This is a genomic window from Segatella buccae ATCC 33574 (assembly GCF_000184945.1).
In the GTDB taxonomy this organism is placed as follows: domain Bacteria; phylum Bacteroidota; class Bacteroidia; order Bacteroidales; family Bacteroidaceae; genus Prevotella; species Prevotella buccae.
This window is the reverse complement of the sequence record NZ_GL586311.1, coordinates 1,714,598-1,772,268: the sequence shown is the minus strand read 5'-3', so window position 1 is coordinate 1,772,268 and position 57,671 is coordinate 1,714,598. Positions and strand designations below refer to the sequence as shown.

At 48.9% G+C, this 57,671-nt stretch carries 45 protein-coding genes, 1 other RNA gene and 1 pseudogene (1 of these 47 cut by a window edge); 30 read left to right on the top strand and 17 right to left on the bottom strand.

What is annotated here, in order from left to right; genetic code table 11:
• The 3 genes from HMPREF6485_RS13575 to HMPREF6485_RS06750 form a co-directional block, all read right to left on the bottom strand.
• Nucleotides 1-3,533: the 5' portion of a DUF4922 domain-containing protein gene (locus tag HMPREF6485_RS13575; protein WP_004345578.1), read on the bottom strand. It extends 223 nt beyond the left edge of the window; only the first 3,533 of its 3,756 coding nucleotides appear in the window; the start codon lies at nucleotides 3,531-3,533; its stop codon lies beyond the left edge, outside the window.
• Nucleotides 3,534-3,912: 379 nt separating this feature from the next.
• Nucleotides 3,913-4,992 carry a tRNA 2-thiouridine(34) synthase MnmA gene (mnmA, locus tag HMPREF6485_RS06755; protein WP_004345576.1) on the bottom strand — a complete coding sequence of 360 codons (1,080 nt, stop codon included), beginning with the start codon at nucleotides 4,990-4,992 and terminating at the stop codon, nucleotides 3,913-3,915.
• A 65-nt stretch (nucleotides 4,993-5,057) separates the two neighbouring features.
• Nucleotides 5,058-5,936, bottom strand: a complete 879-nt coding sequence (locus HMPREF6485_RS06750; RefSeq protein ID WP_004345575.1) for a DMT family transporter — start codon at nucleotides 5,934-5,936, stop codon at nucleotides 5,058-5,060.
• A 99-nt stretch (nucleotides 5,937-6,035) separates the two neighbouring features.
• Here HMPREF6485_RS06750 and HMPREF6485_RS06745 point away from each other — a divergent pair, with 99 nt between their 5' ends.
• The 4 genes from HMPREF6485_RS06745 (at nucleotide 6,036) to HMPREF6485_RS06730 (ending at nucleotide 10,695) form a co-directional block, all read left to right on the top strand.
• Nucleotides 6,036-6,905: an aldose 1-epimerase family protein gene (locus HMPREF6485_RS06745; protein WP_004345574.1), complete on the top strand. Its 870-nt coding sequence runs from the start codon at nucleotides 6,036-6,038 to the stop codon at nucleotides 6,903-6,905.
• A gap of 714 nt (nucleotides 6,906-7,619) precedes the next feature.
• Nucleotides 7,620-7,841 (top strand): DUF4492 domain-containing protein, encoded by a 222-nt coding sequence (locus HMPREF6485_RS06740; protein ID WP_004340236.1) that lies wholly within the window; start codon nucleotides 7,620-7,622, stop codon nucleotides 7,839-7,841.
• Between the two features lie 85 nt (nucleotides 7,842-7,926).
• On the top strand, nucleotides 7,927-9,516 hold the full coding sequence (locus HMPREF6485_RS06735) for a cytochrome ubiquinol oxidase subunit I (protein WP_004345573.1): 1,590 nt from the start codon (nucleotides 7,927-7,929) through the stop codon (nucleotides 9,514-9,516).
• A 36-nt stretch (nucleotides 9,517-9,552) separates the two neighbouring features.
• A complete protein-coding gene (locus HMPREF6485_RS06730) occupies nucleotides 9,553-10,695 on the top strand; it encodes a cytochrome d ubiquinol oxidase subunit II (RefSeq protein ID WP_044126316.1) in 1,143 nt (380 codons plus the stop codon).
• An 86-nt stretch (nucleotides 10,696-10,781) separates the two neighbouring features.
• On the opposite strand, the gene rsgA is transcribed toward HMPREF6485_RS06730, so the two are convergent.
• Genes rsgA through rsmA form a run of 4 tightly spaced genes read right to left on the bottom strand, consistent with a single transcriptional unit; the run spans nucleotide 10,782 to nucleotide 13,735 of the window.
• Nucleotides 10,782-11,753 (bottom strand): ribosome small subunit-dependent GTPase A, encoded by a 972-nt coding sequence (rsgA, locus tag HMPREF6485_RS06725; protein WP_004345571.1) that lies wholly within the window; start codon nucleotides 11,751-11,753, stop codon nucleotides 10,782-10,784.
• Between the two features lie 24 nt (nucleotides 11,754-11,777).
• The gene (gene frr / locus HMPREF6485_RS06720; protein ID WP_004340232.1) at nucleotides 11,778-12,338 is read right to left on the bottom strand and encodes a ribosome recycling factor; all 561 of its coding nucleotides are present in this window, start codon (nucleotides 12,336-12,338) and stop codon (nucleotides 11,778-11,780) included.
• Between the two features lie 51 nt (nucleotides 12,339-12,389).
• On the bottom strand, nucleotides 12,390-12,866 hold the full coding sequence (locus HMPREF6485_RS06715; protein ID WP_004340231.1) for a GAF domain-containing protein: 477 nt from the start codon (nucleotides 12,864-12,866) through the stop codon (nucleotides 12,390-12,392).
• Nucleotides 12,867-12,925: 59 nt separating this feature from the next.
• Nucleotides 12,926-13,735 carry a 16S rRNA (adenine(1518)-N(6)/adenine(1519)-N(6))-dimethyltransferase RsmA gene (rsmA, locus tag HMPREF6485_RS06710; protein ID WP_036926958.1) on the bottom strand — a complete coding sequence of 270 codons (810 nt, stop codon included), beginning with the start codon at nucleotides 13,733-13,735 and terminating at the stop codon, nucleotides 12,926-12,928.
• A gap of 531 nt (nucleotides 13,736-14,266) precedes the next feature.
• Between rsmA and HMPREF6485_RS06705 the strand changes: the two genes are divergently transcribed.
• The 9 genes from HMPREF6485_RS06705 to HMPREF6485_RS06665 all read left to right on the top strand — a co-directional run bounded on the left by HMPREF6485_RS06705 (nucleotide 14,267) and on the right by HMPREF6485_RS06665 (nucleotide 26,752).
• On the top strand, nucleotides 14,267-15,256 hold the full coding sequence (locus tag HMPREF6485_RS06705) for a lysylphosphatidylglycerol synthase transmembrane domain-containing protein (protein ID WP_004345567.1): 990 nt from the start codon (nucleotides 14,267-14,269) through the stop codon (nucleotides 15,254-15,256).
• A 90-nt stretch (nucleotides 15,257-15,346) separates the two neighbouring features.
• On the top strand, nucleotides 15,347-16,804 hold the full coding sequence (locus HMPREF6485_RS06700; RefSeq protein WP_004345566.1) for an aminoacyl-histidine dipeptidase: 1,458 nt from the start codon (nucleotides 15,347-15,349) through the stop codon (nucleotides 16,802-16,804).
• 523 nt (nucleotides 16,805-17,327) lie between these two features.
• Nucleotides 17,328-19,811, top strand: a complete 2,484-nt coding sequence (locus HMPREF6485_RS06695; RefSeq protein ID WP_004345563.1) for a TonB-dependent receptor domain-containing protein — start codon at nucleotides 17,328-17,330, stop codon at nucleotides 19,809-19,811.
• Nucleotides 19,812-19,862: 51 nt separating this feature from the next.
• A complete protein-coding gene (locus HMPREF6485_RS06690; RefSeq protein WP_004340226.1) occupies nucleotides 19,863-20,921 on the top strand; it encodes a sensor histidine kinase in 1,059 nt (352 codons plus the stop codon).
• The gene (locus tag HMPREF6485_RS06685) at nucleotides 20,909-21,676 is read left to right on the top strand and encodes a LytR/AlgR family response regulator transcription factor (RefSeq protein WP_004345562.1); all 768 of its coding nucleotides are present in this window, start codon (nucleotides 20,909-20,911) and stop codon (nucleotides 21,674-21,676) included. The genes HMPREF6485_RS06690 and HMPREF6485_RS06685 overlap by 13 nt, the downstream gene beginning before the upstream one ends.
• 67 nt (nucleotides 21,677-21,743) lie before the next feature.
• Entirely contained in the window at nucleotides 21,744-22,733 is a 990-nt protein-coding gene (locus HMPREF6485_RS06680) for a bile acid:sodium symporter family protein (protein WP_004345561.1), read from the top strand.
• A gap of 155 nt (nucleotides 22,734-22,888) precedes the next feature.
• Complete coding sequence (locus HMPREF6485_RS06675; RefSeq protein WP_004345559.1) at nucleotides 22,889-23,554, top strand: B3/B4 domain-containing protein; 666 nt, start codon at nucleotides 22,889-22,891, stop codon at nucleotides 23,552-23,554.
• Nucleotides 23,555-23,778: 224 nt separating this feature from the next.
• A complete protein-coding gene (locus HMPREF6485_RS06670; protein ID WP_004340222.1) occupies nucleotides 23,779-24,705 on the top strand; it encodes a magnesium transporter CorA family protein in 927 nt (308 codons plus the stop codon).
• Nucleotides 24,706-24,880: 175 nt separating this feature from the next.
• A complete protein-coding gene (locus tag HMPREF6485_RS06665; RefSeq protein WP_004345558.1) occupies nucleotides 24,881-26,752 on the top strand; it encodes a DUF349 domain-containing protein in 1,872 nt (623 codons plus the stop codon).
• Nucleotides 26,753-26,920: 168 nt separating this feature from the next.
• Here the strand turns inward: HMPREF6485_RS06665 and HMPREF6485_RS06660 are convergent, their stop codons facing one another.
• Entirely contained in the window at nucleotides 26,921-27,880 is a 960-nt protein-coding gene (locus HMPREF6485_RS06660) for a GIN domain-containing protein (protein ID WP_004345557.1), read from the bottom strand.
• 157 nt (nucleotides 27,881-28,037) lie between these two features.
• Nucleotides 28,038-28,436, bottom strand: a transfer-messenger RNA (tmRNA) gene (gene ssrA, locus HMPREF6485_RS13560).
• Between the two features lie 188 nt (nucleotides 28,437-28,624).
• Here ssrA and HMPREF6485_RS06650 point away from each other — a divergent pair.
• The 10 genes and pseudogenes from HMPREF6485_RS06650 (at nucleotide 28,625) to HMPREF6485_RS06600 (ending at nucleotide 41,511) form a co-directional block, all read left to right on the top strand.
• On the top strand, nucleotides 28,625-31,207 hold the full coding sequence (locus HMPREF6485_RS06650; protein ID WP_004345555.1) for a polysaccharide biosynthesis/export family protein: 2,583 nt from the start codon (nucleotides 28,625-28,627) through the stop codon (nucleotides 31,205-31,207).
• 416 nt (nucleotides 31,208-31,623) lie between these two features.
• Nucleotides 31,624-33,431: pseudogene (locus HMPREF6485_RS06645) on the top strand (aminotransferase class I/II-fold pyridoxal phosphate-dependent enzyme).
• On the top strand, nucleotides 33,422-34,891 hold the full coding sequence (locus HMPREF6485_RS06640) for an oligosaccharide flippase family protein (protein WP_004345551.1): 1,470 nt from the start codon (nucleotides 33,422-33,424) through the stop codon (nucleotides 34,889-34,891). Before HMPREF6485_RS06645 ends, HMPREF6485_RS06640 begins: the two are co-directional and overlap by 10 nt.
• Entirely contained in the window at nucleotides 34,891-35,601 is a 711-nt protein-coding gene (locus HMPREF6485_RS14500) for a CDP-alcohol phosphatidyltransferase family protein (protein ID WP_004340216.1), read from the top strand. Before HMPREF6485_RS06640 ends, HMPREF6485_RS14500 begins: the two co-directional genes overlap by 1 nt.
• Before the next feature lie 30 nt (nucleotides 35,602-35,631).
• Nucleotides 35,632-36,642: a Wzz/FepE/Etk N-terminal domain-containing protein gene (locus HMPREF6485_RS06625; RefSeq protein WP_004345548.1), complete on the top strand. Its 1,011-nt coding sequence runs from the start codon at nucleotides 35,632-35,634 to the stop codon at nucleotides 36,640-36,642.
• A 7-nt stretch (nucleotides 36,643-36,649) separates the two neighbouring features.
• Nucleotides 36,650-37,870 (top strand): ligase, encoded by a 1,221-nt coding sequence (locus tag HMPREF6485_RS06620; RefSeq protein ID WP_004345547.1) that lies wholly within the window; start codon nucleotides 36,650-36,652, stop codon nucleotides 37,868-37,870.
• A complete protein-coding gene (locus HMPREF6485_RS06615) occupies nucleotides 37,857-38,765 on the top strand; it encodes a glycosyltransferase family 2 protein (RefSeq protein ID WP_004345546.1) in 909 nt (302 codons plus the stop codon). Before HMPREF6485_RS06620 ends, HMPREF6485_RS06615 begins: the two co-directional genes overlap by 14 nt.
• The gene (locus HMPREF6485_RS06610; protein WP_004345545.1) at nucleotides 38,762-39,550 is read left to right on the top strand and encodes a glycosyltransferase family 2 protein; all 789 of its coding nucleotides are present in this window, start codon (nucleotides 38,762-38,764) and stop codon (nucleotides 39,548-39,550) included. Before HMPREF6485_RS06615 ends, HMPREF6485_RS06610 begins: the two co-directional genes overlap by 4 nt.
• A gap of 32 nt (nucleotides 39,551-39,582) precedes the next feature.
• Complete coding sequence (locus tag HMPREF6485_RS06605) at nucleotides 39,583-40,644, top strand: glycosyltransferase (RefSeq protein WP_004345543.1); 1,062 nt, start codon at nucleotides 39,583-39,585, stop codon at nucleotides 40,642-40,644.
• Between the two features lie 201 nt (nucleotides 40,645-40,845).
• Nucleotides 40,846-41,511 carry a sugar transferase gene (locus HMPREF6485_RS06600; RefSeq protein WP_004340210.1) on the top strand — a complete coding sequence of 222 codons (666 nt, stop codon included), beginning with the start codon at nucleotides 40,846-40,848 and terminating at the stop codon, nucleotides 41,509-41,511.
• Between the two features lie 121 nt (nucleotides 41,512-41,632).
• Here HMPREF6485_RS06600 and HMPREF6485_RS06595 read toward each other — a convergent pair whose 3' ends face one another.
• The 4 genes from HMPREF6485_RS06595 to HMPREF6485_RS06580 all read right to left on the bottom strand — a co-directional run bounded on the left by HMPREF6485_RS06595 (nucleotide 41,633) and on the right by HMPREF6485_RS06580 (nucleotide 44,744).
• A complete protein-coding gene (locus tag HMPREF6485_RS06595) occupies nucleotides 41,633-42,097 on the bottom strand; it encodes a lipocalin-like domain-containing protein (RefSeq protein WP_371829280.1) in 465 nt (154 codons plus the stop codon).
• 16 nt (nucleotides 42,098-42,113) lie between these two features.
• Nucleotides 42,114-43,685: a capsule assembly Wzi family protein gene (locus HMPREF6485_RS06590; protein WP_004345540.1), complete on the bottom strand. Its 1,572-nt coding sequence runs from the start codon at nucleotides 43,683-43,685 to the stop codon at nucleotides 42,114-42,116.
• Between the two features lie 187 nt (nucleotides 43,686-43,872).
• Nucleotides 43,873-44,127 carry a hypothetical protein gene (locus HMPREF6485_RS06585; protein ID WP_004340207.1) on the bottom strand — a complete coding sequence of 85 codons (255 nt, stop codon included), beginning with the start codon at nucleotides 44,125-44,127 and terminating at the stop codon, nucleotides 43,873-43,875.
• Nucleotides 44,124-44,744, bottom strand: coding sequence for a glutathione peroxidase (locus HMPREF6485_RS06580; protein ID WP_004345538.1), 621 nt, complete (start codon nucleotides 44,742-44,744; stop codon nucleotides 44,124-44,126). The genes HMPREF6485_RS06585 and HMPREF6485_RS06580 overlap by 4 nt, the downstream gene beginning before the upstream one ends.
• Before the next feature lie 394 nt (nucleotides 44,745-45,138).
• Between HMPREF6485_RS06580 and HMPREF6485_RS06575 the strand changes: the two genes are divergently transcribed.
• Complete coding sequence (locus tag HMPREF6485_RS06575; RefSeq protein ID WP_044126312.1) at nucleotides 45,139-46,167, top strand: hypothetical protein; 1,029 nt, start codon at nucleotides 45,139-45,141, stop codon at nucleotides 46,165-46,167.
• 143 nt (nucleotides 46,168-46,310) lie between these two features.
• Here HMPREF6485_RS06575 and HMPREF6485_RS06570 read toward each other — a convergent pair whose 3' ends face one another.
• The gene (locus tag HMPREF6485_RS06570) at nucleotides 46,311-46,820 is read right to left on the bottom strand and encodes a histidine phosphatase family protein (protein ID WP_007411549.1); all 510 of its coding nucleotides are present in this window, start codon (nucleotides 46,818-46,820) and stop codon (nucleotides 46,311-46,313) included.
• Between the two features lie 162 nt (nucleotides 46,821-46,982).
• On the opposite strand from HMPREF6485_RS06570, the gene HMPREF6485_RS06565 reads away from it, so the two are divergent.
• A complete protein-coding gene (locus tag HMPREF6485_RS06565; protein WP_044126310.1) occupies nucleotides 46,983-47,627 on the top strand; it encodes a DUF308 domain-containing protein in 645 nt (214 codons plus the stop codon).
• A 669-nt stretch (nucleotides 47,628-48,296) separates the two neighbouring features.
• Here the strand turns inward: HMPREF6485_RS06565 and udk are convergent.
• The 3 genes from udk to HMPREF6485_RS06550 form a co-directional block, all read right to left on the bottom strand.
• A complete protein-coding gene (gene udk / locus HMPREF6485_RS06560; RefSeq protein ID WP_004340202.1) occupies nucleotides 48,297-48,923 on the bottom strand; it encodes a uridine kinase in 627 nt (208 codons plus the stop codon).
• Between the two features lie 81 nt (nucleotides 48,924-49,004).
• A complete protein-coding gene (locus HMPREF6485_RS06555) occupies nucleotides 49,005-49,580 on the bottom strand; it encodes a uracil-DNA glycosylase family protein (protein WP_004345532.1) in 576 nt (191 codons plus the stop codon).
• Nucleotides 49,580-50,632 (bottom strand): endonuclease/exonuclease/phosphatase family protein, encoded by a 1,053-nt coding sequence (locus HMPREF6485_RS06550; protein WP_004345531.1) that lies wholly within the window; start codon nucleotides 50,630-50,632, stop codon nucleotides 49,580-49,582. The genes HMPREF6485_RS06555 and HMPREF6485_RS06550 overlap by 1 nt, the downstream gene beginning before the upstream one ends.
• A gap of 203 nt (nucleotides 50,633-50,835) precedes the next feature.
• Here HMPREF6485_RS06550 and HMPREF6485_RS06545 point away from each other — a divergent pair, with 203 nt between their 5' ends.
• The 5 genes from HMPREF6485_RS06545 (at nucleotide 50,836) to HMPREF6485_RS06525 (ending at nucleotide 57,402) form a co-directional block, all read left to right on the top strand.
• Entirely contained in the window at nucleotides 50,836-53,382 is a 2,547-nt protein-coding gene (locus HMPREF6485_RS06545; RefSeq protein ID WP_004345529.1) for a TonB-dependent receptor, read from the top strand.
• Nucleotides 53,383-53,394: 12 nt separating this feature from the next.
• Nucleotides 53,395-54,591 (top strand): DUF5689 domain-containing protein, encoded by a 1,197-nt coding sequence (locus tag HMPREF6485_RS06540; RefSeq protein WP_004345528.1) that lies wholly within the window; start codon nucleotides 53,395-53,397, stop codon nucleotides 54,589-54,591.
• A gap of 54 nt (nucleotides 54,592-54,645) precedes the next feature.
• Nucleotides 54,646-55,998 (top strand): hypothetical protein, encoded by a 1,353-nt coding sequence (locus HMPREF6485_RS06535; protein WP_004345526.1) that lies wholly within the window; start codon nucleotides 54,646-54,648, stop codon nucleotides 55,996-55,998.
• A gap of 113 nt (nucleotides 55,999-56,111) precedes the next feature.
• Complete coding sequence (locus HMPREF6485_RS06530; RefSeq protein ID WP_004340196.1) at nucleotides 56,112-56,363, top strand: type B 50S ribosomal protein L31; 252 nt, start codon at nucleotides 56,112-56,114, stop codon at nucleotides 56,361-56,363.
• Nucleotides 56,364-56,466: 103 nt separating this feature from the next.
• On the top strand, nucleotides 56,467-57,402 hold the full coding sequence (locus HMPREF6485_RS06525; RefSeq protein ID WP_004345525.1) for a DNA/RNA non-specific endonuclease: 936 nt from the start codon (nucleotides 56,467-56,469) through the stop codon (nucleotides 57,400-57,402).
• Nucleotides 57,403-57,671 lie beyond the last annotated feature (269 nt).

The window sequence follows — 57,671 nt, the reverse complement described above, 5'->3', positions numbered from 1 at the left end:
AACGCCCGGCGTATCTCGAGTTCCTTGCCGATGGTGAACGTGCGTTCGGTGCCCACAATCTTCAACTTTGATATGCGTCCGCTCGCCCCGCGCTCTATGGGTACGAGGTCTACAATGCCCCCCAGCTCCATCTTCAGTTTGTCTTCGATGAGGTGGCGCAGTTTTTCCTGCGTGTATTCTACCCGCCAGCGATAGAAGTCGGCCGTCTCTTGGTCGTAGTCGTTGAGCACTTGCTTGAGCACCCGCCCATCGCTCGTATTGCAGAAAGCCTCCGGCGAAGTGCGAATCCACCTTTCAGCGTTGGCTTCCACCGTGAGATCGACACCGGACGCTTCGCCTTCCGTGTCACGCACAGCCAACAAATAGGGCTTGCGGATATTCTCCCAACAGTATTGGAATTCCTCCGTCATGCCCCCGCAGCACTTGCTGAAACGCGCATCGCATATCTCCCCACCGCTCATGAGGATCTGACCGCGCGTCTGTCGGACAGCCTCTGCCACATGGGGGGCCGTTTCTTTGGTGATGCCTTGGTAACGCTGGCAATGGTCGTCGGCACAAACATCGAAGATGGCATGGTCTTCACGGTCGTACCACCGAATGAGTTCGTCATCTTTCTTAACGAAAGAGAAGAAGCTGTTGCCCGTCTCGGCCACCTGTCGGCGTTTTTCCATCTGCGCCAACAGCCAACTACGCGAAATCACGGCATGCGCCTTAAGCAGTTCAAGACTTGACGTGGCACTCATCTCACTTGAGATGACACTCTCCAAATATTGCTCCACGGGCAGTTCGTTGATGGCGCATATCTTTCCTTCCTCCACCACCAAGCGCAACATACCGAGGAAAGTCTGCCGTTCCTGCCGCTCCCAATGGAAGTCGACCCCAATGGTCACATCATCGATGGAGAATGAAGCATCGGGCGTATGCGGATGAAAAGTGAGCTGACTGTATTGATTGCCGTTCCAGAGGATGCCACCCTCATAGAACTCCACTTCTTGTTCGCCGCACACCTCCTCGCCCTTGGCCAGATAGGGGCAGTTGAGCACAAAATGTATCTTCTGCGCACTCACGACGCCCACCGTCACATCGGGCTGCTTGTCGGCCGTGTGGTGGCGGCAAGGGGCAGCTGACACTCGCAGTCCTTCGCGTATTTCCTGCATCCGTGCTGCACCGGCTCCACACTCGCGGAGGATAGCCGTGGCGAGTTCCGGGGTGAGTTTTTCAAAATCTTCCTGGCGCGGAGTGATGATAAGACCGGCCATGTCAAGAGCCCCCGGGCTCACCATGAGCCGATCGCTGCCCTCGGCCGAGTAGCAGTTGGGGCGATGCTTCTCACGCGGAATCACCACCGTCAGCGTATCATCTCCCTGTCTCCATGCCATGATGTTCATCATCGGCTCCTCGCCGGGTGTACGGGCAGCCTTCCCCATGCTGTCGTAAAGGCGCATAAAAAGTCTGTTACCCGTTTCAGCATTCCGGCTCCGGATGACGAAACATGGCACCACATAGCCCGTCACCTCGGCCAGATAGTCGTTCTCGTCGCACTCCACCAACTTCACCACCTCACGGCTGAGCCGCTGCCATTCGGCCTGCAAAGGCACAAGACCACTCGTACCGGCCTGCAGATGCAGGTGGTCGGGGGCACTGGCTCCGCATTTGGGACCGTTGTAGAACACCATGAGACTGCCGTAGGTTTCAAGCAAACGGTGTATCTCTACGAAGTGTTTCCTTATGCTTTGCGGCTCGTGCCGGCGCGAAGCTATCGTGAAGTGCATGGGAAGAATGGGGAACGGATTCACCAACAGTTCAAAATCGTTGTCAAGCATTTTCACCATCTGCTCTTTCGGGCGGTTGGCCTTGCAGAGAAAGCAGGGCCGGCCGCTGAGCGTAGAGCGGTCGAGCTTGGCCCCCGTAGACACGATGCGGGCCGGGTTGAATTGCACTTTCAGCGTATCAAGCGTGCGTGTCTTCACATTACTCAAGTCGCGGTAGCGCCGGCGGGCATCCTCCCACACCTCCAGTTGACGGTTGAAAAACCGCGTCATCGGGTCGTAGGCATCCTGCAAGTCATCCTTACCACCGTTCATCTGCCGGCGGGCCTGTATCTCCATCGTGCGCAACCGGTCTTTATAACGGTTGTTGGCGTTCACGCGATCGATGCTCAGTGCGGCATCGCTATTGCCTCCCCAACGACGGCAAAGATACAGTTCGTCGTAGATGCGTCCTATGCGGTAGCAGCGGCTGAAAGCCAGTCCCAGCGCATAGTCTTCGCCGTAGCTTGTATTAGGAAACTGCACCTGCCGCAGCAGGGGGGTAAAGAAAGCACGCGGAGCCCCTAAACCATTGATGCGCAGGGCATTGTTGCAGCCGTTATCGTCGGTCCACTCGCGATGGTCTATCAAGCCGGGGGGCAACGTATTGAGTTCGAAGTCGCACATGCGGTAGCTGCCGATGATCATAGCCGCCTGCTGCTCGTGGAAAGCATCAACCACCCGTTGCAGCGTATGGGGCGAAGAGTAGAGGTCGTCACTGTCGAGCTGCACGACAAACCGTCCGCAGCGGCTGTCGTTCACAGCCACATTCCAGCAACCACCGATGCCGAGGTCTCTCCGCTCGGGAGTCATCACCACGAGTCGTCCGCCTTTTGCTCTGTCTGTCGACTGTAGGGCCGTGAGTATCTCGCCCGTGCGGTCGGTGGAGTGGTTGTCCACCACCAGCACGTTATATCGGAAATCGGCCCGTTGCGCCAACGCGCTTTCTACGGCATCAGCTATAGTTTTTTCGCGGTTGAAGACGGGAATAACGACACTGGCCTCGCAGTCGAACTCCTGTTCGTCGAAGTCGATATGACCATAAACTCCGGTGTCCACCAATGCTCCCAATGCTCTCAAATGGGCCGTGGCCACCTGCTCCATCTCCACCTGCACCTCGCGGTTGCGAGGGTTTACATAGTCAAACTGCTTCTCGCCGCTCTTGCGGTTGTCGACCTCTTCTTCGGTATAGAGAAACTCGTCGAGGTGGAACAAGTCGCCCTTTCGGCTCAGGTAGAGCCGAAGATCGTAGAGGGCTGCAAAACGATAGCTGCTCTCCGCAGCGCGTGCCTCCTTGGCATAGTCGTGCAGCAGCGATGCGCGCACGAGTAGCAGGCAGCCGAAGTCGAAGTCATCGCGGATGCTTCCCGGCTGATAATCGATGGCCGGATGACGCTCCGTCCGCCCGCCTGTGACGGTGTAATGATCGCTGTAGACGAGTGCCGCTCCCGTGTCGTCGGCCGCCTGAAGCATCCGGTGGAGCGCATTCTGGCCCAATGTCATGTGTGTGGTCTTTGTGCAGAGCAGCACAAAGTCGGCATCGGTGTTGTCGGCTATGTGGAGAATGGTCTCCGTGGAGGCCAATGCGTTTTCAATGGCGTTGCTTTCCGGTTGCAGGAACACGATATGTTGCACGGTCTTGTCGTCGTTGAGCACCTGCACGGTTTCTGCAAGTGTATCGGCAGCTATGGCCGGCAAGAACACGTCTATCTTTTCTCTCATCATTTATAATGTGCAGTTTGGGGGTTGATGGTTTGTGGCAGCATCGTCGCGTGCGAACCGGATGCCGTCTTGTTCATGCAAAGATAAGACTTTTATTTTTATTGTCAGCACTATTGGGGTGATTATCTTGGCATTTGTCCTCCATTACATTCCTTTTGCTGCGATGGAGTGCAGAAATGTCAAAAACTCCAGACATGGGGTGACGTTCGGCCCAAACGGGATTTTCAAAGGAGTTCTCTGACCTCCCGCTCCTGTCCTTTTTAAGTCTCTCATCACGGCCTGATAGCAACAGAAGACGGGAGAATCGGCTTTCCGAGTCGATTCTCCCGTCTTATTTCAAGCTTTTTCCAACCTTGTTTTTCGTCAAAGATTGACAACATCCTTAGAGTGTTATTTCGCCCGAACCGAAGCATCGGTGATGCTGCTCGTCGTAGACCACGCAAAACTGTCCGGGGGCCACGCCGTGGATAGGGGCATCGGCATGCACCGTGTAGATACCTTCTGAGGTTTTCTCTACGGTGGCGGGGAGATAGTCGGGAGTGTGGCGAATCTTGAACGTGACGCGCTCCGAGTCAATCGGAGTTGTGAGCACGTGGAAATCGTGCATCCGGAAGTCTTGCTTGTAGGCCGTCTGCGGGTCGTAGCCGTGGCTCACATAGAGCACATTCCGCCCCACATCCTTCTTCACCACAAACCACGGGCCTCCGCCGAAACCCAGCCCCTTGCGCTGCCCTATGGTGTGAAACCACAGTCCGCGATGCTCGCCGATGGTCTTGCCCGTCTCCAGTTCTATCACATCACCGGGCTGTTCGCCCAAATAGCGGCGCAGATATTCGTTGTAATTGATTTGCCCCAAGAAGCAGATGCCCTGACTGTCGCGCCTCTTGGCGTTGACCAAATGCTCGCGCCCGGCTATCTCCCGCACTTCGTCTTTCATGTAGTGGCCTATCGGAAAGATGGCCTTGCGCAGCTGCCAGTCGTAGATTTGGGCCAGAAAGTCGGTCTGGTCTTTCACGGGGTCGGGACTGGTCACGAGCCATTTCCGCCCGTCAATCCATTCCGTCTGCGCATAGTGGCCCGTAGCGATGAGGTCGTAGTCGTGCCCCATTTTGGCATCGAAAGCACCAAACTTGATGAGCCGGTTGCACATCACATCGGGATTGGGCGTGAAGCCGGCCTTCACTTTCTCCATCGTGTAACGGGTCACTTCGTCCCAATACTCCCGGTGGCAGTCCACCACCTGCAGTCGGCAACCGTATCTGGCCGCCACAGCCGTGGCCATTTCAAGGTCTTCCTCCGAAGAGCAGTCCCATTCTTCCTGCTCTTCGGGCCCTATTTTGATGTAGAAACAGTCGGGATGCAGCCCCAAAGCAGCTAATTCGCATACCACCACGCTGCTGTCCACGCCACCGGAGAGCAGCACGGCGATGCGCTTGTCTTTCAGTTCGTTGATATCTAACATGATGCAAAGTTACGAAAAAGATGAGAGAATGGCGGTCGGGAAAAGGGGAAAAATGGCAACCACCTCTATCCCTGCCGCTTGAGAATGATGAGTGTCACGCCCAAGAGGATGAGCAGGATGCCCACAGCCAACCGCAGAGTGAATGTTTCGGAGAAAACGAAAATGCCGATAATGACGGCTGTAACGGGTTCGAGGGCTCCCATGATGGCCGAGGGGGTGGAACCTATCTTGCTGATGGAGATGTTCATGAAGAACAGCGAGAGCACCGTGGGCAACAGAGCCAGCTGGGTGGCACAGCCCCACTGTTTCGGTCCGTGAAGCAGCATGAGCGGTTCACCCGACATCACACTGAACACACCGATAGTGGCCCAGCAGAAGACGAGCACCCAGAAGGTGAACTTAAGCGGCGACATGTCGGTGTGCCAGCGATTGACGGAGATGATATAGACGGCATAGAGAAACGAGGAGAGCATCACGAGTGTGAAACCCACCGTGCTCAGTCTCGCATGACCGTCGCCCTGATAGAGCAGTCCCACGCCTAAAAGTGCCAAGAGAATGGAGATAGAGGTGCCCCACGTGACGCGCTCGTGGAAAAAAACAGTCATGAGCACGGCCGTCATGACGGGATAGACAAAGAGCAGTGTGGAGGCGATGCCGGCTGCTATGTGGTGGAAACTCACGTAGAGCGTGGTAGACGACATGGCAAAAAAGACCCCAAGAAGGGAAAAACGGATGGCATGGCCGGGCCGGATGGCAAAGTGCTCACCGCGAAAAAGCATCAGAACGCCAAACATCAGGACGGCCAACCCGTAACGATAGAACAGCACCGAAGCGGAGTTGACGCCATCGGCATAAAGAGGCAGCGTGCCCAGCGGGTTGGTGCCATAACAAACGGCGGCTACGACAGCTGCCAGAAATCCTTTTACCTTATCACTCATCACCAATGTGCCCGCTGTCTTTAAAAACAATATTTCAGCGAAAGCAGGTGCAAAATTACGAATAAAATCTTTATCTTTGCAAGTAGATTCTAATTAAATTGTATCATGGAACAAATCAAAAACGAAAAACTGACCATCAGTGTGGCTCCGATGGGGGCCGAACTTCAAAGCATCAGGGATGCCAAAGGCAAGGAATATCTCTGGGACGGCGACGAGCAGTATTGGAACCGCCACTCGCCCATTCTCTTCCCCATCGTGTGCGGACTGTGGAAAGACACCTGCCGCATCAGTGGCCGGGAATACCACATGGGGCGGCACGGCTTTGCCCGCGACACGGAGTTTACGCTCATCAACAAGACCGACAGCCGCATCACCTTTGCCCTGCACGAAAGCGAGGAGACACTCAAGCTATATCCCTACCGTTTCAATCTGGCCGTGACCTACCGCTTGGATGGCAACAAGGTACATGTGATTTGGCACGTGGAAAATACCGACGACAAGGAAATATTCTTCCAGATAGGCGGCCACCCGGCCTTTCTCGTGCCGGGAGCCCGCAAGGGCGAGGAAGTGAAAGGCCGGCTGCAATTTGACAATGTGGCTCCCGAACGCCTCTATGGCAACGTGGGCGGCTGCATTGTGGAGGGCTATCACAAGGTGGAGACGGAAGGCGGACTGTGGCATTTCACCGAAAACTCGTTTGCCGACGATGCCGTGATATTCGACCGCAGCCAGCTGAAGCGCATCTCCCTGCTCAACGGGGAGGGGCATCCCGAGGTGACGGTCGACTTCAAGAGTCCGGCCGTGGGCATCTGGAATCCTACGGGTAAGCATGCGCCCTTCGTGTGCATCGAACCGTGGTACGGCATCCACGACCGGGTGGAATATGCCGGAGAGTTCAAGGACAAGTATCTGATGAACAGTCTGCAGCCCGGTGCCAGCTTCATGAGCGAATACACCATCACCATAGGCGAGTAGCGACAAGCCGTACACCTCTTTTATATAGGCAGACTGTGAATGACCAATGACGGAAGCAAGATGCCCTTGACGGTGTGGGGTGTCCGCTGATGGTTTTGTCAAACCATTTTCCGGTTTTCGGCCCTCTATTCTGCGATATTTGCAAACGACCATGACTCGGGCGCAAATACGCGAATTTTGGCGATACTTTTAAAATGCTGACAATCAGTCATTTGAATTTTATCAACACATTTCCCGGCCAGAAAAAAGGGCTAAAAAAGCCCAAACGGGCTTGTAAAAGGGCCTCGGTTGCAGTGCAACCGAGGCCCTTTCGGCTTCCAAGTGTGGCCCTTTCACAATGCCGAAGAGCCTGAACGAGAAAATCGGAAGGCTTTGGAGAGTGTTTCAAGACCGTTTCCCGCTCTGGTTGGAGATTTTCCGTGAGCACACTTTTGTAAAGGTTATTCCGCTTTAAGCGGCATCACACGACTCACCTCTTGCATCGAACGCCCAAAAGTTGGATGCCCGACCGGCGGCTCCCACCGGTTTATGCCACCACCTCAGAGACATAACAAACGGTGCTTCAGTTGTCTCGTCATCCCATTGGTGGAGGAAAAATAGGCGAAAAAATATGTTCTTACGCACTTTTGAACAAGAAAAAAGGCATTTTACTTGGAGTTATCACAACTTTTATTTAAATTTGTCCCGAAATGTAAAAAGTACAAAAATCAAACTATGAATAAATCCGGATTCTTTTATCGGGTGTTTGATCTCTATTACGACGGATTCCGCCACATGCAGGTGGGGAAAACGCTGTGGCTTATCATTCTGGTCAAACTATTCATCATGTTTGCCATACTGAAGGTGTTTTTCTTCCCCAATTTCATCAAGCAACACTCGCAGGAAGGCAAGGAATCGGACTTTGTAGCCACCGAAATAACAGGCAGGGCCCGATAAAACAGCCGGCGGGAGACCGGTATTCCAAAGCCGCCGGACACTCTCCCTTTTTTACAGAAAAATCAATAACATCTATAACCATATTATGACAAACTTATTATTATCTGTCGATGCCGGCACCATAGACTGGTCGAGGGCGCAATTTGCCCTCACGGCCATCTATCACTGGCTTTTCGTTCCCCTGACACTCGGTCTGGCCGTGATTATGGGAATCGTGGAAACTTGTTACTATCGCACGCGCAAACAGTTCTGGAAAACTGCAGCCAAGTTCTGGCAGAAACTCTTTGGCATCAATTTTGCCATGGGAGTGGCTACGGGTATCATTCTTGAATTTGAGTTCGGCACCAACTGGAGCAACTATTCCTGGTTTGTGGGCGACATCTTTGGCGCACCGCTCGCCATCGAGGGCATCATCGCCTTCTTCATGGAGTCTACCTTCGTGGCCGTGATGTTCTTCGGCTGGAAGAAGGTGAGCGCAGGCTTCCACCTCGCTTCCACTTGGCTCACGGGCTTGGGGGCTACCATCTCGGCATGGTGGATACTGGTGGCCAACGCCTGGATGCAGAATCCTGTGGCCTTCCACTTCAATGCCGACACAATGCGCAACGAGATGAATCTCGACAGCTTTGCCGAGATTGCACTGTCGCCTTTTGCCGTGATGAAGTTCTGCCACACGGTGACTTCCTCATGGATCATCGGCGCCGTGTTTGTGCTGGCCGTGAGTTGCTACTATCTGCTGAAAAAGCGTGAGACCGAACTGGCCAAGGAGAGCATCAAGATAGCATGCAGTGTGGGACTGGTGGCCTCGCTGCTGGCTTTCTACACCGGTGACGAAAGTGCCTATCAGGTGGCCAAGGTGCAGCCGATGAAGCTCGCTGCCATGGAGGCCCTGTACAACGGTGGCACCGACCAACCGCTGACGCTCATCGCCGCCGTGCCGCCTTTCAGCCAGCCCGACTATGCCAACGAACAGGAACCGGCCATGCGCATAGGCATCCCCAACGCGCTGTCGTTTCTTGCCACACACGATTTCCATGGTTATGTGGCCGGCGTAAACGACATCATGAGGGGGGGCTATGTCAACCATAAGGGAGAGATTGAACCCTCTGTGGATGAGAAGATTGCACGGGGACGGAATGCCATCACAGCCCTTCAGACCTACCGTAAAGCCAAGAAGGAAGACAACAAGAAGGGCATGGAGGCCTCGCTGGGCGTGCTTGACAAAGACATGAAGTATTTCGGCTATGGCTACATCAAAGACAAGGCCGACCTCGTGCCCAGTATTCCCGTCAACTTCTACGCTTTCCGCATCATGGTGGGCTTGGGCACACTTTTCATCCTGTTCTTCACCGTGGTGCTGTTCTTGGCCTATCGTAAGGACATCACCAAGTTGAAATGGCTGCACATTGCCGGCATCAGTTCACTGCCTTTGGGCTACATTGCCAGCGAGAGCGGTTGGCTGGTAGCCGAATTCGGCCGTCAGCCGTGGACCATTCAGGACATGCTGCCCACATGGGTGGCCGTGAGCAACTTGCAGTCGGACAGTGTCATCATCACGTTCTTCATCTTCCTGATTCTCTTTACCCTCTTGCTCTGCGTGGAAATCAACATCTTGTGCAAGCAAATCAAGAAGGGGCCGGAATACAGTCTCGCCGAAATCGGGAACAGAGGATAGGCTAACCGGTTTGTCAAACAATAAACAACAATGAACATGACTTACGCATTCTTACAACAATATTGGTGGTTTCTCGTCTCCCTACTGGGAGCCCTGCTTGTGTTCCTGCTCTTTGTACAAGGGGCCAACTCGTTGATATTCAGTCTGGGACATACGCCCGAAGAGCGTCGCTTGGTGGTCAACTCCACGGGACGCAAGTGGGAACTCACCTTCACCACGCTCGTTACGTTTGGCGGGGCGTTCTTCGCCTCTTTCCCACTTTTCTACAGCACCAGTTTCGGCGGGGCCTACTGGCTGTGGATGATTATCCTTTTCTCGTTCGTGATTCAAGCCGTGAGCTATGAATTCCAGAACAAGTTGGGCAATCTACTCGGTGTAAACACCTTCCAGATTTTCCTTGTCATCAACGGCATTCTGGGGCCGGTGCTCCTCGGGGGGGCTGTGGCCACCTTCTTCGACGGCAGCAATTTCACCGTTGCCAAAGACAATATCGTGAGCGGTTTCAATCCCGTCATCAGCAGTTGGGCCAATGCCAGTCACGGTCTTGACGCACTGCTCGACCCGTGGAATCTGGTGTTGGCACTCGGAGTGTTCTTCCTCGCCCGCATCCTCGGCCTGCTCTACATCATCAACAACGTGGACGATGACGCTTTGCGCAACCGAGGCCGCATGCTTCTGCGCAGCAACACGGTGCTGTTTCTCATCTTCTTCCTCGCGTTCCTCATCCGCACGCTGCTGAAAGATGGCTATGCAGTGAATCCCGAGACAGGGGTCATCTTCATGAAACCGCTGAAGTATCTTCACAATTTCCTCGAAATGTGGTATGTCACAGCCATATTGCTCGTCGGCGTGGTGCTTGTGCTGTTCGGCATCGGGCGCACCTTACTGGCCAAAAGCTACATCCGCGGCATCTGGCCTACGGGCATTGGTGTGGTACTGACGGTGTTGGCACTTCTGCTCTGTGCCGGTTGGAATAACACCGCCTACTACCCTTCCAACGCCGACTTGCAGAGTTCGCTCACCATCACTAACTCAAGCAGCAGCGAATTTACGTTGCAGACCATGGCCATCGTGAGTCTATTCATCCCCTTTGTGCTTGCCTACATCGCCTATGCATGGTATTGCCTTGACAAGAAGAAAATCACCAAAGAGGAAATTGAGCAAGGAGAAGCTTATTGAAAACTATGGGTAACAAAAAGCAAGCAGCTGTTTGTAAGTTGAAATTTTAATGCTGTTTGCTACAAAAACAAATATCGCGGAGCCCCTCAAAAGGCTTCGCGATATTTGTTTTCTTCCTTATCGTCAAGCATGGAAAGATAGCTTTGGTAGCGGCTTTCCGAGATGTAATGCTCTTCCACGGCCTTACGCACGGCACATCCCGGTTCGTGGGTGTGGGTGCAGTTGCTGAACTTGCAGTCTTTCGAGAACTCGAAAATTTCCTTGAAATAGCTCGTCAGTTCTTCCGGCTCTATGTCAAAAGTGCCGAAGCCTTTGATTCCCGGCGTGTCTATCAAATAGCCCGGATGCCGGCTTTCCCCCTCCTCCGTAACAGTATCGCCGCCGGCGGGGAGTTCCAGCATCTCGCTGAATGTGGTGGTGTGCATACCCGTGTTGTGCGCATCGCTGATTTCGGCTGTCCGCAAGGATGCCCCGGGAATGAGCCGGTTGATGAGTGTCGACTTGCCCACACCGCTGTTACCGCTCAACAATGTCACCTTGCCGACAAGCAAAGGCAACAGTCGGTCGATACCCTCGCCCGTGGCAGCCGATAGTTTTATGCACTGATAGCCGATGTGCCCGTAGAGTGTCATCATCATTCGCTCATAGTGCAACTCCTCTTCAGACAGAATATCGCACTTGTTGAACGCCAGCACCACCGGCACCCGATAGGCTTCGGCCCCGGCCAGAAACCGGTCGATGAACGTGGTGGAGGTCTGAGGATAGTTCACCGTCACCACCAACAGGGCCTGATCGATGTTGGCTGCAAGGATATGACTCTGCTTGGAGAGATTGGGAGACTTGCGAATGATATAATTGCGACGGTCATCGATAGCCGAGATGAAAGCCGTGCCCTCCTGATTGGTGATGAGCTGCACGTAGTCGCCCACCGCAACGGGGTTTGTACTGCGTATGCCCTTCAATCGGAAGTTGCCCTTTATCTTGCTCTCGATGACCGTCCCGTCATCAGTCTTTACGGTATACCAGCTACCGGTGTTCTTGATTACTAAACCTTTCAAATGCTAATGAGGCATTGGTGATTGTTATACGGTCATGATTTCCTTGGTCTTCGCGGCAATCAAGTCGTCCAGTTTCTTGATGAACTTGTCGTGAATCTTCTGCAATTCGTCCTCGGCATCCTTCTCCAAGTCTTCCGAGAGACCGTCTTTGATGGCCTTCTTGAACTTCTCCTTGAGTTCGCCACGCACGTTGCGCACTTCAATCTTGGTCTTTTCGGCTATCTTGTTGCACTGCTTCACCAGCTCCTTACGACGCTCTTCGGTGGGCTGTGGGATGCCGAGACGAATGATTTCGCCGTTATTCTCGGGCGTGATGCCTACATCACTGTCCATAATGGCCTTCTCGATATCCCGTATAGCCTTTCTGTCCCAAGGCTTGATGGCAATCGTGCGGGGGTCGGGCGTGGAAATGTTGGCCACTTGGTTGAGCGGCACTTTCATCCCGTATGACTCTACCTTGATGCCATCGAGGATGGCAACGTTGGCACGGCCGGCACGAATGCGCGCCAACTGCTCATCGAGATACATCGCTGCCATCTCCATGCGCTCTTGTGCTTCGTTTAATGTTGCTTTTACGTCAATCATATTCTATGGGTCTGTATTAAATTTCGATTTTACAAAATTAGAGATTAATTTTCAAAGTGCCAACTCTTTGGATAGATTTTTTGCAATCTTTTCCAGATAGCGGGCATCCACTTCATCAAAGGCACCAAGACTGCAACTGTCAACATCTATGACCGCTTTGACACTCCCGCCACGGCCAAAAACGGGTACGACTATCTCCGAACGGGAGAGCGACGAACAAGCGATGTGACCGGGAAAATCTTCCACATCGGGCACCACAAGCGTGCGTTTCTCGGCCCATGCCGTGCCACAGACACCCTTCCCACAGGCTATGTGCATACAAGCCACAGGGCCTTGGAACGGTCCCAAGCGTAACTCTCCATCCTCAACCATGTAGAAACCCACCCAAAAGAATATTTCGGGAAAGGCATCGTGGAGGGCGGCCGTCACATTGGCGAGCACCGACATACGGCAGGTTTCTCCCTCAATGAGGGCAGCCACCTGCGCCACAAGGGTTTCATAGCGGGATTCTTTGGTCGTCATATTCATGCAGTCTGGTTGATCGTTTGATGTCTGCCGGTGCTGTCAAGAAGCTATCGCAACCCGGTCTAACCTATCAAGGAGAGACGGCGCATCTCCGCCTCCACCACGTTGGTCAGCTCCACAAACTGCGCTATGGTGAGTTGTTCGGGCCGCCGGGTCATAACTTCCGCCGTAAAGAACTCGCCACTCGGCTGTGCTCCGGCAAACAGTTGCTTGAGGCTCACGCGCAACATCTTGCGGCGCTGGTTGAAAACAGCCTTCACCAAGCGTTTGAAAAGACGCTCGTCGCATCCCAAATCGGTCACGCCGTTGCGCGTCATGCGTATCACAGCACTCTTCACCTTGGGCGGAGGGTTAAACACATCCTCGTCTACGGTGAACAGATATTCCACATCATACCACGCCTGCATGAGCACCGAGAGGATGCCGTAGGCCTTGTTGCCGGGCTCGGATGCCATACGCAAGGCCACTTCGCGCTGTATCATGCCCGTGCAACAAGGAATAAGCTCCCTGTTGTCGAGCATCTTGAAGAATATCTGCGAGGAGATGTCATAGGGATAATTGCCCGTGAGCACAAAGGGCCGCCCGCCGAAAACCGTGTTTAAGTCCATGCGCAGGAAATCTTCGCCAATGATGTTGTCGTGCAGTGTGGGGAATGTTTCATGCAGATAGGCCACACTTTCCCGGTCTATCTCCACCGCCTTCACTTCGCGGGGTTTCGTCACAAGATATTGTGTGAGCACTCCCATCCCCGGTCCGATTTCCAAGACGGGCAGGCCGGGACAGGCATCCACCGTGTCGGCGATGCGCCGGGCGATGTTCAGATCGGTCAGGAAGTGCTGACCGAGATTCTTTTTAGGCTTGACTGACTTCATGTTCTTTGCACGTGATAGGCCGTTACCACCGGAGACCACACCCCAAAAAGCAGTATTTTCTCCCCCGGCAGCCCCTGCCGAATGTGCTGCAAAGGTAGAAAAAATAAACGGAACGGCAAAACAGCCGCCCCCATAAACGAACAAAGACCGGGCCAAAGGCTCGATCTCGTCTATTCAATTTTTAAACCAAATTTCTATTCTTATCAACTTAAAACTTCAATTTTCCGTCTACGTTGATGGCCTGAGCAACCATGATTGCTACGATGGCGAATGATAATAATGCTACCATAATCTTTTTACCTTTCTTTTTTGTTCTTACTACTATTGTTATCCTTGGTCGTCAAGTGATGGCTCACGTCATTTCTTTTCGACGATGCAAAGGTAAGAAGAAACTCCCGTGTACGCAAACAAATATGCTATAAAACATATATTTAGGTGCTTTTATTGATTCATGTCAATCCGATGAGTAAATAAAAAAGGCATTTTGTTTGGTGCTTTGCATGATTTACGTTACCTTTGTGGCTATATATTATGAAATTAAGGAAGCTATCAAACAGCACTCTGAAAGTATCTCTGTCGCTCTTGCTGGGCGGGGCCATACTCTACTGGATGTATCGGGGATTCGATTTCCGACGCGTGGAGTATGTCCTTCTCCATGAGATGAACTGGACATGGATGCTTCTCTCCTTTCCGCTCGGCATTTCGGCCCAGCTTTTCCGGGGCTGGCGATGGCGGCAAACCCTCGAACCGATAGACGAACATCCCCGCCTCGCGACGGCCGTCAACGCCATATTCCTTTCCTACGCCGTGAGTCTGGTGGTGCCACGCATTGGCGAATTTGCACGCTGCGGCGTGTTGAAGCGATGGGACAACGTTTCTTTTCCCAAGGCTTTGGGCACTGTTGTCACCGAGCGTGCCATCGACTCGCTGCTCGTCATGGTGATAACGGCCATCACGTTCGTGCTGCAAATCCCCGTCTTCCTCACCTTTTTCCGCACCACCGGCACCGATATCGACGGTCTGTTCGGCCGGTTCACCACTGTCGGCTACCTCGTGACGGCCGTTTGCGGCGTGGCCGTAGCCGTGCTCCTCTACTTTTTGGTGAAGAAACTCTCCATATATAATAAGGTGAAAGACACGCTCGGCAGCATCTGGCAAGGCGTGATGTCGCTGCGCAATGTGAAAAACGTGCCGCTCTTCATTTTCTTCACACTGGCCATTTGGGGCAGCTACTTCCTCCACTACTATCTCACCTTCTTTTGCTTCGAGGCCACATCGAGTCTTGGCATGATGTGCGCACTGGTCACATTCATTGTGGGCAGCATTGCCGTCATCGTGCCCACGCCCAACGGGGCGGGCCCTTGGCATTTTGCCGTGAAGACAATGCTCATCCTTTACGGCGTGGGGGCCAACGACGCCCTCTATTTTGTGCTCATCGTCCACTCCGTGCAGACACTCCTTGTGGTGTTTCTCGGCATTTACGCTTGGCTGGCCCTGTCTTTCACGGGGAAAAGGGCGTAGCCCGCAGGCAGCCCTTGAACGGGGTGAATGCACTGCAAACAGCATATCGAAACCAACCAAACTATCGTATAACATTTAAACCATACAGCTATGAATGAAATCAAAAATCTGAACCCGGTTGAGATTTGGCGTAACTTCCATTTGTTGATGCAAGTGCCCCGCCCATCGGGACATCTGGAGAAGATACAGCAGTTTCTCCTCGATTTTGCCAAGCAGGCAGGCGTAGAAGCCTTCCAAGACGCCGCCGGAAACATCATCATGCGCAAGCCGGCCACTCCCGGCATGGAGGGCAAGAAGGGGGTCATCTTGCAGGCCCACATGGACATGGTGCCGCAGAAGAGCCCCGACAGCAAGCACGACTTCACGACCGATCCCATCGAGCCCGTCATCGACGGTGAGTGGCTGCGTGCCAACCAAACCACACTCGGTGCCGACAACGGCCTGGGAGTAGCCACCATCATGGCTGTCATGGAGTCGAAAGACTTGAAACACGGGCCCGTGGAAGGCCTTATCACGGCCGATGAGGAAACCAGCATGTATGGGGCTACCAACCTGCCCGAGGGCGAACTCAATGGTGACATCCTCATGAACCTCGACTCCGAGACTTGGGGCAAATTTGTAATCGGCTCGGCCGGCGGCATCGACTTCACCGCCACACTCGACTATCAGGAGGCTGAGACCGACAAGACCGATGCTGCCATGAGAGTGACACTCAAGGGCTTGCGCGGCGGACACTCCGGACTGGAAATCAACGAAGGTCGTGCCAACGCCAACAAACTGATGGTGCGTTTCGTGCGCGAGGCCATCGAAGAGACCGATGCACGGTTGGCCGAATGGCACGGCGGCAACATGCGCAACGCCATTCCCTTCAAGGCCGAGGTGGTGCTCACCCTGCCCAAAGAGAACGTGGAGGCTCTGAAAGAACTCGTGGCCGACTGGAAAGCCGTCTTTGAAGACGAGTACAAAACCATCGAGCACAATATCGAGTTCTTCACCGAAGAGGTACCCACCCCCGAAAAGGAAGTGCCGGTGGAAATACAAGACAATCTCATTAATGCCATCTATGCCTGCCATAATGGCGTAGTGCGCATGATTCCGGTCTATCCCGACGTGGTAGAGACTTCTTCCAACCTCGCCATCATCGACATCGAGAGCGGAAAGGCTTTCATCAAGATACTTGTCCGCTCGTCGCGCGAAGACATGAAAGACTACATCGCTACCTCGCTGGAGAGCTGCTTCAACATGGCCGGCATGAAAGTGGAGATGAGCGGAAGCTACGGTGGTTGGGATCCCAACCCCGACAGCGAGGTTCTCAACCTGTTCAAAAAGATCTACAAAGAGCAGAATGGCGAGGAAGGAATCACGCAAGTGGATCACGCCGGACTGGAATGCTCCATCATCTTGGAAAAATATCCGCACCTTGATGTGGTGAGCCTGGGCCCGACCATCCGCAGTCCGCACACCACTGCAGAGCGTTGCCTCATTGCCACAGCCGCCCCGTTCTGGGCACTCATCAAGCAGGCTTTGCTCGAAGTCGGCGACAAATGAGCCTCAACAAGAAGAGATCGTAGGCTTTTGCGATGTAAGGATTGTTCCTTGCACATTTGCATTCAGCCCAAAAATGGATTATCTTTGCATAAGCAAGGGAAGCACGCGGGTGCTTCCCTTTTTTTAAAACAAAAGCCCTCCACCCCCCTAAAGAGAGCCCCCAACCCCTAAAAGGGGCTTTCCAACCTTGCAAAAGGGGCTCTTTGAGGTTCTCATTCGGGCCGAATGAGCTTCTAAGTGTGGCTCTTTTGCAAGGTCGGTTGGGCCAAGTGAGAAAATGGATGAGACGAATAGGGCTGATAAGGCGAATGGGACGAGAGGGGAAAATGGGGATGGAAAAATTGCGTGTAAGCCTTTTTCAAAAGTTTTAATAGATCGTGCTATATGCCCGCCAATGCCGACAAGCTGACTCACGAAAGTCATAAAGTGGTCGAAAAAAACACGGGAAATCATCGAAAACCTTATCGTTTACTGCGCGAATTAAACTACCTTTGCAAAAGAAAATATTCAACTCTAACGCAACATGAAAAAGAAAACCGCCCTTTTCGCCCTCTCTTTGCTGATAACCACATCCGCATCTGCACAACACACCCTCATCACGGGCACACTGAAAGACTCTGTCAAGAATGAAACGGAACCATACGCCACCGTGCGCGTGTTCCGGCCGTCCAACCGGCAGAAGCCTGTAGCCATGTCGCTCACCGATGCCGAAGGGCGCATCAAGCAGGCACTCGACGGCAAAGGCACTTTCATACTTACATTCTCCTCCGTGGGCAAGAAGCCCGTGATGCGCGAAGTCACACTCAATGGGCAGTCCATGCTTGCCCTTGGAGACGTATGCACGGCCGAAGATGCCACGGCACTGAAAAACGTGGAGGTGGTGGCACAGCGCCCCATCGTGAAAATGGAACCCGACAAGATGACCTATAACGTACAGGAAGACGGCGACTCGAAGTCGATGACGCTGCTCGACATGCTCCGCAAGGTGCCCATGGTGACAGTAGACGGACAGGACAACATCAGCGTGAACGGTTCGGCGAGCTTCAAGGTGTATGTAGACGGCAAGCCCAACCCGATGTTTCAGGCCAATGCCTCGCAGATATTCAAGTCGCTGCCGGCCTCGATGGTGAAAAACATTGAGGTGATCACCAATCCCGGAGCCAAATACGACGCGGAGGGGACGGGCGGTGTGCTCAACATCGTCATCAACCACGCGGGTGGTCAAGGCACTGAAAGCCTCAACGGCTACAACGGCAATGTGAGTCTGGCTGCGGGCAACAGAGGATATAGCGGTTCAGCTTTCGTCAGCGGACAGCAGGGGAAATTCAGCTACAGCGCGAATGCCACGCACAATCTCAACCGCAACCGGAACATACGCATATCCATCGACCGCACCCAGACGGCCCCAGGCGGCAACTCACAGATGCACTACGAACAGCGCAGTGACAACAAGACTCCCTTCAACATGGGCAACATGAGTCTGGGTTACGCCCTCGACTCGATGAGCACCCTCAATGCCAACATCGGCATCACGCAGTACCGGACATCCACCGACGGACTGCCACGCACCTCACTCTCGGGCGGCAGCTACGGCAGCGGCTTCACCTACTCCGCCCAAAGGGCCGACAAATACCACAACTTCGGCTTCAACGGCAGCATGGACTATCAGCGATTCTTCAACCGGGAACACACACGCAGCCTCACGGCAAGCTACCTGTTCACCGCCAACCCGTCGCGCTCGGAGAGTGAGAGCCGCTACGATGCCCCCTCGGGCATCACGGGACTCAACCTCACCGACCGCTACTCGGACGCCCATTTGCGCAGCACGGAACACACCGTGCAGATAGACTATGCCACCCCGGTGGCCAAAGGCCACTCATTAGATGTCGGGGCCAAATTCATCTCTCACCGCAACACGTCGGACTCGCGTTTCTACAACATTGCGGGCAATGCCAAAAACTATGACGAGGCCAACAGCACCGATTACGAAAACACACAACGAATATTGGCCGGCTACGCCGAATACCGCGCCGCACTGGGCAAGCTCGGCACCAAAGCGGGTCTGCGCTACGAGCACACCTGGGAAAACATCGACTTCCGCAAGGGGGCGGGCAGCGACTTCTCCAAGCACTACGGCAATCTCGTGCCTTCGGCCACACTGAGCTACAACCTTGCACCCACAACCAATCTGGGACTCAACTACAACATGCGCATACTCCGCCCGGGCGTGACCTACCTCAACCCCTATCGTGACAACTCCAATCCCACCAACGTGAGCTATGGCAATCCGGCACTCGATGTGGAGAAATCACACTACATAAGCCTCGTGTTCAACTACTATTCACCCAAATTGATGGTCAACGCCACGCTCGGCCAAAACTTGTGCAACAACCAGATTGCCACCTACTCGTTCATGGAAGACAACCGGCTGCACACCACCTACGGCAACGTGGTGAAGAACCGGTGGACCAGCTTCAACACCTTCATGCGCTGGATGGCGGGCAAGCACACCACGCTGATGCTCAATGCCGCCCTGGACTACGGAGACATGCGCTCCTCAACCCTCAACCGGCGCAACCACGGATGGCAGACCATGGGCTACGCTTCCCTGCAACAGACCTTGCCGTGGCTGCTGAAATGGTCGCTCGGCGTGTATGCCAACTCCCGCCACTACGACCTTCAGGGCTATCAGAGCGGCAACAGCCTGCTGTTCACCTCGCTCAACAAAGACCTCTGCAAAGACCGGCTCACACTGAGCCTGCTCTACGTGGTGCCGCTTACGGGTAAGTATCGGGTGAACAGCTACAGCCACGGGGCCGACTTCGAGCAGCATACTAAAATCCTCGTACCCATACAGATGGTGCGGCTCACGGCCACATGGAAATTCGGCAACACCCAAAAACAATTCCGCCAACGGCAAAGCCGCATCAACAACGACTTCGGAGAACGGAAGTCGGAGAGCCAGCAACTGAACAATATCGGGTCTGGAACCGGTATAGGCATGTAAAAACACAGAGGCGGATCTCCTGCCGGAAGTCCGCCTCTCTAACAATGCAGCATGATGAAAAAACGACTCAAACACTCCGAAGTGGTCTTCTTCGGCCAACAGACATTCCTCTATCTCACCTTCATCGGGATATGGTCACTCGTGATTTTCAGCATCGAGAAAAATCTTGATGCCGCTTGGGAGTCGATAAGAATCACCAGTTCGCTGCTCCTGATACTCTGGATTGTTTTCGGATTAAACAACTACTTGCTCGTCCCGAAAATCTACGAATCGAAAAAGCATCCTAAAATCAAACGGTGGCTTTTCTGGCTGTTGAATCTTGGCATCATCCTCCTTTTAAACCGCGAGATATTACTCCACGGCCCCGACGGCTCGCAAGTGGTGTGGAACGAAGCCACCCGCATCGGCACTTATATATTCCACGTGGTGCTGATAGTCATCAACTATGCCATGATAGGACTGGCCATAGGCCGCCACTATTATCTGCACCAAAAACAACTGAAACGACAACTCGCCGAGGAACGACAGAGAAACACAGAGGCCGAACTGGCATGGCTGAAGAACCAGCTCAATCCCCACTTCCTTTTCAACACGCTCAACAACATCTCCAGCCTCACACAGATAGATGCCGACATGGCACAAGACAAGATAGGCCGGTTGAGCGATCTGTTGCGCTACGCACTCTACGAGACACGCTCGGAGCGCGTGGCACTGGGCAGCGAGGTGGAATTCATGCAAAACTACATCGACCTGATGAGTCTGCGCTGCGGCCCTAACGTGGTCATAACGACAGATTTCGAGACCGTTGACGGGGCACTCCCGATAGCCCCCATGCTCTTTCTATCGCCCATAGAAAACGCTTTCAAACATGGAGTGAGCAGCAGCAAGCCCTCTTTCATCCACATTTCGCTCTCCGTGCATGCCGGAAGCCTCGCCTTCTCATGCGAAAACAGCAACTATCCTAAAGGCGACAGCAACCGCAGCGGGTCGGGCATAGGCACCGAGAACCTGCGCCGGCGACTGCAACTGCTCTATCCCGACCGCCACGACTTCGTATGCGGTCCCGATGGCGACACCTATTACGTAAACATCAGACTATGGAACAACTGACCTGCATCATCGTAGATGACGAACCGCTGGCTATCCGGCTGCTCGAAAACTTCATCGGCCGCACGCCTTTTCTTACCCTCCGGGCAAGCTATGCCGACTCCGTAGAGGCACTCTCGGCCCTGAGGGAGAATCCCTCCGACCTCGTATTTCTCGACATCCAAATGCCCGACCTCGACGGCATGGAACTCTCGCGCATGGTGCCCGACGACACCCGCATCATCTTCACCACGGCATTCAAGCAATATGCTTTCGACAGTTACGAGGTGAACGCGCTCGACTTCTTGCTCAAGCCCATTCGCTACAACAAGTTTCTGGCCGCAGCCGAAAAGGCCAAACAATGGTTTGAACTGCGGGAGAAAGCTGCAGCCGCACCAACCAAACAGCCCACGGAGACTGCGACCGACGACGCACTGTTTATCAAGGCCGACGGCGAACTGAAACGGGTGGAACTGAGCCGGCTGCTCTTTGTGATGGGCATGAAAGACTATGTGGTGTTTCAGCTCTTGCCCGATGACTCCCACCGAGAGCACGCTAAAGGGGAGACACTCATCACCCACCTGACTATGACGGCCGTAGAAGGCCTGCTACCCGCAGGCCGCTTCCTGCGCGTGCACCGCAGCTACATCGTCGCACTCGACAAAATAAGGTCGGTAGACAAAAACAACTGCATCTACATCGGCAACGAAATCATCCATGTGACGGAGGCCTTCAGAGAGAAATTCCAACGCTATCTTGCCGGAAAAACAGCCGGATAAAACCCCGTTTTATCTTTGCCGTTACGCTTTTTTGGTGTAACTTTGCATCGGTTAAAAGCATTCACACATGAACGCACTCGTCAGCTTCATCAAAAACTGGACGCTCCCCGTGGCTATGGGCACGGGGGGCATTGTCTATCTGCTTTTCCGGTTCGTCCCTGCTCTCCGCCCGATAGGCCAATGGTATGCGCCCCACAATGCAAATGTGCTGCCCGACTTCATGTTTCTCATACTCTTTGTCACTTTCTGCAAGGTCGATTTCAGGAAACTGCTGCCTGTAAAGTGGCATTTCTGGATAGGCATACAGCAAGTGGTCTTCGTCGCTGCGCAGTTGGGAATCATCATCGGTTTCAATCTCAGGGGCAACGCCCTCATCATGATGGAAGCCATACTGGTGTGCATCATCGGGCCATGCGCAGCCGCGGCGGCTGTGGTGACAGCCAAACTGGGGGGCAGTCTGGAAGAAATGACCACCTATACCTTCATCTCCAATTTCATCTCTGCCCTGCTCATCCCCCTTTGCTTCCCCCTACTTCCGGCAGCGGATGGTGAGGCAGCTGAAGTGGCGGCATTCTTTCCCTTGTTTCTCACCATATTATATAAGGTGAGCATCGTGCTGCTGCTCCCCATGCTGTGCGCCTACATCGTCAAGCACCGGTTCAAGCGTCTCCATCGCCGGATAGTCAGCGTCAAGGATTTGAGCTATTATCTATGGGGCTGCTCGCTTGTCGTGGTCACCGGCACCACCGCCATGAACATTGTCGAAGCATGGGAACACACCTCCGTTTTCTTTCTCTGTTCCATCGCTGTGATGGGCCTGCTGCTCTGCATCATCCAGTTTGCCACCGGTCGTTTCATAGGGCACTATTTCGATAAGACCATCGAAGCCGGCCAGTCGCTCGGCCAGAAGAATACGGCTTTCTCCATCTGGGTGGCCACGGCATTCCTCCATCCGCTCTCCTCCGTGGGCCCCGGTTGCTACATTCTGTGGCAGAATATCATCAATTCGGTGGAAATATGGATTTTCCGGAAACGGGGCATGGAACGGTCGTCGTAACCCGATGCTTGAAAGGAGATTAGAAAATAGAAGACAGATGGTCCGATGATAAAAAACAAATGTTAGGAATGCCAGAGAATATTTCTCGAAAATAAACTGTAATTTTGAATCATCAACACTGCTTATCCGGAAAAGAAACTACAAAACAGAATGCAATGAACATTATTGTATCACAGGAGATAGAATCGGTATGCCCGGGATTTGTGGGAGCCTGCGTGGAGGCTGAGGTGAAGAATACGCCTTTCTGCCAACCGCTTTGGGAAGAAATCAAGGCATTGGGCGAGAAATTCAAGGCCGAACTGACCACAGAGACGCTGAAAGACATCAGCGGTATTGCCGCCACACGCCGCGTGTATCGTGCCTGTGGCAAAGATCCGTCGCGCTACAGGCCAGCCTCGGAAGCCCTCATCCGCCGTCTGTTGCTGGGCAAAGAACTCTACCAAATAGACACGCTTGTGGATCTCACCAACCTTGCCAGCATCGCATACGGCTACAGCATAGGCGGATTTGATGCCGACAAGTTTGAGGGCGACACGCTCACCCTGGGTGTGGGGCGCGAGGGAGAACCCTACGAAGGCATTGGCAGGGGCATCATCAACATAGCCGGGCTGCCGGTCTATCGTGATGCTCGTGGCGGAGTGGGCACACCCACCAGCGACAATGAGCGCACGAAAATAGACATTGCCACCACCCACCTCATGGTGCTCATCAACGGCTATGACGGGTGCGAAGACAAGGTGAGGGCCAATGCCGAATTCATACAACGGTTGCTACGGCAATACGCGCACAGCGACGGAGGCTCCTACTTCACCTACAGATGAATGGCGGAAGCCATGCGAAAGTTTAGCCTGCAGGAGAAAGTACTGCAAAATAAACAACCATTTATTTTGTAGTTTACCTTTTTTACACTACCTTTGCAACGCAAAACAGAAACATTCATAAACAACATGGACGATTATCACGCGGAAAATTACAATTTCTAAGGCGTGAGGATTTTGCAAGCTGCTAATCCCCACACCTATTATTATTGTGGAGATAAGCAACGATGAGAACCTACTGGAACATTACCGATAAACTGACTGCACTCAAGGAGTGGCAGCCGGGCTGCTGGATACAAGTGACTTGCCCCACGGACGAAGACCGGGATATGCTGGAAGAGAAATTCAACATACCCGACTACTTCCTTTCCGACATTAGCGATACCGACGAGCGGGCCCGCTACGAATACGACGATGGATGGATGCTCACCATTCTGCGTATCCCTTACGTGAAAGAAATACGCTCGCGCACACCTTACACCACCGTGCCGCTGGGTATCATACACAAGCGTGACGTGACCATCACTGTGTGCTACTACGAGACGACGATGATGATGGACTTTGTGGGCTATCAGCAGAAAAGGGGCGAAGGGTTTACCGACTATGTAGATCTCACTTTCCGCCTGTTCCTCTCCTCGGCCGTGTGGTATCTGAAACGGTTGAAACAAATCAATGCCCTCATCGAAAAGGCCAAACGTAATCTTGATCAAGACGTGAACAACGAGAGCCTCATCGGCCTAAGCCGGCTGCAAGACTCACTCACTTACTTCATCACCTCTATCCGAGGAAATGAAAATCTGTTAGCTAAGTTGAAATTCAAACTGCAAGTGGACGAACTCGATGCCGACCTCATTGAGGATGTCAATATCGAGATGACTCAGGCCCGGGAAACAACCAGCATCTATTCCGATATTCTGGAATCGACGATGGACACCTATTCAAGCATCATCAACAACAACATGAATACCGTGATGCGTACACTCACCTCGGTGAGCATCATCATGATGTTTCCCACACTCATCGCTTCTCTTTTCGGCATGAACCTCGTCAACGGCATGGAGACGAGCCGTTTCGGCTTTGCCATTGCGCTCGTACTATCCGTCATAGTGTCGGGGGTGTCATGGTGGATTTTGCGTTTTAAAAGGCTTGTTTAAGCGATTTTTTATAAAAAAAAGACCTAAAATTAGGTAATTACGATATTTTTAACTAAGTTTGCACAACATAAGGGCTTCGCAAAACACCAAGGTCTTGAAAAACAAAACCTATCCGGTGGATTCAATGAGAAAAGCGAAGTGATGGAATATCATGTCATAAACTAAAAGCAGTTAAATGATGGACTCTCAAGAAAACATCCTCGAACAGGGAAATGCAGTAGAAGAGAAACAGGTGGAGCCTACGGCCTCACCAGTTGAAAACATGCCGGCTGAAGTTGTCGACCAGACGACTCCGGATACCGATGCCCCCCAAGCTGCGGAAGCGAAAGAGGCTGTCAAGACCGTCTATTCAACTAAACAAGAAGTACTGAAAAGGGTGAAAGAACTCGCCCACGGCGAAGAACAACCGCAGAAAGACGAGGTGGATCACCTCAAGACGACTTTCTACAAGCTACACATAGCTGAAAGAGAAGCCGAACAGAAGGCATATCTCGACAACGGAGGAGATCCGGACAAATATCAGGTGACTCCGGATGAGGACGAGGAGACCTTTAAGGCCGAAATGATACTCATCAAGGAAAAGCGTGCCAAACAGTTTCAGGAGCAGGAAAACGAAAAAAAGGAGAACCTGCAAAAGAAACTCGATATCATCGAAAAGATAAAAGGCATGGCCACTTCGCCCGAAGAGGCCAACAAATCATATCAGGAATTTAAGGCGCTGCAACAGCAGTGGAAGGAAATCAAGGCTGTGCCAGCCGAGAAAGCTAACGAACTGTGGCGTAACTATCAGTTCTATGTGGAACAGTTCTACGACTTGCTGAAACTCAACAGTGAAGCCCGCGAGCTCGACTTCAAGAAGAACCTGGAGCTCAAGACCAAACTCTGTGAGGCTGCCGAGAAACTCGACGAGGTAGACGACATCATCAGTGCGTTCCACCAGTTGCAGGAGTTGCATCAACAATATCGCGAAATCGGTCCTGTGGCCAAGGAACAGCGAGAGGAGATATGGGCCCGCTTCAAGGCAGCCAGCACTGTGATCAACAAGAAACATCAGCAACACTTCGAGCAGTTGAGGGCACAGGAAGAAGACAATCTTGCCAAAAAGACAGCTCTCTGCGAAAAGGTGGAGGCTATTGCCAAGGAAGAAAACAAAGGTACAGCCGACTGGGAGAAACATACCAAGCAGATTATCGACATCCAATCGGAATGGAAGAAGATAGGATTCGCCCCTCAGAAGATGAACGTAAAAATCTTCGAGCGTTTCCGCAAAACCTGTGACGACTTCTTTGGCCGTAAAGCCCTATTCTTTAAAGAACTGAAACAACGGTATGCCGAAAATGCCGAGAAAAAGAAAGTGCTTGTAGAAAAAGCTCAGGCTTTGGCCGACAGCACCGATTGGAAATCTACCAGTGACAAGCTCATCGCCCTGCAAAAGGAATGGAAGACCATCGGCACTGTTCCCAGACGGTTGGGCGACCAACTATGGAATGACTTCCTCGGTGCCTGCAACAAGTTTTTCGAAGCGCGCAATGCGGCAAATGCAGGTACCCGCAATGAGGAGCACAGCAACCTCTCAAAGAAAAAAGACATTGTCACCCAACTGAAAGCGCTTGCCGAGTCGGCTAGTGATAATTTACAGGAAAATGTGCAGAAACTGGTTGAGGAATATCAGGCTATCGGTCATGTACCTTTCAAGGAGAAGGACAAGATATACAAGGAATATCACGACATACTTGACAAACTGTATAAAGACCTCAACATCTCGGTGGCTCGCCGCAAACTTGACAATTTCAAAAGCAACCTCAAGAATGTGGCCGAACGAGGAGTGGACGCACTGGATAACGAGCGAGGCCGGCTCATGCGACGCTACGAGGGACTCAAACAGGAGATCAACACATACGAGAACAACCTCGGATTTCTCAATGCCAGCAGTAAAAAAGGCAACAGTCTCATTGACGAGATGAACCGAAAGGTGCAGAAACTGAAAGACGACATGGAACTTGTCAAACAGAAAATCAAGGCCATCGATGCCGAGAATAAAGAATAAAAGGACCACGTACCACACAATAAACAGCCGCCGTATGACAAAGGACACTTCCTTCCATACGGCGGTTTTTATGTCGAAGCCATTTGCATGCTTCAACTGAGAGAGAGATTTATTTTTATAGTTTAAGGGAGCATGCCTCTGTCGCAAACGAGGACAAAAACTCGGAGTTTACCGCTTCTTGAGTGCATCGGTATCTATTTTCGACATACCACTTCTCGAAATTTTGGTACGTGCAGCCACACCGGAAAGTTTGATTCGTGATACACCACTGTTTTCCACCTCAAGTAGATCACTATTAACCCGGAGATTGAGATAGCCTGCACCGCTGTTCTCCACTTTTGCCAGTCGGCCCTTAAAATTCACTTCCATCTTGGCAGCCCCCGACTGCTCCAATGAAAGCACATCGGCAGCGATGTCAAGTGTACCCTTGCACGTGCCTGACACATCCAACTCTGCCTTACGGGCTGCAACACGGCCGCTTATTTTCCCCACTCCACTCAGTTCTCCACTGAATGTACGACACTTGATGGTTGAGAATTCACAAACGGAAACTCCCGAGAGTTCCACTTCAAAGTCGTCTGCCACAATGTTGGCGGCATGGAATCCCGATACACCCGAAATCTCTACACCTTTCAGATGGGGTGCCGTGACATCTACCCTGATTTTCGCATTGTTGACACCTCGATTTATTTTAGTCTCCACAACGAGCACACCATCACTTACTTTCATCTTCAGGTATTTCAACAATTTTTCGTCAGCTGTGGCTTTTACCGAATAGCGGTCACCTTGTGTGAAGTAAATTTGGGCAACTCCACTACACTCTATCTCATTGAATCCTTCAAGCCGATAGGTCTGGCTCACCGTCTTGCCACCCCATCCCGATGTCGCCGATTCTGCAGCACGCAGGCTCCGTTGTCCGCTATTGCGTACAAGATCGGCTAGTCCAGACAAACCGGATATCACCGTTGCCTCCGAAAATCTTCCCGGCGCATCTTGCAACCCATTCAGCACTTTATCGGGTGCTTTTTCTCCACCGTCAGCCCTTTCAAGAAGATTGTCAATGTGGCAGGAAGTCCATATCCCCCACCCCAACAAGGCTACCAAACACAATAGAATATTCCTTTTCATACTACATTATTTTAATTTGTCCATTCTCATTTGCTTATTTGACGCACAGGGATGGCATAAAGTTGCAACCCAGCAAAAAAAATTGCCGCAACTCGTCAAAGTTGCGGCAATTAACAAAACAATACCTTCTTATCGCTTTCTCCTTTCGGAGTCCACATCGTGGACCTGGTGGGAGTCGAACCCACGTCCGCACAAGGAAATCATACGCTTTCTACATGCTTATTCCGGCCTTTGATTTTCGAACATCAGCAAGACCCGGACCACCAACTGATGCCTTATCCTCTAAATTTCACTCGGGCAGCGAGGCATACCCAAGCTATTTCCGATTTACCTGCACCGCTTGACCCTCTGATTCGGAACAACATCTTTGGAGCAGTGTCTCGTTCCATCACCTGGTGACGGAATAAAGCCAATAGTCTACTATACTTCGACTAGGCAGCGAGAGCGTAATTGTTTTCGCCAATTAAATTTTTGTTCACTCTGTTTAAGGAGATAGCCAACGAGGCTCCGCATGCTTACATACCATTTCGTCTCGCCGTCAAATCCAGTCAAGCCCGAAAATATTGGTACATTATATCAGATTGCAAAGATAATGCCAATCTTCGAAACGTGCAAGGAAAAATAGAAGAAATGTATGATTTACACGGCAAACAGGCGCATTTTTCCATTAAAAATAAGTACCTTTGCAACAAAATACGTCTTTTTCAGTTATCATAGCATAAGAAATAAGAGATAGCAGCATAAATGAAACGGAAACTAATATTCTCCCTTTTACTCACGCTCTGCACACTCGGTGTGGCAGCACAATCGTCGATGACCGACAATCAAGCGATGCAGTTTGTGGTGAAAGAGCATGAAGCCGGTACGTCGAATGCACAGATTGTGACCAAACTGATGCAGCGCGGAGTGGACATCACACAGATACGCCGTGTGAGAAACAAGTATGAGCGCGAAATGAAGCAGCAGGGAAGTCTGGGGAGTGTGAACGAAGGCAAGACGGGAACACGGATGCGCGAAAACAATGGAAAAACGCGCGAAGAATATCAAGAGGCTGCACAGAATTATTCCAACTATCAGATAAAGGATGGCAACACCACTTATCCACGTACCTACGACAAGACCAACGTGGAATATACGGACATGGAGAGCGAGTTGGGCGAAATAGTGCCCATGGACTCCACAGAGTTGCTCAAGAAACTGCTGGAGGAACGCAAGGCGAAGAAAAACAAAGTGTTCGGGCGTGACATCTTCAACAACAAGATGCTCTCGTTTGAGCCCAATATGAACATAGCCACACCGCAAAACTATCGGTTGGGGCCGGGCGACGCGGTGATTATCGACATCTACGGCGCTTCACAGAAGACGGTGGAAGCTACCGTAAGTCCCGATGGCGAGGTGACCATTGAGGGATTTGGCCCTGTGCAGGTGAGCGGCCTCACCGTGGCGCAGGCAAACGCCCGCCTGCGATCCACACTTGGCACACGTTACAGTAGCAGTCGTGTGAAACTCACCGTGGGGCAGACCAAAACCATCATGGTGAATGTCATGGGTGAGGTGAAAGCACCGGGCACTTATACGCTCTCGGCCTTTGCCACCGTATTCCATGCACTCTACATGGCCGGAGGCACCAACGATCTGGGCACACTGCGCAACATCAAGGTGTACAGGCACAACAAACTTGTTACCGTGGTAGATATCTACGACTACATTCTTAATGGTAAGCTTACGGGCAATGTGCGCTTGGCCGACAACGATGTGATCGTGGTGGGGCCATACGACTGCTTGGTGAACATCACCGGAAAGGTGAAACGCCCCATGTTCTATGAAATGAAAAAGAACGAGAGCGTTGGTTCGCTGCTGAAATATGCCGGCAGTTTCACAGGCGATGCTTATAAGAAGAGTGTGCGGGTGAACCGAAAGACCGGCCGTGAATATGCCGTATTCAATGTGGGGGAGTTTGAGTTCAGCAGTTTTCACATCGCCGACGGTGATTCGGTGAGTGTCGACTCCATCCTACCACGCTATGAGAATACCGTGGAGGTGAGGGGAGCCGTATTCCGTCCGGGTAAATACAACATCAACGGCGAAATCAACAGCGTGCGCACCCTTGTCCAACATGCCGAAGGGCTCACCGAGGAGGCTTTCACCAATCGGGCCGTGATGCACCGCATGAAACCAGACCGCACACTTGAGGTGGTGAGCGTGGACATCGCCGGCATCATGGACGGTAAGGTGGCCGACATTCCGCTCAAGGAAAACGACGTGCTCTTTATCCCCACTCGCGGTGATGTGCAAACGGAGCGCACCATCACCATTCGGGGCGAAGTACACTACCCAGGAGTCTACAAATATGCTGACAATGAGACGATTGAAGACTTCGTGCTGCAAGCCGGCGGATTGACCGACAAGGCTTCGACGATAAAGGTGAACGTATCACGCCGTGTGACCAATCCCAAAGCCTTGAGGCCCGACAGCCTGATAGCCAAAAACTACACCATGTCGCTGAAAGACGGGTTTGTGGTAGACGGTACGCCGGGCTTTACGCTCATGCCCTTCGACGAGGTGAGTGTGTTCAAGAGTCCCGGCACCATAGAACAGCAAAACGTGGAGGTAGATGGCGAGGTAATGTTTGCCGGCACCTACACGCTCAGCAAGCGTAACGCCCGCCTCTCCGACCTCATAGCCGCTGCGGGTGGAGCCACCAATTTGGCCTACATCAAAGGGGCACGGTTGGAACGACGCACCAACGAGGCTGAGCGGACGCGTATGCAAGCGGCCTACAGAATGGCCATCGAACAGCAGCAGAAAAATATGCTCGAACTGGCAGCACGCAGCAACAACGCTTCGGCTGTATCGCAGATGGCGGAGAAAGGACAGTCGGCCCAATTACAGAAGTTTGAAGTGCCCGGCACCTATCAGGTGGGCATCGAACTCGAAACCGCCCTGTCCCGTCCGGGCAGCGATGCCGACCTCGTGCTGCGTGAGGGCGACCGCCTCATCGTTCCGAAATACAACGGCACGGTGAAAATCAACGGTGCTGTGATGTATCCCAACACCATAGCCTACGAAAAAGGCAAAAATGCCAAATACTACATTGATGCTGCCGGCGGTTTCGCCACAGATGCCAAGAAGAGTAATGCCTACATCATTTATATGAACGGCATGATAGGCAAGGTGGCCCACGGCGCAAAGGTGCGCCCGGGGTGCGAAATCGTAGTGCCCTCGAAAGCCACCAACAAGATGAGTTTGGCTGAAAAGCTCACCATGGGCTCCAGCATTTCCAGTATCGCTGCCATGATAGCCACGATCGCCAGTCTGAGCAAATAACGCCTCTCGCCTGACAGTAATCACACATGTCCAATCTCATCAATATCATTAGTTTTTTGATATGAGCACTAAGACTGGACGATACAACTATTATGCAATAATCACAAAGTTCATGAGTTGTATGTCGTGTACATTAACACCAGCTTTAAAATAACAACTATAGGTGCTTCCCCCATCTGGCAAGTGTTATAAAGCTAATATTTCAGGGAAGGAATGTTGTTCTGCGACTCTCCTTTTTCCATGGAGAGTCTTTTGCGGAAACAAGACCTTTTCCATTTGCCACTGCTCTCCTTAAAAGGGGCAGGAGGGGAATATGTACACTTATTTGAAAAGTGCTCGGGAATAAATCACAATCATACCCATCAGGGACATCCCCATATAAGAAAAATTATTATCATATTTACATATTTTAAAAGATGCAGGCTTTAATATTAGCAGCCGGAATGGGAAAACGTCTTGGAGAATACACCAAAGACTCTACTAAATGTATGGTAAAAATAAATGGTGAATGCCTTATAGACAGAGTAATCAAGCAACTTCTAAAACATGATTTTAAACGCATCGTATTAGTTGTCGGATATAAGGGAAAAGAACTCATAGAACATATTGGAAATCAATATGGCGAACGCATTAAATATATAGAAAACCCCATCTATAATAAGACCAACAATATATACTCACTATGGTTGGCTCGAGATGTTTTGAGTGAAGATGACACTATCTTATTAGAGTCTGACATTATTTTTGAGGATTGCATTATAGACATGTTGGTAGAGAATCCGTATCCCAACCTCGCTCTTGTGGACAAATATCAAACTTGGATGGATGGTACGATGGTTCAAATTAATGGAGAACATGAAATTGTAAACTTCATACCAAAAGATGCCTTTAATTATAACGAGGTTGACGAATATTATAAGACAGTCAACATCTACAAATTCAGTAAAGATTTTAGTAAGAATTCTTATCTCCCTTTCCTTGATGCCTATTGCAAAGTCATGGGGAATAACGAATATTACGAGCAAGTTCTGAGAGTTATAACGTTACTTCAGAAATCAAATCTACATGCACTTCCCCTTAATGGGCAAAAATGGTATGAGATTGATGATGTCCAAGATTTAGACATCGCATCAAATATATTTTCAGATGAAGAAAAAATTCTTCAGAAATATCATAAAAGATATGGAGGGTATTGGCGTTTCCCTCATCTACTTGATTTCTGCTATCTCGTCAACCCTTATTTTCCAACTAAACGAATGAAAGATGAGATGTGTGCAAATTTTGATCAACTTCTTACCAACTATCCTTCCGGGATGGAAGTTAACTCGTTATTGGCAGGAAAATACTTCGGAATAAAAAAAGATATGTTGTTGTTGGAAATGGGGCTGCAGAACTTATCAAAAGTATTATGGAGAAACATATTGCTGGCAATATTGGAGTGATCTTCCCCACTTTCGAAGAGTATCCTAATAGGTTGGATAAAAAAAATATCATCCCTTTTATCCCCCAAAAAGAGAATTATAGGTATGGAGTTAACGATTTGATCACTTTTTTCGCTACGAAGGATATATCAACTCTCTTACTGATCAATCCAGATAACCCTTCTGGGAATTTTATTGCATCAAAAGACATCTTTACCCTCATTGCATGGTGCAAAAGGAAACATATAAGCCTCATCGTCGATGAGAGCTTTGTAGATTTCGCAGATGATTCACCAAATAACAGTCTCCTTCATAATGATATTCTTGAAAAATATAAAGATCTAGTGGTAATAAAATCCATTAGTAAATCATACGGTGTCCCCGGTCTGCGCCTTGGCGTTGCCTGCTCTTCCGATATAGAGTTGATCAATAAGTTGAAAAAAGAATTATCTATTTGGAACATCAATTCATTTGGAGAATTTTATATGCAACTGTTTGGAAAATATTCTACAGACTATCAAAAGGCTTGTGAGCTGTTTCGTGAAGAACGGAAAAGATTTTACCATAAGCTGCAAGACATTCCTTACTTAAAGGTGTTTCCTTCACAAGCAAATTTCTTCCTTTGTGAGATTATAGAGAAATACACCTCAGATGAACTTGGTATCCAACTTCTCAAAAGAAACATTTTAATCAGCAACTGTAATACAAAAAGTCATATAGACACCAAAAAACAATTCATCAGAATTGCGATAAGAGATCAAAAAGATAACAATAAACTTATCAGTGCATTAAAATGCCTATAATTGGCATGAGTAAGAGTATCATTAAAAACACGATAGCTAAAATGACACTTAATGTTTTCAACATTATAGTGCCCATACTCATATATCCATATATCTACAGAGTGCTCAGTGCGAAATCTGTTGGTTTTATAGATTACAGCACAACTCTTTATACTTATTTTAGTCTTGTAGGATTATTAGGTATTTATAATTACGGTCTTAGGGAAATAAGCAGATATAGGGACAATCATGTGAAAACTTTCTGGGTTTTCAGAAACTTGTTTGTTATTGGTTTAATAAGCAATATCATAATATCTATTTTATATTATCTATTCGTTTTTTTTCTCATAAAAGATCCCATCTTGAAAAAAATCATGTATGTCCAAGGGATCATGATTATCGGGCAGGTCTTTTATATAGAATGGATGAATGAAGCCCATGAAGACTATGGATTTATAACAATAAAGACCATTATTATACGGATTCTGAGCATATTCAGTATTTTTGTTTTCGTCACCTCCAACAAAGATTATTATATCTATGTTATCATTACTTCCATAACCTATATAATAAACAACGTCATTAGTTTTATCCATGTTAAGAAATTCATTACGCTAAATCCCAAACAACTTTTCCAACATTTAGACCTATTGCCTTTTTTACCTTCTCTGTTCTTGATCTTAATCCTAAACAACACTAACTTACTTTATACAATAGCTGACAAAACGATTTTGGGAACATTTTTCAATGCAGAAAGTGTTGCATATTATGGTGTTGGACAGAAAGTTTCAGAGATGATACGCATTCTATTTTTGTCACTTGTCTCCGTGACTATACCACGAATGTCATATTATTTAGAGAATGACTCCACTGCATATAAGCAGGGTATCATACGTTTAACGCGAACTACCATCCTGATAATAGCCCCCGTAGTATTTGGCGTTTACGCCCTATCGGACAATATTGTTCTACTATTTTCCGGAAAACAATATCTTGCTGCAATACCCACCTTGAAAATATTCGCATTCCGCATTATTGTTATCTCAACAGAAGCAATTATCTACAATCAAATCATTTTCCTCTTTCGTAAAGAAAAATTCCTTATGTTGATTAATGCCGGCTGCGGCCTATTAAATGTCCTCTTAGACCTTATCTTTCTAAAGATACTGACACCAGAGATAGCAGTCGCAACAACTATCTTCTGTGAAATTATTTTTCAAATAATTTGTTTGATATATATAAAAAAGACACTCAATATAGAAACAGGACTCCTCAAATCATATAACCTAAGGTACATCCTCCTTTCTCTATTTTTTATTCCCATTATTTTATTCATCAAAAATAACATGCACAATACAATTAGTATAATAATTGTTTCAATACTTTCATGCGCCTGCTTCTACATCTCGGTTTTATACCTGATAAAAGACGATATGGCCCAACAACTTTTTCATCGCTTAACTCATAAAAAAGACATATAATGCAAAAGCCCAGTTACCATAGTATTAAGAAAGACACTCCTAATTGGCCCATCAGACAATCTGTTTTGGTGGAATGGATATGTATGTGGATATCCCCATACTTTTCCAGATATTTTATCGCATGGAATTTAAGGCCTAATACTGTAACCATGTTTATGATAACATTTGGGGTAGTCGGATCCATTATCTTTTGCTTTCCACCTTTACCATGTAAAATCATCGGTTGTCTTTGTTTTTGGATGTGGTACATCATGGATTGTTCAGACGGTGAAGTTGCACGTTCAACCAAGCAATTCTCGAAATATGGTGTCGAAATGGATTTTATGGCTCATCTCATCAGCCATCCTTTGATGAATTTTTCCTTTTGGCTTACTTACATGCAAATGGACAAATACAACAGCACGATCATCACCATACTATTCTTGATCTTTGGATGCACAGAACTGATAAGCCGTAATATTATAGATATAAGTATATATCAAATGAAAAAAGAGGGATCAGGCCGCCCTTTACTTCCATTTTACAAGTATTTGTTTAACCAATTATCATGCTACCCGAACATAGCTCTATTTCTCTCGATTTTTATCATATTAGACATTGGTCATATTATAGATAGCGAATACATTCTTTATGTTCTATTTTCCACACATCTTGGTTCCACGGCAAATCTCTATATAAAAACATTGGTAAAATACTACAAATCAAAGTGAATATTACCACTTTATCTTTATTACAAAGTCATGGATAATTTTAGTAAAAACAGAGAGATGATTTCCACTCTATTAAAGTGGAAATGGATTTATCTTGCAGTTGCTTTTGCAAGTATTCTCCTCGGCATTATTGTTGCCATAAGCCTTCCCAAAAAATACACGGCAAAAGTCATGTTAGCACCAGAAAGCAATAATGGCAGCAACTCATTAGGTAATTTGAGCAATATTGCCTCTTCCTTTGGAGTGAATGTCAATGGGAATTCCCCTGATGCCATTGCGCCACAGTTCTATCCGAACGTTGTCATTTCAACTAATTTTATAGTCGGATTATGCAATATCCAAGTCACTTCCATTGATGGTAAACTACGCACATCCTTGTACGACTATTGTGCCAATTATCAGAAATCTCCTTGGTGGTTTGTTGGTAAAGGAAGGCAAAGACAACACTTGACAAAAAGAATAAATGCTTTTCGACTGACAAAAGAACAAGATGATGTCATTGAGTCTATTAAAGGAATGGTCGCTTGCAGCTATGATGAGCAATCTAACATCATCACCATCAAGTCCACCACTCAAGATCCATTAATAGCAACGACTCTTGTTGATTCAATGAGTGAACACTTGCAAAAATTCATCACAAACTATCGAACTTCGAAGGTCAGAAAGGATGTGGAAGATATAAAACAATTAGTCGCAGAGGCTAAACTAAAATACCAAAAGGCACAAGATACTTATGCAGCATATTGTGATGCTAACGAAGATGCTAATCTACAGAGTTTCATTTCTAAAAGAAATGAGATGGAGAATGAAATGCAATTAAGATACAATATCTACAACCAACTCATTCAGCAACAGCAGTTGGCTTTAGCCAAACTGCAAGAACGTACTCCGGTATATGCTGTTATACAACCGGCAACAGTACCGGTGAAACACTCTTCTCCTCATAAAGCCTTGATTGTCATCCTATTTTTTATAACCGGGATGTTTAGCGTAACCAGTATTGCACTGATAAAATCACAAATAGTCCACCAAAAGGCATAACCGTCAAATGGCCCTGGAAAAAAGACTAATTAATATAGAAAAGGAAAAGAAAAAACGGCCTTTGACCCATATAATTGGAGATATATTGTTTTTCTTCCTTATATTGGTCATCATGCTTGATCCGACAAATACTATTTTACACAAAAAAGATATATTTTTCGTTATCACGGTAGGATTTTGCATGTGTACAATAAAGCCTGATTGGTCTAAATTGCCAATCATACTATCTCTTTTTTGCTCCATCAGCATTCCTTGGATATTCTCTGTCATATCCAATAAGGAGGCAGAACTGGATACCATTGTCGCACTATACAAATCAATATCTCCTATAGTCCTACTACTTTGGATTAGAGAATTTGATCTCGTCAGAATAGCTAGAGGGCCGGTCATCATTTGTTGCCTTATCATGGATGCCCTTTTTACGATCATAAGTATTTTTCCCGAAACAGAAAGTTTCATCTTTCTATGGTCGGAAAGTAAAGACTACCCTATTATGATGGCCAGAAGATGGTTTCTTGGAATCGAGGTGTTCTGCATGTACTTGAAATCCTGCATATCCTTTGTCTTTGTAGCTCTCTTCTATATATATTCCTTCTTTAACAAATCCGACAGAGGGAGTAAAAGAATCCTATATTTAGCCATTATTCTTTTTGCGTTCAGCTTTAGTGGCACAAGAAGCACTATGCTCCTCCCTGTATTTCTTATTGGAATAACAGCCTACTATCAATATAAGGATAAAAAACATGCAAAATATTTCATGTATCCTATAATAACTATAATAGGAATCGGATTCACAACCTTGCTCATAGCCTTAATGACTGATACCAACGAAGCATCCAATGTCGTGAAATACGGTCACATCCCCTCCTATTTGTCCCTTTTTGGTGAACATCCTGAGTATATCTTATTTGGACAAGGCCCTGGCACTTATTTCTACAGCGAAGGATTTAATAAGATTGTTAATATAACAGAATGGTCCTACATCGAGTTATTCCGAAACTTTGGAATTTTCGCTTTGGTTATTATATGTATATTTTTTAAGCCTTTGGCTGTAATGTGGGAGAACAAGCAGGATAAACTTATTAGCTGTACTTTTTGGGCGTATTTGGCCTATCTTCTAATTGCAGGCACTAACCCACTACTTCTATCATCAACGGGCATGATCACTCTACTCATGGCCTATTCATACACAGAAATGCTTAAAAAGAAGCTTAATGATGAATTCTGAGAACTTAATAACGGTTCTAATGTCCTCATATAACGGGGAACGATATATAAGAGAACAAATAGACTCTATCCTCCACCAACAAGAAGTTAACATCAAATTATTTGTAAGGGATGACGGTTCTACGGACGGCACGCTACAAATTTTGAAAGAATATCAAGAGGCAGGATTACTGAATTTCTATACTGGTAAGAATCTAAAACCTGCCAGAAGCTTCATGCAGTTGCTAAAAGATGCTCCCCAAGCAGATTACTATGCTTTCAGCGATCAGGATGATTATTGGAAACCGACAAAACTGAATCAAGCCATCAAAAGATTAAAATTGAGTACAAATACTCCTGCGCTATATTTTTGTCAAACACAACTTGCCGATAAAGACTTAAAGCTCTTACCAAGCATAGAAATACATCCTCTGCTCACCTTCGGAGAAGCATTAATATATCAATTTATTGGTGGATGCACTATCGTTATAAACCAGCTTCTTCGTGATATAATTATACGCTATCAGCCCCAATACTTGCCAATGCATGATGTATGGCTTTATGATGTAGCACAAGCTGTCGGAGCCGATATCCACTTCGATGCGATACCACAAATTCTTTATCGCCAACATGATAAAAATGTTATCGGACAGGGATATAATGCCCTTACTGAATGGAAAAGAAGGCTAAGGCGTCTTACCCAATGCGAACATCTAAGATCAAGAATGGCTCAAGAAATCCTCAGAGGATACTCTGAGAATATGACAAAAGAAAATAGAATTATTGCTGGGAAAATAGCTAAACAAGATAGAAATATAAAAGAACGCCTATCCGTTGCCTTTGACAAACATTATATGGCTTCGGATTGGCGAACCTACATTCGTTTCCAAATCTGTAATTTTCTTAATTTAGTATGAAGAATCTCAACCCTAAGATTTCGCTCATCACGATTTCTTATAATAGTAAAAAACACATAGAAGACACTATACTTAGTGTAACCACTCAAAATTATGATAATTATGAATATATAATTATTGATGGAGCCTCTACAGACGGTACACTTGATATCATTAACAAATATCAAGATAAGATAACTACAATCATTACCGAACCAGATAAAGGCATCAGTGATGCTTTCAATAAGGGTATCAGACTATGCACAGGTGATATAATCGGCATCATTAATTCCGATGATATATTACTTCCGGGTGCATTAAGTGTGGTCGCAAAAAACTATGATGAAAAAACCGATATATACAGGGGAAACGAAATCATTTGGAACGATATTTCCAATGCTAAATTTAGGGAGAAACCATCAATGACCTTTCCTAAGCGACCTTTTTCTATCCATGTAACTCATGAAAGTAGTTTTATTACCCAAAAAGCTTATCATAAATTTGGTATTTATGATACAACCCTCCACTATATTATGGATTTAGATCTTCTGACACGAATGTTTCAACAAGGGGCAGAATTTAAATACATTAATTGCGATCTGGTGATGTTTCGATTAGGTGGCACCACCAGTGACTCTTTTACAAAAAAAAGAAAAGAATATATGCATTTCCTTATCAAGAATGGCTCCAACAAATTCCAAGCTGAACTCTATTGGACCTATTTGGTGTGCTTTGATAAAATAAAACAGTTATTGGATATAATTGATCCAGATTTAAAAAAGAAAATCAGATTAAAAAGAGCATAACTCTTATGGGGCTATAAAAGACAAGCATATTTATGAGAATTCTTCAAATTATCACCAAATCAGAACTTGGGGGAGCACAAAGCGTTCTTACAACATTAGTGAATTCACTTGTCCAAAATCACGAAGTTATAGTCGTAGGTGGTGAGGGAAACGGAAAAATGTGGGAAGTAATTAGTGATAAGGCCATAAAAATAAATTGTCCTTATCTCAAACGCTCAATTTCTATTATAAATGATATAAAGGCCACTTTCTTCCTTCATAAAATCTATCATCAATATAATCCGGATATTATTCATCTTCACTCTTCAAAAGCCGGAATACTTGGACGATTGGCTTTTCCAAAATGCAAAATTGTCTATACGGTACATGGTTTTGACTCAATAAGAATTGCATTCAGAAGAATGCTTCCTATTGAGAAAATTATGCAAACACGTTGTCAGGCTATCGTTGGAGTTAGTCAATATGATGTAGACAACCTGCATAATGAAGGTATTACTCACGGACTATCACTCATTTATAATGGGGTTGAACGACCAAAGACTATCAATAAAAAAGACATCGTATTTTCAACAGAAGTAAATAGCTATACTAAAAAGATCCTTTGTATAGCACGACTAACTCAGCCAAAACGACCTGATATTTTCATGGAAACAGCTAGTATGCTTCCTAATTATGCCTTTATCTGGATTGGAAACCAATTTGATGTCAATGAGCATCCAAACAATGTCTTTTTTATGGGCAATATTCCTCAAGCAAGTAGATATTGTCAAGAAATAGATGCTTTTATGCTTGCAAGTGACTACGAAGGGCTGCCCATGGTCATCTTGGAGGCTATGAGCTACGGAAAACCAATCTTTGCATCTAAGGTCGGAGGTACTTCTGAAATCGTTATGGAAGGGTATAATGGATATACGTTAAAAAATAAAGCTGATTTATTTGTTGAGAAAATAAAATATGTATTGGATGATCCAAAAATCTACAATGATTTTTCCCAACATTCATTAATGCTATATAATCAAAAATTTACGGCTCAAAAGATGATTGAAAATTACTATAATCTATACCGCACAATCTATGAAAAAAGACCATTTTAGTTAGTCTTCAAATACAAGAACACTCAACACTTACTTTTATTATAGCACACATTGTTAGAATAATAAATTCTAATATATTCTTTATGGCCTCCCCTGCACTGAATAACCATTTACGCCCCCTCTCTACTTGTTATATAGCCCCCTATTCCGAATTTTAAATAATAAAGCATCCACATAGCCGTTATAAATAAAAAATCAGATATGAATCAAAAGATTCCCCCTTATATTAAATGGAATGACGATAAAGATAATCCGCGGTTTATTGCCGACGGAATGAATGAGTTTGAAAGGAATATCAAACGTATTTTCGATTTTTTAGTTGCAGGGATATGCCTTGTGATTTTCTCCCCCCTTTTTCTTATCTGCTATATCATGGTGAAACGGGAAGACGGAGGGCCGGCTATTTTCAAGCAAGAGCGTATAGGACGGTTTGGCAGACCGTTTACGATTTATAAATTCCGCAGCATGAAAATGGATGCAGAGAAACACGGCCCACAACTCTTCGGACACAAGAAAGACCACCGGATGACAAAGATTGGCCGCTTCCTGCGCGACCATCATCTTGATGAGCTTCCCCAACTGTGGAATGTATTCAGGGGCGACATGTCTTTTATCGGACCACGCCCGGAGCGCAAATTCTATATTGACCAAATCATCAAAGAAGATTCCCGCTATCAGTTCCTTTATCAGATTCGGCCGGGGGTGACCTCATACGCCACATTATACAACGGCTATACCGACACCATGGAGAAGATGCTGAGACGCTTGGATTTGGATCTATACTACCTTGAACACCGCTCATGGTGGTTTGATGCCAAGATATTGGTCAAGACCTTTATCAACATTTTATTTGGCAAAGTGTTCTGACGACAGAAAATCTATCGACAATGATTACATAGAAGCAATAAGCTCATAAAAACAAAAAGGTTGGTATCCCGGCATACGGGTTGCCAACCTTTTGTTTTTTATCTTTCTCCAAAACGCTATTTCAGAATCTTTTAAAATACAGACGATACGTTTTGGATTTGAGTATCATGCGGGAACCATTCAGACTCTCTTTCAAGAAAGAATCTTCCAAACCGGATACTCCAAACATGGACAACACAGCAGCATCCGTCACCGGGATGTCTCCACCATCTTTCATATCCTCGTGTCCATGATCAGCATAAGGACTGAACACTTTAAGACTATCGCCCGTTTGAGAAAACCGCAGATAAAAGCTATCGGAAGTATAATCCGCATTTTGCAAACGAATCAATTTATGCTGCACAGCCCAAAACAAACGTTTCTGCCCCAACTCCGCTCTACCGCCCGTGCTGAGTGTATCGACCGCCACCAAATGCCAATAGCCATCGAGCTTCCCGTTGTCAGATGTTTCAAGTTCGCAACCGGTCATCGTCATCAAAGAGACCACCAACAGCGACACGAGCTGTAACTTATAGACATATTTCATTTTCACTTTCATCTCTCTAAAACTTTAAGATACCACTCTTCGACACTGTTAATTGAAAACCGGCATTGCTTCCAAGGATATGACCAAAATCCATGGCGTATGCTCCTTTCACATTCCAATTATGCTTGAAGTGATAAGCTGCCTCCAACAGAAAGCTCACATTGTGGTGTTTTTGCGTATAAGGTATAGCGTATGTGCCCCATCCCTCCTGATAGGTAGCCAAAACACGGTAGGCAATCCGGTCAGCCGGTCGGCCGTCAAATCCTAAATGGAAAGCCATAAAGCGATTGTCTTCCACCCCAATCTGCTCATTGGTATTGTAGATAGGAGACCGATAAAGCGGATTACCCATCACTTGTCCCCAATGCTGCCATCCGGGATAGTTGGCATGATTATAGTAATTGTCCATACCTGCCACATGGTCGGGGATGTTTTTGGTGTGGTCATGATTGTAAGGGCCGCTCTGAAATTTCGTATGGATGTATTCAAATACCATGTTGCGAAGCCAACGCCCATACTTGATGTTCAGCTCTGTGCCGAGCATGAAATCTTTCAGCTTGTAGAGATAGAAACGGCGGTCTTTCTTCACATTGTATTCCTCTCCGCTTCCATAGCCGTCATAGTCGAGATGGAGCAAGGCAGAATGGTCTTCAAAGAAATGATCGGCATAAAGCCGCAACGCCCATGAATCGGTATCATAATTGATTCGGGCCACCCAACTGCCCAGTTGGTTGCCCTCGATGTTACCATATTGCCCGTCGGAAGCATCCTGTCCACCGGGCAAAAAGGCATGCCACATCCCTTTAAATCCGCCATTGGCTTTGGTGGCAACCATTTTGCCTTCCACCAAATTATGACTTGTCCCTCCAAATTCGGCAGCCATCTCCAACCCCAGTTCCAGCGACCAAGGACAGAAGCGTTCCTCGCTGCCTATCTTCAAATAACCAGCCTTGCTGTGATAGCGCATATTATCGGCATATTTGGACTGACGGTGGGTAAAATCGTGCTGCCAGTTGTCATCAGTCATCATGCCATAGGCTATATGACCCTTGAGATGGAACCAGCGGCCGAAGATGGGCAGTGTCCAATACTCGGGCAGAGCCAAACGCGCCTGCGGCACGGGACGGGCATTGATGCCCAACGCTTGTGAACCACTGCTAAGCTGTTGGTTTTTCAGTTCCATGGGATATTCTTTGCTCCCCACCGTCAACACGCCATGCAACCAACGCCCTTCCACGAAGGCCTGCTGCACCACCACCTTGCTCGTATAATGGACCGGCACGACGACATCCACCCCATAGCCCACACCCCAGCGACGGGCCGAGTCGGTGCGGAGCGGACGAATCAGTGAGCCTCGCAGATAGCCGTTGCTCCTGTCAAGCGAACTGAGTCCGTGCCTATTGGCATTCAACCATAAAGGTGTCTTTCCATGGGAAAACGAACTTTGAGTTTCCACTCGATAATGAATGTCGTGTCCAAGATTCAGTTTCTCCGATTCAGCTCCTTCCTGCCAGGCATATTGCGCACCGGCCGAAAAGGGAATGGCCGTAAATGCTAAGGCACAGAAAGCATGAGTAAACTTAGTCATAATGATCAATAATATTGTAATAACGCCTTTTTCATCGCTTTATTACCCCATTGTCCATATTTCTCTCCCACGTTTCACAAACGCACCGCCCCCCGCACAAACAAATACAGGCCAGACACCACGGTCTTTCTACCATGGCACCCGGCCGCTATTCGGGTGTCTGCAAATGGGAGACTTGCCACATAGTTTATTCTTTCCGGAAAACCCTTTTCAATCGCCTCACGCCTTCCACACCAAGAATGGTGAGCCCACCATACTGGAAAGTCTTGGCCAGCCCGAAGAGTATCACCCACAAAGTGCCCTTGAGGCCGGTGCTGATGGGCAGGGCCATTTGTGCGAAAGACAATATATAGAAGGGTACGCACGCGAGCAAGACCAGCACCCCCGTGCGAAAAGACAAGCTGCCGAGCCAGGCCTTGACACGAATAAGCATCTTTTTCATCGGCCGTCTTGTTTCTTCAAAAGCCGGGCCACGGCCTTGTCCACTTCCGCCATGTCATGTGTGGGTTCGAAACGGGCTACAACACATCCCTTGCGATCGACAAGAAACTTGGTGAAGTTCCACTTAATGTCTGACTTGGCGGCATAGTCGGGATCCTGCTTTCTGAGCATCCCATCCATGAATTTCGCCTTCACGCCGGAGCCGAATCCCACGAATCCCTGTTGCTGCTTGAGATAGGCAAAGAGTGGCAGTTCGTCAGGGCCGTTGACCTCTACTTTCTCAAACTGCGGAAATTGGGTATCGAAGTTAGAAGTGCAGAACTGTCTGATTTCAGCCATACCGCCCGGAGCCTGCCCGCCAAACTGGTTGCAGGGGAAGTCGAGTATCTCTAATCCTTCACCGCGATACTTCTCATAGAGCGTTTCAAGCTCTTTGTATTGTGGAGTAAAACCACACTTGGTGGCGGTATTCACAATCAGAAGCACCTTACCCTGATACTGATCCAACGACACCTCGCGCCCTTCACTGTCTTTCGCCTTGAAGCCATAGACACTCTCCTGTGCTGTGACGCCCAACGTGAAGAGCATCAACAGTGCCATCAAAAGTTTTCTTTTCATCGATCCACTTGTTTTTTGTTTAATCTAAGTTTAGTTTTTATTATATTCACTTCATCAGTTTAATTTTCCGTCACGACATTGTCTGTGCTACAAATCTACGATAATTATTTAAAAAGATGATGGAAGACATCATCCATTTAATTCTCATTAACATATCATTGTACAGGGCATTATTAACTCCCAAACCAAGATCAGCCAAGCCTCATCCACCACAAAGAAGATATGGAGGAAACAGAGGTTTAGGGATTTTCCCCTCCCGCTTTAGGGAAAATCCTTTTGGCCGGTCGGCATTTAGCCCTATCTTTGCAACGTGAACAAGGGGGCACGGCTTGAAGAATTGAGCTTGCGACCGGCTCACACGGAAGATAAAATCTACAATTTAAAGCATACGGATATGAAGAAGCTAATAATTGCCTTTGCAGCACTGTTTTGCATAACAGTCTCGGCTCGCGCCATGAGTTACGAGCAGGCACGTGAACAAGCTCTTTTCCTCACGGACAAGATGGCGTATGAGCTGAATTTGACCGACGACCAATACGAGGCCGCCTACGAGATAAACCTCGACTACTTGATGAGCATCGACGATTACAACGACCTCTACGGCCTCTACTGGCAACAGCGCAACCTCGACCTGAGCTACATACTGCTTGACTGGCAATACAGGGCCTACTGCGCCGCCAACTACTTCTACCGCCCGCTCTATTGGGATGCAGGCTACTGGCACTTTGGCATTTATGCCCGCTATCCGCGTCGCAACTACTTCTTTTACGGTCGGCCGGATTTCTACGCATACTATCGTGGCAATCACAGCTGGCGGATGAACGGCGGGAGTTCGTGGTATCACGGACGCTCATGGGGCGGACCACGACCGGGAGAAGACCGCAGGTTCGGGATGAGAGACGGCTTCAACCGTGGCGACTATGGCAGAGGCATCACATTCGGCAACCGTGGCAACGGCTATAACAATGTGGGCAACCGCTCATTTGGCAACCAAAACCGACCCGCCGCACAACAGAACATGGGCAACCGCTCGTTCGGAAACCAAAGTCGCAACTCGTTCCCAAGCAACCGCTCATTCGGAAACACCTCTGGATATAACGGCAACCGCTCATTCGGCAATGGCACCCATCAGGGGGAAGGCCGCTCATTCGGCAACATGCCGGGCAGCCCGCGCCGCTCCTTCGTCGACGGTTCCATAGACCGGCAGAGCTCTACCCGCACCACAGTGACCAACGGCAATCCGGGCATACGCTCTTTTGGCAACAGTTCACGCCCAAGCACCACTCCAAATCAGACATTCACTCCACGCTCCACTCCGAGTCCTTCACCGGGCACACGCTCCTTTGGCGGCACAAGCCGGCAGTTTGGCGGAGGCAGCACCGGTTCGAGCAATGGAGGCAGCCCTTTCGGCGGACACAGATAAACGGCACAAAGACGAACCTGTCAAGTTAATATAAATATAATGGATTATCAAAAGATTTAGGATAACACTTTAGAGAGTTATGAACGGGGGGAGTTTTCCGATACGGAAAGCTCCCCCTCTGTTTTGCAATCTCTTGAAAAGGCCTATAAGTTCAATATTCTTACCTCAGCATTGCCCATCTTTGGCACTTCGCCCATAGGTTTGTCATAGTAGACGCTCTGAATGGCCTTATTGATGATGCCGTGTCCCACGGCCAGCACGCGCCGATCGGCATACTCAGCGCGTAGCCACGCTATAAAGCAATCGGCACGGGCCTTGATGGCCTCGAGCGTTTCCACATTGGCAGGCCACGGACTCACCCCCCGCAGGTCGGGGATGAACTTGCCGGTAAAGTCACCCCAGTCACGCTCGCGCAACAGCCGGGTGGTGACAACAGGCTGATGGTGCGGCTCGGCGATGATTTCGCAAGTCCGCACAGAGCGGCGAAGGTCACTCGCCACAAAGGCGTCAAACCGCTCACTGCGCATTTTGTCCCTCACCTCCTCGGCTTGTTCTATGCCCTTGGCGTTGAGCTCACCCTGCGTCTGCCCTTGGAGTATCTGTGCCGCATTGGCCACCGTTTCGCCGTGACGAACGAGATATAATACAGTCATTTCCTTACTTTTTGTGCACAAAAATACAAAAAAGACGAGACAAGAGCATAGACCGCATAGACTTTTTTCGTAACTTTGCAGAAAGTGAACTGCATTCGGCAATTTGAAAACAAATTTTCCTTGCGATCACTCAGATTACTTTTGCAAAAAATCATCATCGATATGAAAGTATTACAAAGTTCCTTTTTCCGTGCCATCATCGCCATCATCGTGGGCACACTGCTCATCAGATACCGCGAGGAGACAGCCACCTGGCTCACCATCCTCATCGGCGTTTTGTTTTTTCTCTCGGGAGTCATCTCCTGCACCGTCTACTACAGCCAAAAGAAGCGGGCGGGCGACACAGTGGTCTACGATGCCCAAGGCAACCAACTCACCGGGCTGCGGCCCAATTTCCCCATCGTGGGACTGGGAAGCCTTATCTTGGGTGTGATATTGGCGCTGATGCCCGGCACATTTCTTTATGGGCTGATGTACATTCTCGCTGCCATCCTCATCCTCGGTGCCATCAACCAGTTTGTGAATCTCAGCCTTGCCCGCAAGATTGGGCATGTGGGAGCGGGCTATTGGATTATGCCCTCCCTCCTTCTGCTGGCCGGCCTGTTTGTCATCGTAAAGCGCATCGACCCCATCTCCACCATGCTTTTCATCATCGGATGGTGTATGCTGATATACGGCATCGTGGAATGTGTCAATGCCATCAAGATACACAACGAGCGACGAAAGTATGAAGCCGTCCCCGGCCCCTCCGAAGGAGGGGAGTGCCTCACGGGAGAAAGCAATGAATCGTCTGCTTCAGAGGAGTAACAGGGAAGCCATATTTTCTCATAAGAGGAGGGCATGGTGCATCTCCTTATTATGCCGCCCCCCCTCATCCGGTCAGAAGCCGGATGAGGGGGGGCGGCATAATGGGGTAGTCCGCACGCATAGTGCGGATGACAACGAACATGCCGATATGCAGGGAAACACGAAATAATGGTTCAAAAAAATGGTATTATTCTCGAAAAGAATTATTTTTGTGCAGAATGATTTTTCAGAAATATGAAATTCGTAGACGGGAAAGAAGGACAGGCAGAAAAACTTGCACCTCACCACCTATAGCAAGAAACTTAGCCGGATTGCGAAAAAACATTACTTGAAGAATTAGAGCGATTGTCCGGACAAGACTTTACAACCGATTCGTCCGCCAAGAAAAATGAAAAAGGAATGTCATTCGGGCCACACGATGTTGCAAAAAAGCCACACTTGAAAGCTCACTCGGGCCGAACAAGAACGCAGAACGGGCCCTTTTGCAGTGCTATTTTGGCCGAATGACACTCCATATCAGGGTGGAAAAGCCCCCTTTAGGGGGTTAGGGATCTATTGGTGGATTGGAATCAAGAAAAAGGGAAGTGCTCCCACACTTCCCTTGCTCATGCAAAGATAACACTTTTTTCCTCCGAATGCAAATCGAAAAGGAAATATGCTTACACTTTCTTATTCCTTCGGCACAAGGCCTTCGATGTATTTGCAGAGAATGCCGATACCCTTGGCGTTCTCGCCACCCTGCGGAATGATGATGTCGGCATAACGCTTGGTGGGCTCGATGAACTGCTCGTGCATGGGCTTGAGCACCTCCAAATAACGTTCTACGACCATAGACACGGTGCGCCCGCGGTCGATGGTGTCGCGCTGAATGTTGCGAATGAGCCGCTCGTCGGGGTCGCAATCGACAAATATCCGGAGATCCATGAGATCGCGCAACTTCTTGTTGAGCAGTGTCATGATGCCCTCGATGATGATAACAGGCTTCGGTTCCACATGGATGGTTTCCGGGAGACGGTTGCACTGTATGTAGGAATAGGTGGGTTGCTCGATGGCCCGCCCCTCCCGCAAGTCGTTGATTTGCCTATGAAGCAGTTTCCAGTCGAAAGCGTCGGGATGGTCGAAATTGATGGCATGACGCTCCTCCTCGGTCATGTGGGTCGTATCGTTGTAATAGGAGTCAAGAGGCACCACAGCCACAAAGTGCGGCGGGAGGGTCTCCACGATTTTCCTGACCACGGTAGACTTGCCGGAGCCGGTACCTCCGGCAATGCCTATGATAGTGATTTTGTCATCCATATAAGTTGGGTTAAAGAGTTGTCACAATGCAAATGTCTCCGCATGGCCCACCAGTGGAAAGCCCTTGCGGAGACATGATGGCTAAAGTATGTCTTCAAACATGCGATGGTAATATTCCGCCTTTTTCTCCACAGCCATAGGATAGGCACGGCTGCTGCTGGGCAGACGGTAGAGACGCAGTGTGCGCCCTTCGAAGCCGAACTCCACATAGCCGCCCATCTTGAGGCCTTTGGCCTTGATGCCGTAGTGGTCGGTAAACACCTTGGTGGCCAACTGCCCGGCAGCCAATACGGCCCGGCATTGAGGCAAACAGCGCAACATGCCGTCAAGATCGGCCGGCTCCACGATATCGAGGTCTTTGTCGGAGGCGTTGTTTTTAGTGCGCCTAATGCGCAGTGCCGTGTCAAAGATGGCCACTCCCTTCTCTTTCAGAAAGGCCTTGAGTGCCTCCAGCCGATAGGTCTTGTGCGCTTCGTCCACAAAATGGAGCTTGTCGCCGAAGAAGCAGATGCCGAAAATGCGCCACATATCGTTCTGAAAGTTGGGGTAATACCATGGCATACACCAGCGGTGGGGAGCCGGCGGAAACGTGCCCAGCATGAGCAGACGCGCATTGGCAGGCAACCACGGCTCGAAAGGATGCGTCTCTATCTCCATTACTTCTGCTCCTTCAACAGATAGACCACCACGGGCAGATGGTCGCTGTAGCCGTTGAGCCACACACCGCCGGCCGTGGTGCGCTTGGGACTGCCCTTGTAGGGGCCCTCCTGCTGGAGCAGATAGTCACGGCGCACGATTTGGTTTTGCCAGAACTTGAGGGTCGAGAAGTCTTTGCTGCCTTTAGGATTGAGCAGATTGGGAGTCATCACAATCTGGTCGAAAAGGTTCCACGAACCCCGATAGCTCAAGGTACCTATGCCCTGCTTGGCCAACAGGTTATACCACGGGTTGTACATTTCGCCCTCTCCCACTTCGCTTATCTCGGCCTTGGCTCCCAGGGCCTCGGTCATACTCTTGTTCACAGGGTCGTCATTCATGTCGCCCATGACGAATATCTTGCATTCGCTGTCAAGACGCAGCAGCGAATCTTTCACCACCCGGGTCTGGCGGCCGGCACTCTCCCGATAGAACGGACCGCTGAAACGGCTGGGCCAGTGGCACACGATGAAGGCCACATGTTCATCGGCCATACGCCCGGTCACGGTGAGGAAGCCGCGGGTCTTGTAGGCACTGTCTTTCGCGAGTTCCTGCACGTAGGGCACCAGTTTCACGGTCTCCACGGTGAAAAGGGCAGGATTGTAGAGTAAGGCGCAGTCCACGCCTCGGCGGTCGGGCCCCTCTACGTGTACATATTTATATCCACGCGCGCGTAACTGAGGCTGGGCCACAAGGTCATCAAGCGCACGACTGTTCTCCACCTCGCTCAGTCCGATAACGGCACATCCCGTGTTGCGCAACGGCTCTTTGTCCGTGCCCATATCGGCAAGCGCCCGGGCCATGTTCTTCAGTTTGTTGGTGTAACGCATGGCATCCCAATGGTAGCTGCCATTAGGCAAAAAATCATAGTCGTTCTTACCGGCATCATGGCATGTGTCAAAAAGATTTTCCTGGTTGTAGAATCCAACGGCATAGCCCGAATACTTCTTTTGGGCTGAAACCGACATGCTTATCAATAGACAAGCAGCAATGAGCAATAAAGGTTTTTTCATATCAAAAATTTATAGTTATCAACTAATTGTTTTCTCGTCCACGCCCCCTGCCATCCAAAAAAGTAGGGAAACATTCTGCAAATATCGCTATTTAATCTGAATAAATCGCAAATTTCACGAAAATTTAATCAAAAAAACTTTCCTTTTCAAAATATATTTCGTTACTTTGCACTGAAAGTGAAAAATTAATTAAACATCGAACTATGCAAAACAAGGTAAAAATTGCAGTGATCGCTCTCTGCTATGCTCCTTTGGCCCTTGCTCAAACCAACAATGTCGAGCAAAAGGTGGCCAAAAACATGGACGAGAATGCCTTCACATTCACTGAAGCACAGTTGGGCGAAGACGACAACATGTCGCAAAACGTCACCATACTGAACTCCAACAGCAATGTGTATGCGTCGGAGGTGGGCTATCTCTTCTCGCCGGTACGGTTCCGCTATCGTGCCTTCAACCAGAAGTATAACGACATCTACATCAATGGAGCCCCGATGAACGATATGGAGACCGGACAGTTCCGCTATTCCGGCATTGGCGGTCTGAACAGATTTACCCGCAACGTAGATTTTGCGCTTCCCTTTGAGAGCAACAATTTCTCAATGCCCGGCATGGCCGGAAGCAACAACTACGATCTGCGTGCAGGAAGCATGGGGGCCGGCCATTACGTCTCGGTAGGTGCTGCCAACCGCAACTATACTCTGCGCGGCATGTACACATACGCCTCGGGCTTCAACAGCAAGGGTTGGGCGGTGGCTGCCGGACTCACCTACCGCTGGGCCAACCACGGATATGTGGAGGGCACTTTCTACAATGCGCTGTCTTACTATTTCGGTGTGCAGAAGAAATGGAACAACGGCCACAGTCTGGCTTTTAGCACATGGGGCAACCCCACGGAGCGTTCCACACAGGGCGCATCGACCGATGAAGCCTATTGGCTGGCCAACGACTATCAGTACAACCCCTACTGGGGCTACCAGAACGGACACAAGCGCAATTCGCGCGTAGTCAACGACTTCGCTCCGTCGGCCCTGTTCACATGGGACTGGGACATCAACGACGACATGAAGTTGACCACCACGGTCTTCGGAAAATACAGCATGTACAAGAGCACCAGACTCAACTACAACAATTCCGAAAATCCGCAACCTGACTATTGGAAGTCTATGCCAAGCAGCTTTGTCGACGTGTGGGGAACATCAGCATCGGCATCGGGCATCGCCTTGTGGCAGACGGCCTACAATTACTGGACCGCCAGCAAGGCCAACCGACAAATCAACTGGGACAACCTCTACGAGGCCAACCGGCAGAATGCTATCCTTGGCGGTGACGCACTCTACTATGTGCAGGCCAAGCACAACGACAACTTGATGTTCAACCTTGCATCTACGCTGACCACTCAGCTCACTAAAGATTCAAGGCTCAACGGCGGTTTGGTGCTCGCACAAAACATAGGTCGGCATTACCAGACGATGGAGGACATGCTCGGTGCCAAATCGTTCCATAACATCAACACCTACGCACTGGGGAACTATGCCGCTGACAATCCCTACATACAGTATGACCTCAACACCGCAGGCCCCAACGGCTTGGGCAAACTCGTCTACGAGGGAGACAAGTTCGGCTACGACTATGACCTCCTTGTGCAGAAAGGATTGCTTTGGGCCAACTACGCGGCCAATGTAGGCCGCTGGCAGCTGATGATGGCCGGCAAACTGGGAGAGACACAGATGCGTCGCAAGGGCTACATGCGCAATGGTATGTTTGCCGACAACTCCTACGGCAAGAGCGGCAGGGCTCGTTTCGGCGAGGGAGGCGCGAAAGGTAGTGCCACACTCAATGCAGGCCATGGCCATGTGTTTAAGATTGGTGCCGGCTACGAGTGGCGGCCACCTATGGCTTCTACGGCCTTCATCTCCCCGGAAGTGAACAACGACTATGTGCTTAATCTGGGTGATGAGCATGTGTTCAGCAGCGATTTCAGCTATCAGTATCAAACCTCATGGCTCCATGCCAACGTAAGTGCCTACTTCAGCTACCTCGACCACGTGACCGAGTGGCAGAACTACTTCTCCGACTACGACAACTCGTTCACCTACGTGAGCATGACGGGCATCAAGAAGAAGTATTATGGTGTGGAAGCCGGACTTGACTTCAAGCTGACCTCCTTCCTCAACCTCCAGACCATCGGCACATGGGGCGATGCACGCAACATCAACAACGCTCAGGTGACTTACATGAATTCCACTTCAGCTGTGATGAAGCAGGACATCGTATATAATAAGAACATGCGTGAGGCCAGCACTCCGCTCACAGCAGGAAGCATCGGTCTGGACTTCCACCAGGGTGGTTGGTTTGCCAGCCTCAATGCCAACTACTACGACCGCATCTACCTCTCCTACTCGCCGATCTATCGCTACGGCAAAGTGCTGAGAGCCAACGGCAATGTCGACAACGAAGGCAACTATGTCGTGCCCGGACAGGCTAAGGGCCACGGTGGTTGGATGTTGGACGGCAGCATCGGCAAGAGCGTGCGCCTGAAGCACGGACAGCTCAACTTCAACCTCATGGTGACCAACATTCTCAACAACCAGACGATTGTAAATGGTGGCTATGAGCAAAGCCGTCTTGACGCTTCCTTCACCGATGCCGGTGAACGCAACAAGGAGCGCACCTACAAGTTCTCCAAGAATCCTAAGAAGTATTACATATTCGGTACCAACGGTATGTTCCAGGTATCTTACAGATTTTAATTCATTGCACTCATGAAGAAGATTAAATATATCATCATGGCCATGACCGGCGTGCTCTTCGCTTCCTGCATGGGTAGCGACTATGCCGAACCGGCAAGCAAGCAGCCGGAGATCAAGCAAACCAATGTTATCTCCATCGACTCGCTGAAAACAATCAAGGAATATAGCACAGCCATCAATGGTAACAGCTACAAGGAAATCACCGAAGACATACAGATACTCGCCACTGTCACCGGCAACGATGCACAAGGCAATTTCTACAACCAGATATCCTTGCAGGACAAGACAGGCGGTATACTCGTACGCATCGGTAAGGGTGGTCTCTACGGCGATTTGCCCGTAGGTCAGCAGATTCTCCTCAACCTCAAGGGACTCTATATCGGTGGCTACGGCAAGCAGGCACAGCTCGGTACGCTCTTCGAGGGGTCGGTGGGCAAAATAGACCGCTTCACATGGTCCACACTCTACGGAAAAGTCGGCAACATCGACTTGAACTATAAGGAGACGCTCGGAGAAGAGTTTGATGTGACCAAAATGTCAGATGCCGACTATATAGCCAAACATGCCGGCCGGCTGATGACCATCAAGAACGTATCGTTCCAGGATGCCAATGGCAAGAATGTCTATGCCCCCAAAGATGGAAGTGCCACAGTACAGGGTGGCAGTGTCAACCGTGCACTGAATGAATACAACTCCAGAAACATCGTTGTGCGCACAAGTACATTTGCCGACTTTGCCAATGCCAAACTGCCCTCGGGCAAGCAGAACATCACCGGCATCTTCACCCGTTACAACAACACTTGGCAGATCACCCTGCTCTCGGCCGACGATGTGCAGACCGCTAACAAGTATCAAGGTATCGACGGCACTGGTGAAGGCACCATCGAGTCTCCCTACGATATAGCCAGAGCTCTGAGTCTGATAGCCAAAGGGGCCCACAATCCCACCGAGGAAGTCTACATCACAGGTATTATCTCCGATATCAAGAGCATATCCCTTCAATACAAAAATGCCGACTACTACCTGTCAGACGATGGAAAGACAGACAAGCAGCTCATGGTGTTCCGTGGGAAATATCTCAATGGAGCCGACTTTACGGCAGAAGACCAAATCAAGGTGGGGCAGAAAGTGACCATCGTAGGCAAACTGAAGCTCTATAACACGACACCGGAAGTGGAACAAGGCAACAAGATTATTTCCATCAAATGATGGTCCGTCAAACAACTAACACATTCAGAAACAAAAATAAAAATCGAAATAAACATGAAAAAGCTTATTTATTCAATGGTGGCACTGGCTATGACAGCCATGACATTCACAAGCTGTGAAGATGTACCTATGCCTTACAACTTGCCGCAGAAAGAAGATGTGAAGCCGTTACCCGAGGCCAAGGGTTCGGGCACAAAGGAAGACCCATACAATGTGGCTGCTGCTTTAGGGAAAATCAAGGCACAGGCTGCCAATGTCAATACAGAGCCGATGTATGTGAAAGGCAAGATTGCATCCATCAGCAGTGTGGAGACAGCAACCTACGGCAATGCTACCTATTACATCTCCGACGACGGCACTGCCACCAACCAGCTCTATATCTTCCAAAGCCTCTATTTGGGCAACAAGAAGTTTACTTCACAAGAGCAAATCAAGGTTGGCGATGAGGTAGTCGTTTACGGCCCGTTTGTCAACTACAACGGCAATAAGCCTGAGACAGTCGGCAAGGGTGCCACCTATCTTTACTCGCTCAACGGCAAGACTGAAGAAGGCGGCAACACCGGTGGCGAGACCGGTACGCCGAAGGGCGATGGCACACAGGCCTCTCCGTTCAATGCGGCTGCAGCTGCAAAGGCCGCAAAAGCCCTTGATGAAAGTGGAAAGGTGGAGAATGTGTACATTACAGGTATCGTTTCTTCAGTGAAGGATGTAAATACCCAGTATGGCAATGCCACCTACGCCATTTCAGACGACGGCAAAGAAGCCGGCCAGTTCTCCGTATTCCGCGGTCTGTATCTGGATGGTGCCAAGTTCACCTCTGCCGACCAGATTAAGGTGGGTCAGAAAGTAGTCATCCTCGGTACACTCGTCAACTACAAAGGCAACACCCCCCAAGTGGCCCAAGGCAGCAAGATCATCTCTATCGACGGCGGATCTACAACCCCAGAAACACCGCAAACCGGAGAGAAGACCATCACTATAGATGCTACAGGCATGGGCTTCACCAAAGGCCAACCGCTGACAGTCTTCACCAGCACAGACGGGACGAAACTGGAGTTTGCACAAGGAAGTGGCAAGTCTGCACCGGCTTACTACGATGGCACCTACGCTTCTGTCCGCATGTACGCTCAAAACACACTGACCGTGACAGCCACCAAGGAGATTGCCAAAATAGTCATCATGACATCTGATCCTTACACTAAGGATGGTGTTACCACAAAATACAATGGCAACAATGAAGCCTTTGCACAAGTGGGAGCCAATAAGTTTCCCATCACCAAAGATAGCGACACCCAGATCAGCTTCAATGGCTTGAACGGGAAAACTGTGGTCATCAACAACGACTTTACAGAGTCAAAGGGTGGCATCCAGCTCCGTGTAAAGAGCATCATCATCACCTATAAATAAAGGATGATACCAAGAAAATATCCCCAATAATTTGGCAGGGTGCAAAATTCTTTGTAATTTTGCACCCTGTTACGTTGTGACAAGAAGTTAATAACAATAATATTTAGATCAAAATGAAAAAAGGTATTCATCCCGAAAACTATCGTCCCGTCGTATTCAAGGATATGTCCAACGGCGATATGTTCCTCTCAAAGTCTACATGCAAGACCACAGAGACAGTAGAATTTGAAGGCGAAACTTACCCTGTGCTCAAGATAGAAATCTCCAGCACTTCCCACCCGTTCTACACCGGTAAGAGCAAGCTCGTTGATACGGCCGGTCGTGTTGACCGCTTCATGAACCGCTACGGTAAGTTGAAGAAGTAAGCATATATCCTTTTCATCAAGTATATATCCCCATTTTAGAAGTGCGTTCGGGCGTAGTTGCATATACGGTCGGTCGCACTTCTTTGTTTTTATCCATAGCAAAATGAAACAAACCAGACTTTTCTTTATCGCCATCGCAGCGTTGCTCATCAGTATTTATGCCTGCGGAGGAGACGACAACACCGGAAACGGCGGAGACACTGCCAACAACAATAAAAATATGGTCACAGTAGGTGTTCCGCAAGAAGTGTTACGACTCGAATTTCCCAAAGTGAAAGGCGGAACAAGCGAGGTGATTGTACACTCAACCTCTGCATACGGCATGACCTACGCTCTTGAATGGGATCACACCAAACGCGCACAACGCTGGACTTGCTTCCAAATCTATGCCGGCAACAGGGCCAAGAATTGGGCGCGCAAAAACTGGGGAAGCACTCAGTGGGGAGGAGACCCGTTTCAGCGTGATCCTAAAGTGCCGGCTAACGAGCAGCCCTCGGTGCGGGGTGAGTTCAGTGGAAGCCATCATCCGGTCACCAACTCCTATTTTCAACGCGGGCATATCTGCGCATCGGAAGACCGTGTCTATTCGAAAGACGCCAATGAACAGACCTTCTACATGACTAACATGATGCCGCAGGTATCAAACCTTAACGAAGGAGTGTGGCAGAAGTTGGAAGCACGAGTGCGCACGTTGGCTGCCGATAGCAAAACCGACACCCTTTACATTTGCAAGGGGGGCACCATAGACCGAAACGACCAGATATTGACCCGCACCAGAAGCGGCTTTATCGTGCCCCGATACTTCTTCATGGCCTTACTGGCCAAAAACAAATTGGGCTATAAGGCCATAGGTTTTTGGGTGGAGCATCTTGATGAAGACCACAGCCGCGACAATCTGGCCAACTACGTGGTCAATATCGACAAACTGGAGCAGCTCACAGGCCTTGACTTCTTCTGCAATCTGCCCGACGACATAGAGAACAGAGTGGAAGGTCTGGCGACGGAAAATGTGATGAAAGCTTGGGGATTCAACAAATAAAACACGTTATTTGTTTTTCACCATTTTGCCGTCATGCTATCACTATCCCTATAATCATAAGACACTCAACGCTTTACGGCTGACACTAAAGATGATGGCATGACAGCAAACTGATGTCATAACAACAAAAAGCCGCACGCTCTAAAGTTGAGACGTGCGGCTTTGCTTATTGTCACGAGATTTAAAAAGTGTCTTTAGTGTTTCACGAGCCGGTGCTTGGTGTCACTGGTGCGAGGCTTCACCACATTCCGACTCCCGAAGAAACGCTC

Excerpts from the sequence above, each read along its gene's own strand:
- HMPREF6485_RS14500 (WP_004340216.1), top strand. The coding sequence starts at position 34,891 with ATGCAAAAGCCCAGTTACCATAGTATTAAGAAAGACACTCCTAATTGG.
- HMPREF6485_RS06640 (WP_004345551.1), top strand. The coding sequence starts at position 33,422 with ATGCCTATAATTGGCATGAGTAAGAGTATCATTAAAAACACGATAGCT.
- HMPREF6485_RS06585 (WP_004340207.1), bottom strand. The coding sequence starts at position 44,127 with ATGAAAAAGATGCTTATTCGTGTCAAGGCCTGGCTCGGCAGCTTGTCT.
- HMPREF6485_RS06540 (WP_004345528.1), top strand. The coding sequence starts at position 53,395 with ATGAAGAAGATTAAATATATCATCATGGCCATGACCGGCGTGCTCTTC.
- HMPREF6485_RS06695 (WP_004345563.1), top strand. The coding sequence starts at position 17,328 with ATGAAAAAGAAAACCGCCCTTTTCGCCCTCTCTTTGCTGATAACCACA.
- HMPREF6485_RS06690 (WP_004340226.1), top strand. The coding sequence starts at position 19,863 with ATGATGAAAAAACGACTCAAACACTCCGAAGTGGTCTTCTTCGGCCAA.
- HMPREF6485_RS06610 (WP_004345545.1), top strand. The coding sequence starts at position 38,762 with ATGAAGAATCTCAACCCTAAGATTTCGCTCATCACGATTTCTTATAAT.
- HMPREF6485_RS06600 (WP_004340210.1), top strand. The coding sequence starts at position 40,846 with ATGAATCAAAAGATTCCCCCTTATATTAAATGGAATGACGATAAAGAT.
- HMPREF6485_RS06625 (WP_004345548.1), top strand. The coding sequence starts at position 35,632 with ATGGATAATTTTAGTAAAAACAGAGAGATGATTTCCACTCTATTAAAG.
- HMPREF6485_RS06620 (WP_004345547.1), top strand. The coding sequence starts at position 36,650 with ATGGCCCTGGAAAAAAGACTAATTAATATAGAAAAGGAAAAGAAAAAA.
- HMPREF6485_RS06705 (WP_004345567.1), top strand. The coding sequence starts at position 14,267 with ATGAAATTAAGGAAGCTATCAAACAGCACTCTGAAAGTATCTCTGTCG.
- HMPREF6485_RS06735 (WP_004345573.1), top strand. The coding sequence starts at position 7,927 with ATGACAAACTTATTATTATCTGTCGATGCCGGCACCATAGACTGGTCG.
- udk (WP_004340202.1), bottom strand. The coding sequence starts at position 48,923 with ATGGATGACAAAATCACTATCATAGGCATTGCCGGAGGTACCGGCTCC.
- HMPREF6485_RS06665 (WP_004345558.1), top strand. The coding sequence starts at position 24,881 with ATGATGGACTCTCAAGAAAACATCCTCGAACAGGGAAATGCAGTAGAA.
- HMPREF6485_RS06580 (WP_004345538.1), bottom strand. The coding sequence starts at position 44,744 with ATGAAAAGAAAACTTTTGATGGCACTGTTGATGCTCTTCACGTTGGGC.
- HMPREF6485_RS06715 (WP_004340231.1), bottom strand. The coding sequence starts at position 12,866 with ATGAATATGACGACCAAAGAATCCCGCTATGAAACCCTTGTGGCGCAG.
- HMPREF6485_RS06745 (WP_004345574.1), top strand. The coding sequence starts at position 6,036 with ATGGAACAAATCAAAAACGAAAAACTGACCATCAGTGTGGCTCCGATG.
- HMPREF6485_RS06550 (WP_004345531.1), bottom strand. The coding sequence starts at position 50,632 with ATGAAAAAACCTTTATTGCTCATTGCTGCTTGTCTATTGATAAGCATG.
- HMPREF6485_RS06575 (WP_044126312.1), top strand. The coding sequence starts at position 45,139 with ATGAAGAAGCTAATAATTGCCTTTGCAGCACTGTTTTGCATAACAGTC.
- HMPREF6485_RS06660 (WP_004345557.1), bottom strand. The coding sequence starts at position 27,880 with ATGAAAAGGAATATTCTATTGTGTTTGGTAGCCTTGTTGGGGTGGGGG.
- HMPREF6485_RS06605 (WP_004345543.1), top strand. The coding sequence starts at position 39,583 with ATGAGAATTCTTCAAATTATCACCAAATCAGAACTTGGGGGAGCACAA.
- HMPREF6485_RS06740 (WP_004340236.1), top strand. The coding sequence starts at position 7,620 with ATGAATAAATCCGGATTCTTTTATCGGGTGTTTGATCTCTATTACGAC.
- HMPREF6485_RS06530 (WP_004340196.1), top strand. The coding sequence starts at position 56,112 with ATGAAAAAAGGTATTCATCCCGAAAACTATCGTCCCGTCGTATTCAAG.
- HMPREF6485_RS06535 (WP_004345526.1), top strand. The coding sequence starts at position 54,646 with ATGAAAAAGCTTATTTATTCAATGGTGGCACTGGCTATGACAGCCATG.
- HMPREF6485_RS06685 (WP_004345562.1), top strand. The coding sequence starts at position 20,909 with ATGGAACAACTGACCTGCATCATCGTAGATGACGAACCGCTGGCTATC.
- HMPREF6485_RS06730 (WP_044126316.1), top strand. The coding sequence starts at position 9,553 with ATGACTTACGCATTCTTACAACAATATTGGTGGTTTCTCGTCTCCCTA.
- HMPREF6485_RS06670 (WP_004340222.1), top strand. The coding sequence starts at position 23,779 with ATGAGAACCTACTGGAACATTACCGATAAACTGACTGCACTCAAGGAG.
- HMPREF6485_RS06595 (WP_371829280.1), bottom strand. The coding sequence starts at position 42,097 with ATGAAATATGTCTATAAGTTACAGCTCGTGTCGCTGTTGGTGGTCTCT.
- HMPREF6485_RS06680 (WP_004345561.1), top strand. The coding sequence starts at position 21,744 with ATGAACGCACTCGTCAGCTTCATCAAAAACTGGACGCTCCCCGTGGCT.
- mnmA (WP_004345576.1), bottom strand. The coding sequence starts at position 4,992 with ATGTTAGATATCAACGAACTGAAAGACAAGCGCATCGCCGTGCTGCTC.
- HMPREF6485_RS06525 (WP_004345525.1), top strand. The coding sequence starts at position 56,467 with ATGAAACAAACCAGACTTTTCTTTATCGCCATCGCAGCGTTGCTCATC.
- HMPREF6485_RS06570 (WP_007411549.1), bottom strand. The coding sequence starts at position 46,820 with ATGACTGTATTATATCTCGTTCGTCACGGCGAAACGGTGGCCAATGCG.
- HMPREF6485_RS06650 (WP_004345555.1), top strand. The coding sequence starts at position 28,625 with ATGAAACGGAAACTAATATTCTCCCTTTTACTCACGCTCTGCACACTC.
- HMPREF6485_RS06545 (WP_004345529.1), top strand. The coding sequence starts at position 50,836 with ATGCAAAACAAGGTAAAAATTGCAGTGATCGCTCTCTGCTATGCTCCT.
- HMPREF6485_RS06615 (WP_004345546.1), top strand. The coding sequence starts at position 37,857 with ATGATGAATTCTGAGAACTTAATAACGGTTCTAATGTCCTCATATAAC.
- HMPREF6485_RS06565 (WP_044126310.1), top strand. The coding sequence starts at position 46,983 with ATGAAAGTATTACAAAGTTCCTTTTTCCGTGCCATCATCGCCATCATC.
- rsmA (WP_036926958.1), bottom strand. The coding sequence starts at position 13,735 with ATGAAGTCAGTCAAGCCTAAAAAGAATCTCGGTCAGCACTTCCTGACC.
- HMPREF6485_RS06675 (WP_004345559.1), top strand. The coding sequence starts at position 22,889 with ATGAACATTATTGTATCACAGGAGATAGAATCGGTATGCCCGGGATTT.
- HMPREF6485_RS06590 (WP_004345540.1), bottom strand. The coding sequence starts at position 43,685 with ATGACTAAGTTTACTCATGCTTTCTGTGCCTTAGCATTTACGGCCATT.
- HMPREF6485_RS06700 (WP_004345566.1), top strand. The coding sequence starts at position 15,347 with ATGAATGAAATCAAAAATCTGAACCCGGTTGAGATTTGGCGTAACTTC.
- HMPREF6485_RS06555 (WP_004345532.1), bottom strand. The coding sequence starts at position 49,580 with ATGGAGATAGAGACGCATCCTTTCGAGCCGTGGTTGCCTGCCAATGCG.
- frr (WP_004340232.1), bottom strand. The coding sequence starts at position 12,338 with ATGATTGACGTAAAAGCAACATTAAACGAAGCACAAGAGCGCATGGAG.